This window comes from Lamprobacter modestohalophilus, assembly GCF_016583905.1.
Taxonomy (GTDB): Bacteria; Pseudomonadota; Gammaproteobacteria; order Chromatiales; family Chromatiaceae; genus Lamprobacter; species Lamprobacter modestohalophilus.
On sequence record NZ_NRRY01000036.1, the window covers coordinates 1 to 52,601 of the forward strand.

A 52,601-nucleotide genomic window follows, 5' to 3' on the forward strand; every position below is an offset into this window, starting at 1 on the left:
CTAGGAGGCTGTCCGACTTATCACCCCGGGCATCCGGTAGACTAGGAGCGTTACAGAACAGAGGCGAGGATGCAACATGGCGGTCAACTTCATCACGGCGGATCGAGAGACGCCGGACCGGCTCCCAGCGACGGTGCAGGAGTACGTCCCCGAGGATCATTTGGCGCGCTTCGTGGTGGAGATCGTCGACCAGCTGGATCTGAGCCACCTGATCGACGCCTATACGGGGCGCGGCTCGCGGCCCTACCACCCGGCGATGCTGGTTGCGCTGTTGTTCTACGGCTATGCCACCGGCGTGTTCTCCAGCCGCAAACTCGCGCAGGCGACCTACGACTCGATCGCGTTTCGCTACCTCTGTGCCAATACCCACCCCGACCACCGCACCATTGCTGATTTCCGCAAGCGCTTCCTGAACGAGCTCGCGGCGCTGTTCACCCAAGTGCTGCTCATCGCCCAGAGGATGGGGCTGGTCAAGCTTGGCACCGTCAGCCTGGACGGCACCAAGCTCAAAGCCAACGCCAGCAAGCACAAAGCCCTGAGCTGGGACTATGCCAACCGCCTGGAGGAGCAGCTCAAGGGCGAGGTCGAGGAGCTGATGCGCCTCGCCGAGCAGGCCGACAACACACCGCTGCCCAAGCCCTTGGACCTCCCGCAAGAGCTGGAGCGTCGCGCGCAGCGCCTCGCCGTCATCGCGGCCGCCAAAGAGGAGATCGAAGCCCGCGCACAGGCGCGCTTCGAGGCCGAGCAAGCCGAGTACGCGCGCAAGCTGGCGGCCCGCCAAGCGCGTGCTGAGCGCACGGGAAGACAGCCCGGAGGCAGGCCGCCGAAGGCGCCCGAGCCCGGTCCCGGAGCCAAGGATCAGGTCAGCCTCACCGACGCCGAGTCACGCATCATGCCCACCGCCGGCGGTGGCTTCGAGCAGGCCTACAACGCGCAAGCCGGGGTCGATACCGAGACCCACCTCATCGTCGAGCAGCATGTCACCGATCACACCAACGACAAGCAGGAGATCGCCCCCGCCCTGGAGCGCCTCGACGCCCTCCCCAAGGCGCTTGGCGAGGTCGACGCCCTGCTGGCTGACACCGGCTATCACAGCGAAGCGAACCTCGATCGCTGTGAGGCCGCCGGCATCGACCCCTACATCTGCGAAGCGCGCCAGCGCCACAACCCGCCCTTAGCCGAGCGGCTTGCCGACGACCCGCCGCTGCCCAGCGGCAAGCTCACCTCGGTCGAGGCCAATCGTCATCGGCTGCGCACCCGCAGCGGTAAGGCCCGCTACGCCAAGCGCAAGTCCACGGTCGAGACCGTCTTCGGCATCATCAAGCAGGTGCAGGGGTTCCACCAATTCCTGCTGCGCGGCCTCGAGGCAGTGCAGGGCGAGTGGGCGTTGGTGTGTCTGGGGTGGAACCTGAAGCGCCTGTTTGCGCTTAAAGGATAGAAAAACGGGCAAGATGGCGTGATATCGTGAAAAAACGGCCCATTTTCGCGATGGCAAGCCCCGCGAAGCGTTTTCTTTTTACCACAAACGGTCGCGAGCCCTGGATTCTAGCCCTAAGTCGGACAGGCTCCTAGAGGGCCTGTTACGGCGTCTGCTCAGGCGCCTGGGCCATGAGTTGCGCTTTGACTGCTCGGTGAGCGCCTTCAAGAATGGCCTCCTCAGCGAAGCGGCTCCTGACCTGGTGCTGATTGACCTCGGCTTGGGCCAAGAGTCTGGCATCGATGTCATTCACTGGCTTGCGGACCAAAGCCTGCGGCTGCCGATCGCACTGCTCTCAGGGCGTGGCGATTGCCTGCTCGACACGGCGCGCCGGATTGCCCTAGGGCGCGATCTCGAGGTGCTCGGCATCGTCAATAAGGCGCGGCTGATCACAGAGCTGCCGGCGGTGCTTGAGCACTGGCACCGTGGCAAGGCCACCGAGCAGAACGCTGCAAACCCGGCCCCGGCCCCCCCGGCCCCGGCAACGGTCACGGTATCAGCGCCGCCCTGCGCCCAGACGCCAAAATCACCGCTCGACGTCGAGACCTTGCGTGGTCTGATCGACCAGGGTGCTGTTGTGCCCTATCTGCAGGCAATCGTCGATCCCAGGGACGGCAGCCTTCAGGGCGCTGAGACATTGGCTCGACTGCGTCTGCCGGATGGTCAGATCCTGGGTGCCGGCGACTTCATTCCGCTCGCCGAAGACCACAAGCTGATCTACCCGATCACGCAAAGCTTGGTCCAAACGCTCATCGAGCAGCGGCAGCAACTGGCCCCGCTCGGGCTCAAGTTCATTGCCGTCAACCTGCCAGCCAGTGGTCTCGATGATCAGCCCGCGCTCGATTTGGTGCGCGCGCTGGTGACCGGGCTGGGTAAAACCTGCGCGGTGCATGTCGAGATCACTGAGACCGCCTGCAGCCTATCGCCACAACAAACGCAATCTTTGGCCGCGAACATCCGGCTCGCCGGGGCCAAATTGGCGATCGACGACTTCGGCACCGGTTATTCCTCGATGCGCGTGCTCGCCGAGCTGCCCTTCGAGACGCTGAAGATCGATCTGAGCTTCGTCTCGGAGATGTTCGACTCGCCCAAGGCCCTCAGCCTGTTGCGCAGCATTATCGCCTTCGGCCAGAACCTCGAGCTGCAACTGGTGGCGGAAGGCGTCGAGACCGAGGCACAGCGTCAGCTGCTGGTGGCCGAAGAGGTCAACCTCGCGCAAGGTTTCCTGTTCGGCAGGCCGATGTCGATCGAGGCCTTTGTCGAGCACTATACCAAGGCGCCGGCCTCGGCCGGGACCTTTGCGCCAAGTATGATCTATTCGAGCGTATGATCCGCGCCCTGTCGCTGATGCCCTGGCGGCGGTTTGGCCTGCTGCTTGGCCTGCTTGCGCTCGCCGTGGTGGGCAATCATTACAACCTGTCGCTGTTCTTCGGCGTCCATATCATCTTTGGCTCAGTAGCCGTGTGGCTTGCCCTGGCCTGGCTGGGGCTGCCTGCGGCGCTGCTGGTGGCCACCGCCTCTGGGCTTTACACCTATGTGCTTTGGGATCACCCCTACGCGATCCTGATCTTTTTCGCCGAAGCGTTGGTGGTCGGTGGCGTCGATCTGCTGGTGCGACGCCGAGGGCGCGAGCCACTGCCACTGCTCTGGCTAGTCAGTCTGTATTGGCTGTTGATCGGGGCGCCGCTGGTGCTGCTGTTTTACCGCTATGCGCTCGAGATGCCGGTCACGCAGGTGGTGCTGATCGCGATCAAACAGCCCTTGAATGGCATCCTCAACGCGGCCATGGCGCAGCTGATCTTGCTCGGCGTCGCGCTGGTCGGACGCCGATCGCTTGCCCTGTCGCTGCGCCAGCTGCTGTTCAGCCTGTTGCTCACGGCGATGCTGCTTCCGGTGATCGGCCTGATGACCTGGCAAAACCAGAATGCCCGCGCCAACATCGAGGCCGACCTGCGCGATCGGCTGCTTTGGTTTGCCGAGCTCGCCAGGCGTGACCTGATGCACATTGATCAAGCAACCGAGCAGCTGGCCGAGCTGCAGGAGATCCTCGCCGCGCGCCTGCCCGATTCGAAACGCCCAAGCATCACGCTGTTGCCAGCGGCGGCTCAACAGGCGATCGCGCTGGTGCCGTCGAAGGTCGAGGGGCTCTCACTGCGATTGCCCGAGCAGAAGCATCCCGCGCACATGGAACGCTGGCGTGCGGCACGTTATCAGGTCGCGATCCCGATGTCGGCCACAGCCCCTGCGGTCGCGTCGAGCGCATCCGCGTCGACTGCGGAAACCACTGCGGCAACCACCGCGGCAACCGGCGACTGGCTCGCGATCGAGGTCAGCACGACCCTGGTGATCGATCAACTGCATGCGCGCATCGTGCGTTTGCTCGGCGCCCTGCTGACGATGATCGCGCTCTCGGCCCTGTTCGCTGAGCGAGTGAGTACCCTGCTGACGCGGCCGCTCGAGCGGTTGATCGAGACTGCCACGGCCGTTCCGAATCGGATCACCACCGCCCAACCGCTTGAGCCGATCAAGCCAGCACCGGTGCGCGAGATCGAACGCCTGGCGCGCGCCATTGAGCAGATGGGCAATCAACTCGCCGAGAGCTTCGTCAAGCTGCAGAAAGAACGCGATGCACTGAAGTTTCAGCGCGAGCGTTACCAGCTGGTCATCGACAACCTTGAAGACCTGATCGTCCGCACCGATCGCGATGGCCGGTTGGAATTCGTCAGTCCCTCCTACTGCACGCTATTCGGCCAGTGCGAGGTGGAGTTGATCGGCCAAGACATCCTCTCGCCACGGCTGCCCAAGGAGCCGGAAGCCAAGCAGGCGGTCATCGAGTCCTTGCGGCAACCGCCCTATGTGCATCTCTCCGAGCACTATGTCTCTACCAAGCGGGGCTGGCGCTGGCTGCAGTGGGTCGACCGCGCCGTGCTCGATCACAACCATGCCATCACCAGCATCGTTTCGCTTGGCCGCGACATTACCGAGCGCAAGCTCGCCGAGCTGGATCTGATTCAACGCGAAACCATCGAGCGCGAACTGCTGGAGATTGCCACGGCCTTTGTGCTGAAGCGGGACGAGCAGCTCGCAGAGCTCATCGATGAGGTGCTCAAGTGGGTTGGCCTCTTTACCCGTTCAGATCGCACCTATCTGTTTCAGCTCGAGGCGCAAGGCACACGCCTGAGCAACACCCATGAATGGTGTGGCGCGGATGTCGAGCCGATGATCAGTCATCTGCAAAACCTGAATGCCGATGACTTTGCAGCACTGATGCAACACATGTACTGCGGCGAGCCGGTGGTGGTGCCGCGGGTCGCTGACCTTGGCGATGACTGGGCCGAAGAGCGCACGATCCTCGAGTTTCAAGGCATCCAATCCGTGCTCTTGGTGCCGCTGATGACAGACAGCAAGCTGTCTGGCTTCATCGGCTTCGACGCCGTCTTTGCGCCGCGCGAATGGCTTGCCGCCGAGGTCCGGTTCCTGCAAGTCGTCGCCAGCCTGATGGTGGGTGCCTTTGAGCGCTCGCGCATCCATCAGGCCCTGGTCAAGAGCCAAGCCCGCTATGATCAGGTGGCACGCCAGAGCCGCAGTGTTGCGTGGGAGATCGATGCCAGCGGCCTCTATACCTATCTCAGCCCGATCATCGAAGACCTGATCGGCTACCGGCCCGATCAGCTGGTCGGTAAATACCACTTCTATGACCTGTTCCCAGAGGCCGAGCGCGAGCGCCTCAAGGCCGTCGGCATGGTCTACCTGGCGCAGGGCAAGCCCTGTCACGACTTGGTCAACGTGCTTCAGCATGCCGACGGCAGTCTGGTGTGGGTCAACACCAATGGGCTCCCGATTCTCGACGAGCAGGGCAAGCTGCAAGGCTACCGCGGTATCGATATCGACATCAGCGCGCGCCATCGCGCCGAGCAGCAACTGCGCGACAGCGAGGCGCGTCTGAGCGCCATCTTCAATCAGGCCCCCATCGGCATTGCCACCACTGATCAGCAGGCTCGGATCACGCTGGCCAACCAGGCGATGGGGGCCCTGGTCGCCCGCAAGCCGGAGAGGCTGATCGGCGTCCACTTCGAGACGCTGACGCACCCTGAGGATCGCGACCAAGAGCGTCAGCTTTACCATGAGCTGATCAGCGGCCAGCGCTCAGGCTATCGCATCACCAAGCGCCTGCTGAGCGAGGATGCCCAGGTCGTTTGGGTGGATCTACGGATGGTGTTGATCCCGCAAGAGGAGGGTCAACCGCCGCTGCCGCTGGCGATGTTCGAGGACATCACCGAGGTCCAGCTCGAGACCGAACGGCGCAAACAGGTCGAGCATGATCTGGCCGAATACATGCACCAGCTCGAGAAGCTGGTTGATCTCAGCAGCCGCTCCTTGGCCTTCGACGAGGAGGTCCCGGCCTTGCTGGCCTTGGGCTGCGATGGGTTGCAGATGGCAGTTGGCGAGCTTGGCCAGATCAACGACGACATCGACTATCTGCCACAGGTGCATCATGTCGCCAAGGCTGCCCATGAGCTGCAGCAACCGACCTCCGGCATCGATCGCGAGCTGTTGGCCAAGAGTCGTGCCGAGCCCGGCATCCCACAGCTGATGAGCACCGATCAGCTGCCAACGCCCTGCCAGGAGGCGGGCTGGCAGAGCGCCCTGTTGCTCGCCCTCCCCTGGAGCACCCCCGACGGTCAAGGCGAGACGCTCGCGCTCAGCTTCTGGTCGCAACAACCGATCTCGGTCCTGTCCAGCCTCGATCGGGAGCTGGCTCGGCTGATTGGTCAACGCCTGGTAGCGCTGCTGTTCAAAGAGCATGTGCAACAGGTCATGATCATTGCCAAGGAGCGGGAGACCATTGGTCACCTGGCGAGCGGTATCGCGCACGACTTCAACAATCTGCTCGGCGTCATCGACGGCAACCTACGCTACCTGCAGTCCTCGCTCGATCGACTACCACAGCATCCGGAGATCAGCGAATTCAGCGAGATCATCGATGAGACCCTGAGCGCCCTGGGGCATGCTACGGTCATCACCTCCGGCATGCTCTCGCTCAGCCGCGCCGGTGGCATTCGCATCACGCCTACCCTGCTCGAGCCGGCCATCCATGATCTCACCCGCATCTTGGAGCAGGTGCTGCCCGCACGCATCAAGCTGGTGCTCTCGATTGAGCCCGGCATCAGCGCTGTGACCAATGCTGCCTTCCTGCAGTCAGCGCTCTTGAACCTAGCGCTCAATGCCCGCGATGCGATGCCGGACGAGGGCCAACTGAGCATTCGGGTGCGGACGCGCGCCTGGCGTGGTGATCAGCCCCTAGCCACCGGTCAGCTGCCGCCCGGCGACTATGTCGAGCTGCGCGTTGCCGATACCGGCTGTGGCATGACCAGTGCGACGCTGCGGCGGTTGTTTGAGCCCCTGTTCTCGACCAAGGCCAAACAACGCGGCCATGGCCTGGGCATGTTCATGGTGCAGGAATTCGTGCTCCGCTCGGGCGCCGGCCTGGTGGTGGAGTCAACACCGGGGCAAGGATCAGTCTTTCGAGTGCTCTTACCATCCGCGCAGCCAGACGAAGACGAGCCAGCGGCAGCACTGCCACAAACAGCGATGACGGCTCAGCACGAGCCCGAGCTGGATCTAGAGCACGAACTCGAGCTAGAGCAAGCGTTGGATCTGGAACCTGAGCGAGCGTTGGATCTACAGCCAGAGCTGGAGCCTAAGCCAGAGCGAGCACTAGAGCCTGAACTCGTGCTTGAGCAGGCGTTGGAGCAGGAAAAGGCGCAGGCGCGGGAGCGACCGCAACCCCAGCCACAAGCACGACCGCAGAGGCTGAGACCAGATCCCGAGCAGGCATTCGCGCAGGTGCGGGTGTTGGTGGTCGATGACGACCCCAGAGTACGCGAGACCGTTTGCCGGTTGCTGCGCAGCATCGGCGTCATTGCCGAAGACGCCGAAGACGCCGCGGCCTGCCTCCAGCGACTCAGCCTCGAGCCTGGATTCGACCTCGTCCTGACCGATCTTGCGATGCCGAAGATGGACGGCGCCGAGCTCTATGCCGCCATTGCCAAACGTGATCCCGAGCAAAAGGTCATTCTGATGAGCGGACAAGACGCAGCCCACTTTGGCGTCGATCAACTCACGCCCAAACCCCTGGTGCTCCGCAAGCCCATCGTCCTTGATCAGCTCCGCCAGGCGCTACATGGAACATCCTTGGCCTGATCAACGCTCAATGATTTCGGAAGACTCCAGATCCAGAACACTACCTGACTCTTTACAACGGCTGCAGGCTTGTCAAGCACCCAGAAGCGGCTAAGATAGCCACATTAGCTAACCCACGAGAGCCTGTCATGATCACTGTCACATCTGTTGAGGCACAGAATCGCTTCGGCGAGCTTATCGATCGAGTTCAGCGCGAACCGATCGAAGTGACGTGCCGTGGGCGGACGGCGGCCTTTGTCGTTTCCGAGTTCGATATGCAGGAGCTTAGGTCATTGCACCAGCGCAGAGAGGCGGCGGCTCGCTGGTATTCGAGTTATCGTCAACGCATTGTCGAGCACGAGTCAAATCAGTCGACCGCCGAGCTAACCGACAGCGCTGTCAACGAGCTTGTGCATGCCCTTCGCTAGGCGGATCATTATCGATACCGGCATCTTGGTCAGTGCGGCCATTCGCCCCGAATCCATTCCCGCACTTGCGCTGCAAAAGGCATTCCTTACATTCGAGGTCTGTATCAGCGACGAAACCTTCAAAGAGTTCGAAACCGTTTTGATGCGACCGAAGTTCGATCGCTATGCCCCAGCAGCGCAACGCACAGAATTCCTTACCGGATTTCAGCGACATGCCACTAGCATCCAGGTCACGGAGCAAGTCACGGATTGCATGGACCCCAAGGACAACAAATTTCTCGCGCTCGCCGAAACCGCTGGTGCCGAGCTCATCGTCGCCAGCGATCCGCACCTCACTGATCTACACCCATGGCGAGGCATCCCGATCATGCCGCCAGCGGCTTTTCTTGTTGGGATCAGCTAAAACAGATGGCCAAGGCGACAGATCCAGACCTCGGAGATAACGGCTGGCAAACATCGCCTCATTGCGGGCCTTGCGCGTGACGTTGGTCGCTGAACCTTGGGCCGAACAGCGGGATTAACAGGGCGGCGCATCCAAGGATAAACGTCGTCCCGAGCAAGAACAGGTGCAGATTCACCGCCCCGGTAAGTGCTTCAGCTGGCGCAACACCGAGCGGCACCATCGCCGCCACCGCCGCAAACTCAAACGAGCCACTGCCAGCAATCCCATGCAACGGCAGCACCGTCGATAACTCCGCACCCATCACCCCAAGCAACACCTGCCAGAGCGCGGCCGGCACGAAATGGCCCAGGATCAACGCAAAGCCCACGAACTTCAGGCTCCAGGATAACGCCGTCCAAAGATAGAGCCAGAGCACCCGAGGTGCATCCCGAGGCGCCGAGCGAGCGACCAGATCCAGCAAGCCGCGGAGACGAGACTCGCCCCCCGCAGCCGCGAGCGGTAAACGCGCGACCCACCAGAACAGCGGCAGCAAACCGAGCCAACCCACAACCATCAACAGCCACCAACCACTGGGCGCTCGCATCCAAAGCACGCCAAGACCGATCAGCCCAAGAAAGTGCAGGTCAAGCAACCGAATCCAGACCAGCGACGCCCCCGCCGCCAAAAACCCCTGTCCGAAATAGCGCTGCATCAACCAAGGAAACACCATCTCCCCAGCCCGCATCGGCAGCAGATTATTCGCCGTGTTATGCAGCACCGAGAGCCGCAACACCGCCAAAAAATCCCCAGGCCCCGCGAACACCTCAGCGAAATAGACCCGCACCCGGACCGCTCGCAGCAGATAGCTCATCGCCGTCAACACAAACGCCCCAACCAGCACCGATGACGGCAAGGTCGCCCAAGGCGCCAAGACAACCGACCAGCCGAGCGTGGCCTCGACCACAACCAGCACCAAGGCCAGCAGCACAGCACCGAGAAGCCAATCTCGAGGCCGCCCAAGCCGCGGCATCCTCACCCTCATCGCCGCTTTCGCCGCCGCAACGGATAGATCGGCTCCGCCCCCTCAGGCCGCGTCTTAAACCGCCGATGCACCCAAAAATACTGCGCCGGCATGGTCCGCAGCCGCGCCTCAATCACCTGATTCATCCGCGCCGTATCCGCCTCAGCATCACCACCGGGAAAATCCGCGATCGGCGAATCGAAACACAGCTCCAACCCCTCACCGCGCGGCAAAAACCGAGCAAAGGTCGGTATCACTACCGCCCCCGCCAAACGCGCAATCCGACCCAAGGTCGGCACCGTCGCCGCCGGCACACCGCAGAAAGGAACAAACACACCGCGCCGCCGACCAGGGTCCTGATCCGGCAGATAGAAGAATGGCACCCCCGACTTCAGCGTCCGGATCAGCCCGCGCAAATCATCCTGGCGCTCAACCGGAATCGCCCCAAACCGGGTGCGCGCATGCCGCACCTGCGCATCGAGCACCGGATTACGGATACGCTGATACATATACATGCCGGAATTCACCAAGGCCGTGAAGGCGGTACCGCCCAGCTCCAGGCCGACGAAATGCGGCACCAGCACGATCACCGGCCGCCCCGCCTCGAGATAGGCATCGATCCGCTCGCGATGGCGCAACCGCACGATCCGCGCCAGACGCCGCGGCGACGCCGACCAGCTTAGTCCCTGACAGACCGCTGCCAGGCCCAGCCAGCCGAAATGCTCGCGCACCAGCTGCTCGCGCTCCTTCGGCCCAAGCTCTGGAAGACAGATCGATAGGTTGATGCGCGCGACCCGTCGTCGGTCCCACGCGAGCTGGTAGCCGATCCAGCCCAGCCCTTGCCCCAATCGAGCCTGGAGCCGGAACGGCAACAACGCGAGCAACTTGAACAGGCCGACCACGGCCCAGCTCGGCCAGTGCCCTGGGGTCCACAGCCGCGCTGTCATAGACGGTGACGGACTGGCACCCAGTACAGGGACTGTTCAGTTCTCGAACTTGTAGAAGATATCGAATCCCTGCGCATCCCCGGTCTCACTTTGTACCTGGATGCGCTTGGTCAGGTCGTAGCGCATCTTGATGCTGTCCGATTGCTCGCCGAGGCTGGTGTCGTACTCCATGAAGAGCTTCGGGGCGATATAGGTTCCGACCGACACCGAGCGGTCGTCTGTTCTGCCGCCGCGCTTCGGGGGAATGCCGGTGACGAGATAACTGGTGATCTCGGATTGCGACATGTTTGGATCGGACTCCGAGAAGAAGGCCAGCTTTGGGTTACGCAGCGTGCCTAGCACGCGAACGCCAGCGGTGATGTCACCACCCTCGCGCTGAGCGTTGAGGATGATGCCAGGATTATCCAGCGGCGTATTGGCGAACAGCACGATACCTTTCTCGATGACCAGCGGTTTGCCCACCGAGGTCAAGATCCCAAGCCCAGGCAGCGAGACCCGATAGGTGCCGTCGACCACCTGGAGCTCACCGCTACCGAGTAGCTGCTTGCCGGGCTGCTGAGTGACCCGCAACTGCCCTTGCAACAGACCGCGGAGTCCGAACGCCTCCACCAGGACCTGGTCGCCGAGCTTGGCCAGCACGTCGATACTGATCGGCAATCCGGTCTCCTGAGTCGTTTCCTCCAGGACCACGTCCGGCGACGGCTGCACCGCACCAGCCGGAATCGTGCGTGGCATGATGTTCGCCGTCGGCACGCTCAGCTCGCCGCGCACGGCGCCGCCGCCGAGGCCGAATCCGGCATCCATGTCCAGCGACACGATGGCCATGTACTCCTTGGTGTTCGCAACCTTGAGCTGGTCGCCCTTGAGCTTCACGGCGAGGTTCGGCTCCGGCGACCCGATGCCCGTTGCATTGCCTTCGAGGCTCAATTGACCGCCTCCAACCGAAGCACCACCGCTGAGCCGCATCGCATCGGCGCTCTCGCTTTGCAGCGTCAGATTGAGGTCGGCAATCTCGAGGCCGATCGAGGTCACATTGAGCGCCAGATCGCGGACCGCGAGGTTGCCCTGAATCGCTGGCTGAGTGAGCCGGCCGCCGAGCCGTAGATCGCCGTCGATCCGGCCTGCGGTATCGCTGACATCCGGAGCCAGCTTGGCGAAGCGATCCAAGCTGTCGAAACCGATGCGGATACGCCCGGTCAGTGGCTGACTGTCGAGGCTGCTGAGCCGAAAGCCTGGCAGCCCGACCTCAGCATTGATCTGCCCAGCATTCTCGACCGGTAGCGCAAAGCTTGCATCGATGCCATTCGCACCCGCGCGGACATCGAGTCGGGTGCCCGTGAACACCAAGGTTTCGCTTGCCCGCGGCAGCACGATCTCGACGCCACCTTCGGGCACGCGCAGCTCGGCAGTCCCGGTGAGTAGATCGCCTTGGCCTTGGAAGTCAGCCTTCGCGGTCAGGTAGCCGGTCAGCGAGGCGGTATCCGGTGTGATCGCATCCAGCAGATCGAAGCCGAGTCGCTGCAGATCGAGCGAGGCCGAGAAGCGACCGGCCTCGGGCTGCTTGAACGCCAGGCAGCCTTTGGTCGAGCCGCCGTTGCCGATGCAGAGTGGACCGGCCTCGACCGTGCCTGCCGCGACGCTGAAGGGTGCGGCCTGCTGTAGCGCCCAATCTTCATAGTCTTGCGTCGACAATGACAGCCGCGTCAGGCTCCCGCGATAGGCACTTGCATCACGGAGACCGGCATCAAGCGTCAGCCCAAGGCTGAGCGGCTGGCTCTTCAGCTCTGCGCTCAGCTGGTGGGCCTGGGTGCTGCCCTGACCTCGCACCTGCAGCACCTCGAAGCGCTGCGGTCCAACGATCAGGTTGCTGCCATCGAGATTGAGCTGGAGCGGACTGTCCGGCGCCAGACCAAGCTCGACCTTGGCGTCAACGCGCTCGATCCCCTGTCCACTCATTTCGATATCACGACCGTTGAGAGCAAGACTGATCTTAGGAGCCTCAAGACTGCCGGCGACCTTGCCCTCGGCCTTGAGACTGCCGCTGAGCTCCGGCAACAGCGCGACGAGACTGGGTGAATTGAAGGCGTAGTTCAGATCGAGCTGTTCCTCGACACGTCCGTTGACACTTAGCCGCGTATCGCCGGAGCTGGCTTCGAGCGTGCGGACCATGACGGTCGGACCCTGCACCCCGACATCCGCACGCAGGGACACCGGATAGCCACGCAGCTGACCACCGAAATCGCTGATAGTCGCGTTCATGTCGAGACCAGCCTCAGCCATCGAGCCCTGGCTCTGCAGTCGACCACCCAGGCGGCCCGGCCAATCAGCCAGGACTTGGCCCGGGTCGAGATCAGCCAAGGTGAGCGCCGCATTCCAGCCGAGTGCCGGCGCCCATGTCAGCGCGCCGCTGCCATCGATGCGCCCGCCGATGACCTCGATGGCAAGCGTCTCGAGCGTCGCCGAGGTGGAGGTGCCAACCCCCGCCAGATCGATGCGGGTGGGCGGATAATCGGCAAGCGCGGCGTCGCCCTTGAGGCTGAAGTCGAAGCCCGCTTCGAGCCCACCGGCGGTCTCGGCCATGAGCCCGACACGGCCGTCGAGCCCCGGGTACTGACTGCCAGGGTTGATGTCGCGCGCCTCGACACTGAATCGCCATTGCATGGCTGGCGACCAAGCCGCTTCACCGTTGCCGTTGATCACGCCGCCCAAGGTCTCGATGCTGAGCTCCCGAATCAGCGCATCGGTCGTGGTGCCGGTACCCGTCAGATTGACTAGGGCGTCGGGATAGGCGGTCAACGCTGTATCGAGGCTCAGGTTGTAGCTAAAGCCATCCTTGAGGCCGCCGCGTGTATCGGCTTTGAGGCCGATGCGGCCATCCAGGTCCGGCCACTGCTGACCTGGATCGAGCGCTTTCGCGGTCAGCGCCAGATCCCAAGTCGGCTCCGGCGACCAGCCAACCTGCCCCTTGCCGCTGATCAGACCATTCAGCGTCTTGATCGTCAGCTCGACCAGATCGGTGCTTGTCTGATCGCCAGTGCCGACCAAGACAACGTCGGTCTCGGGGATCTGCGGCCCAAAGGCCTGCAGGTTGACGCGATAGTCATAGCGATCGAGCGTACCCTCAGCCGCCACCACGCCTTGTGGTGACTGCGCAATAGGCTCGCCCGCCAAGGGCCAGCGCAGCTGTTCCCACAGCGCATCGAGCTTGAACGCGGGCACGTTCGGGCGGGTATCCAAGTGGCCAGTGACATCGACACGAGCACCGAGACGCTCGCCGCCCGACGATGTCTGCCCGGCCTGGGTCGAGTCCGCCGCTGTCTTAGTATTGGGAGACTCAGTCAGGCGCAGCAGGTTGATGGTCAACACCTGCGAGGCCCATTCGAGATCGAGATCGGCTGCCAGGCGCCCCATCTCGACGACCTCCGGGGCAGCGCCGCTGAGGCTGCCGGTCACCGAGGCTTGCTCGAGATCGCCTTCGGTCTTCAGCTGCGCCTGCAGATGGATGGGCGGTGCATCGGCGACGAGCTGCGGCAGGTCGACCGCCTTGAGATCGATCTCGGCCTGCCAGCTCGGCGCCTTCAGCACCTCTTGGACCTGCGCCTGTAAGCTCGCGGTGACCGAGCCGCTGATACGATGCGAGATCAGCAACGCATCCAGGTCCCCCGTGACCTGACCTTCGCCGACAACTGACAGTGCCGGCGCCCGTTGAAAGCGCCAATCGAGGCTGAGCCGGATCGGATAAGCGCCATCGAGCTGCACTTGGCCTGTTGCTCGGGCGCGCGCCACAGGTTGTGACAGCTCGGCCGTCAGCGTTCTGAGATCGACGGTATCGCCGGTCGCGGTGGCTGAAAGTTCCGCGCGCGTGAGTTCGATGGCCGACTCGGCCGTCGAGCCGGCCTGCCGGTAGCTGAGCCGCTCAACCAAGAGCTGGTCGATATCGATCCCGATCGGCAACCGAATCGATGGCAGCTCGAACGGCTCGCTCGGCTTCTCCTCGGCGGCGGGCTCAGTCACCACGCTGATATCGCTGCCCTTCAGCTGCTGAACCCGCAGCGTGCCCGTGAGTAAGGCACCCGGACTCCAGTCCAGCACCAGGGCTCCAACTGACGCCTGAAGCCCGGGTAGGTTCAAGGCGAAGCCTTCGAGCTCCAGCCGGCCGAGCACCCTGCCCTCGACCCGGTCAACCTTCAACAATCCCGGCGCCAGATCGTCAGTCACCGCGAACAGCGTGCGCAGACCGGTCTGCGTGCCAAGCACAAAGACCAGCAGCAGCACGACAAGGGTCAGCGTGACAACGATCAGGCTGCCGATCCAGCGCAGCGGCCGAAATCGTCGGCGGTCGCTGGTCTCATTCGCCACGGCTTTGGGATCAGGAGGCGTGTCGGTCCCGCTCACAGATCAGGCCCTATAGCAAAGTGCAGGCGGAAGCCGGCTGGGTCCTTGGTCAGCGCATAGGCTAAATCAACCCGAACTGGCCCGATCGGCGTACTGTAGCGGATGCCGACGCCCACGCTCTGTTGCCATTCATCCTGATAGTCAGGGTCGAATGCGTTGCCAAAATCGGTAAACACAGCGCCCCCCCAATTGCCGACGATCTGATGCTCGAGCTCGAGGCTGCCAACGGCCAAAAATCGCCCGCCGACGGTTTCGTTGTCGAGCGGGTCGTCGGGGCCAAGCACATCGAAGCCCCAGCCGCGAATGCTGTTGTCACCGCCGGCAAAGAAGCGCTGACTCGCGGGCACGTCATCAACGCTGGCCGCCCAGATGGCGCCGAGGTTGGTCCGACCGATGAATCGCATGCGCTCGCCCAATGATTTGATCAGCTTGTAATTGAGCTGCCCGCTAAACCAGTTGCTGGTCGAGAGCAGATCCTCAGAGGTGCCCTGTAAATAGTAGTTGATCTTGTAGCCGTTGCGCGTGTTGATCGGGTCATCCGCAACCACCTTGGACCAGGAGATATTCGGTACCAAGCCATTGAAGGTACCGTCATCCTCGCTCGCAACCGAAAAATCCTCGTAGCGATAATCGACGCCCAGGATGCGCCGCCAGCCGTTCTTGGTGCGTACCGACTGCGCAACGCTGAGCTTGAACAGGTCGCCCTGTCGGCTGTCGGTGTCAAAGGCGTAGAACTCGGGGCGGATCAGGAGGTAGTCCTGGACCGGATTGCGAATCGGTATCCGGTATTCCGCGGCCAGGGATTGCTCGATCTGCGAGATCTCGATCTCGGCCTTCAGATTGTGGCCCCGGCGCCCGATGTAGCGGCGCCGATAATCGAGGCTGAAGCGCGGACCGACATCGGTGCCATAACCAACGCCGAAGCGATAGACATTGGCCTTGTTGCGGTTTGCGATGACCTCGATCGGCACCTGCCGATCGGGTCCGGCCTGATCTTGCAGGGGCTGGATCTCAACCTCGTCGAAATATTCCGTGCTGATCAAGCGGCCTTGTAGCCCGAGCAGCAGCTCCGGGTTATAGATCACGCCCGGTTTGAAATTGACGAATTTCGCGAGAAACCTGTCGTCGAGCAGGTCTTGGTTGAAGCGGACCTTGCCGAGATAAAACTGCTCGCCAGTGTCGAGATGGAACGCGATGATCGCCTCGTAGGCCACGGGGTCGATCAGCACCAGGTGTTGCGCCAGGTTGGCGTCGATATAGCCTTCTTCAGACGCGATATTGACGATGCTGCTCTTGGCCTTCTCATAGTCGGCGTGGATCAGCGGATCACCGACCTGCATCGGGAATTGCTTCGGAAAGCGCGGATTGTCAGCGCCAGGGCCTGTGATCTGATAATCGATCCGGCCAATCTTGACGGGCTCACCTGGGTCAACCTCGAAGGAGGCGATCCAGGCCCCGTCATCGGCGGCAGGCTCAGTCAAAGTGGATTCGATCTCGACCCGATAGAGGCCAAAAGGCGCGAGGGCCTCACGGATCTGTTCCGGTGCCCGCCGATAGAGCGCCCGCAGGCGGGGCACCGACATGTCTTTGTCGCCCCGTTCTTGATAGAGCCCGAGCAGCGCCTGGACATTGGCTTGGTAGCGACCTTCAAGCCCACTGAGCTTGACCTCGAGGCTCAGAGCCTGAGCATCGGCTGGCAGCAGGATGAGCAGCGCGGCCAAGCCGAGCCCAACCACAGCCAGCCATCGCTTACGTTCGATGAGCGTCAGAAGCGCCGGGGTCGAATCTTGATGTCCAAACAGAGACATCCGCGTGGCAGCATCCATATAGTGCAAAGATGCGACATATGATGGCACAGAAGTAACACTATGAGGCCAGAACACCATGAGGCCAGGTGTCAGCCAATCTCGGCAGCCATATAGCGCGCGGCCCCATAAAGCGGCGTCAATGGATCAAGAATCACCTGTACCGGAATCTGCTCCATCAGGGTTCTCATCCGGCCCTTATCCCGGAAACCTTCGGCAAAACCGGGACCTTGCAGGAGCGCAAGGTTCTTCGGCGCAATGCCCCCACCAAGATAGACCCCGCCTAGGGCCATGTGCTTGAGCGCTGTGTTGCCGGCCTCTCGCCCGTAGAGCACCGCAAACAGCTCCATCGCCTCTTGGCTGATGGCGTGGCCATTGTTGGCGGCCTCGGCCACGGCGGCGGCGATATCGCCATCGCTGCGGAGCGCTTCGGCGACTGCGGGTGGATGCACCGCCTTATGCCACTGCGCCAGGAACGCATAAATATTCCCGATGCCTATTCCCGAGACCACGCGCTCCCAGCTCACGCGCCCGACCTTCTTCTGCAGATAGTTCAAGAGCGCGAATTCGCGATCATCAGTGGGTGCGAAGTCGGTGTGTCCGCCTTCGGTTGGGAAGGCGTGATGCTTGGTGCCGTCCCAAAACAGGCCAGCCTCACCCAGCCCGGTCCCGGCGGCGACGACACAGGCGTTTCCCACGGCACCGGTCGCCCCCGGCTGCAGCACCGCGAGCTCGTTGCGGGTGAGCGCCGGCACGCCCCAAGCAACGGCTTCAAGGTCGTTGAGCAGGCCAACGCGCTTGAAACCCAGGTTTTTCTGCAGCTCGGCCGCATCGATCTGCCATGGCAGGTTGGTCGTCTTGCTGCGTCCGCTGACGACCGGCCCAGCAACGGCAAAGGCCGCCATCTCACACTGGCAACCGGTCTCGTCGAAGAAGGTGGTGACGATCTCGCCGAGCGATACCGACTTGCGGCTCGGGTAGCGGCGATGCAGATCGAGACTGACTGTATTCCCCTGAACCTCGGCAATCCCGAGACCCGTCTTGGTGCCGCCGATATCGCCGACCAAAACACGCATGATGTTCTCTCCAGACTGAGACGTTCGCCCGTGAACCAAAGCGGCGGGCGACGTCCGATGATGATAGCAGCGCGACCCACAATGCGCGGCGAGCGTTGCACTCAATACTGACCCAGGCAAGGCAAAATCGCCCATGCCAGGTGAAATGGCCCATACCAGGCGAAATGTGATCGGCTCAGAACGCCCCTGGGCGCGCGCTGACGAAACGAAACGGGGCCGCAAGCAATCGATCCGGATAATGCAAGAGGACGCGCGCCTCCCAGGTCATGCGGTCACGAACACAGACAGGCAACATGCCCTGACCAGTCCAGGCCCCAGTCTCAGCGTCGACGCTCAACGCAGCGCGATTGAAGCCCATCGCCATATCAACGCCAGCGAAGTCGACCTCGACGCGCTGCGGCGACGGCATCTCCTTGAGCCCCACACGCAGCTCGAGCGGATGCACGGCGGGGATGCCGCGGGGCTGGATATCAAGGGTCACCTCGGCACCCGCCGAAAATCGCACCGAGCAGGCCTGGCTCAACAGGTCGCAGTCCGGGCTCAAGGCCGCTCGCTCACTGATGTCTAGGTGGAGCAACGGCCAGGCCTTGACCAGCACCACCGCGACAATGGCAACGCCAAGCGCGGCGGCAACCCCCCAGAGTAAGGCCGGTTTGCCAACGCCAGACAGACCGCGCCTGCCGGCACTTGCATCGGATTCGCTGCTCATCAGGTCGACTGTGGCCTCGGGTCATGAGCCAAAGCACCGCAGCGCCAAGGCATCAGGTAAACAGGGTCAGCACGCCGGTATAGCCGTAGAGACGATTCTGCGAAAGCTCGCCGTTGGCGAAGAACCCAACCAGCGGGAAGTCGCCCAGCTCATCGCGGATCTGCTTCAGTTCTTCCGAGTCTTCGCCGAAGAGGTTAGCACCGCGGCCGAGGCAGGATACATAGACGCCACCGCGCGGTGGCGTCTTCAAACGCGCTTTTAGATTCTCAAGCATGCGTGAGAGATCTTCGCGAGCGGTATTCGCATCACGCCGGCAGAACATCAGCGCTTGGCCCTTTTCAACCAGATCGCCAATCCCAACCAGCCGCTTATCCAGGTCGACACCGATCAGATTGCGCACCAGATAGTCACCGGTATCGGACCCACGAATCGGCAGCCCAACGAAGATATAGCCGCCGACGCGGGAGATATCACGGGCCAAGACCTCGCCGATGTCCTCCTTGAAGACATCCAAGGCCGGACGGCCGTCAAGCTCGACGATGACGTTACGCTGGCATTCGGTGATTTGGCGATGCGGCCCGATCGGCGAGCAGCCCTGCGAGAGTGCGGTTTGAATGCCGGCCGCTTCGGTGAACATTACCCCAGTCAAGCCACCTTCCGTTGGCTCATCGGCAATGACCCGGGCATTGTGCTGACTGCTGGCCAAGCCGCCGACCAAGAATCCGCTGACGGTTCGCTCAGCAAGCTGGCGGATCAGGCTCTCGGTCAGCGGATTGCTCGGATCAGCATGGACCAGCCCCATGAAGGGTTGGGCGTTGCCGAGCCAAGCCCGCTGCGCTGCGTCAAAGCCATCGAGATCCTTGACGATCGGCGGGAATACCCGAAACGCCTCTTCTGGCAGATCAGCCACCATCGCGGCAATCGCCGGCCGCTCGTAATACTCGACCCCGGTCGCGCAGATACCGATGCCGACTGCGCCGACCCAGTGCTCGACATCGGTGGCTTCCCGCAATGCATCGAGGATGGCCTCGAGATGCGCATTGATCGCATCGGTGACGTAGAGGAAACCGAGCCGACCCTGGACTTGGCCAAGACCGGCAATGACGCGCTCGAGCGCCAGAGTCCAGTCGTCATCGGCGGCGTGGGCGTATGGAAATGGGTGCATAGTCGCGCTGCGCATCAAACTAGGTGTGGGCGGTGTGGCGCCGGGCTGGCTCAGACTTCAGCCAGGTCGCCTTTTTCCTGTAGCCAGGCGCGCCGATCCGCAGAGCGCTTTTTGGCCAACAGCATATCCATCAAAGTGGCGCTGTCATCGCCAGGCTCAACCGTGAGCTGAACGAGTCGGCGGGTATCCGGGTGAATCGTGGTCTCCCTCAACTGCGCCGGATTCATCTCGCCAAGGCCCTTGAAACGCTGCACGCTGACCTTGCCCTTGAGATTTTCGGCGGCGATGCGATCCAACACGCCCCGCCGCTCGGCGTCGTCGAGCGCATAGAAGACCTGTTTGCCAACGTCGATTCGGAACAGCGGCGGCATCGCAACATACACATGACCAGCAGCGACCAGCTGCGGGAAATGCTTCAGGAAGAGCGCGCAGAGCAGCGTCGCGATGTGCGCACCGTCAGAGTCAGCATCGGCCAGGATGCAGATCTTGCCGAAGCGCAAGCGCGAGAGATCCTCGCTGCCTGGGTCGACACCGATGGCCACGGCGATATCGTGCACCTCTTGGGAGCCCAACACCTCGGCCGGGTCGACCTCCCAGGTATTCAGGATCTTGCCGCGTAACGGCATGATCGCCTGGAACTCGCGGTCGCGCGCCTGCTTCGCGGAGCCGCCGGCAGAATCGCCCTCGACCAGGAACAGCTCGGTTCGCGCTGGATCGGTGGCCGTGCAATCGGCCAGCTTGCCCGGCAGCGCCGGCCCCTGCGTGATGCGCTTGCGCGTCACGGTGCGTCCGGCCCGCAGGCGCGCCTGCGCCGCGCCGATCGCGATCTCGGCGATGCGCTCGCCGTCGCCGACATGCTCGTTCAGCCAGAGGCTGAACGCGTCCTTGACCACGCCGGAGACAAAGGCGGCGCATTCGCGCGATGACAATCGCTCCTTGGTCTGACCCGAGAACTGGGGGTCAGCCAGCTTCACCGAGAGAATCCAGCTGGCGCGCGCCCAGACGTCCTCTGGCGCGAGCTTGACCCCGCGCGGCAACAGGCTGCGGAACTCGCAGAATTCGCGCACCGCCTCGGTCAGTCCGGTGCGAAAGCCGTTCACATGCGTCCCGCCCTGCACGGTCGGGATCAGATTCACATAGCTCTCGGTCACCGGCTCGCCGACCTCCGGCAGCCAGGTGATGGCCCAGCTTGCGGCCTCGGTCTGCCCCTCGAGGTTACCCACGAAGGGCGCGTCGGGCACCCGCTCTGCCTCGCCGAGCGCCTCGCTCAGATAGTCGCGCAGGCCATCGGCATAACACCAGCGCTGCTCATCACCGGTATTCTCGTCACGAAAACGGACATCGAGACCCGGACAGAGCACGGCCTTCGCCCGCAGCAGATGGAGCAACTGCCGCACCGAGATCTTCGGTGAGTCGAAGTAGCGCTCATCTGGCCAGAACCGCAGCCGGGTGCCGCTGTTGCCGCGCCCAACCGTGCCGATCTCGACTAGGTCCTCGGCCTTGTCACCGCCGGCAAAGGCCATCCGATATTCCTTGCCGTCGCGCTTGACCCAGACCTCGAGACGCTTCGACAACGCGTTGACGACCGAGACACCTACCCCGTGCAGACCACCGGAGAAGCGATAGCTTCCGGCCGAGAACTTGCCGCCGGCATGCAGCGTGCCCAGGATCACCTCGACCCCCGGCAGGCCCTGCTCGGGATGGAGATCGACAGGCATGCCGCGACCGTCATCGCTGACCTCGACCGAGCCGTCCTGATACAAAATTACGTCGATCCGCGTCGCCTTGCCGACCAGCGCTTCGTCGACGCTGTTGTCGATGACCTCTTGCGCGAGATGGTTCGGACGGGTGGTGTCGGTATACATACCCGGGCGTTTGCGCACCGGATCTAGGCCGCTGAGAACCTCAATCGCTGAGGCGTCGTAGTTGCCGCTCATGGCGGGGCAGGAGACTCCTTGGTTGTTGATGCGTTGACCGGTCAAAGCCCTCTACGGTACCGTAGATCGAAAGATTGGTTCAAACGCACGATGAGCGAAGACAAGATTCAAGACCCCAAGCAGTTCGAGGCCTCGTTGCAGGCGCTGGAAACCCTCGTCGATCAGCTCGAGCGTGGGGATCTGACCTTGGAGGAATCGCTGGCGGCGTTCGAACAAGGCATCCGTCTCAGCCGCGGCTGCCAACAAGCACTCGAGACGGCCGAGCAGCGCATTCGCATCCTCAGCGAGGCATCAGACCAGGCCGAGCCCGAGCCCTTCAGCGGCACCGCAGACCGAGCGCAGAGCGATTAGGCGCGCTGCGCACGTCGAACAACCATGACGGCTTGGCGCTCATCTCGCTCTCATCACAGCGCGTTTACATCGCCGACGTTTCCATCGCCGAAGATCAAGCGATTGCTTCAGGGTGGTAACCTCAGCGCGCATCTGAGATCGTGCTCGACTCGATCAGCAGAACACCCCAGCTCAACCCCTTACCTCTATTGACCGCTATTCGGCCCATGCAAGACGCGCTTCGTCTCCAGACCTTCCTCAAAGACTGCCAAGCCCGCGTAGAACAGACCCTCGATCGCGCCTTACCGGCAGCTGAACAGCCACCCAAACGGTTGCATCAGGCGATGCGCTACGCGGTCCTCAGCGAAGGTAAACGGGTGCGCCCGACCTTGGCCTATGCCGGCGCCAGGGCAATCGGCCTAGCCCCAGAACGGGTCGATGCCGGTGCCGCTGCCGTCGAGCTGATCCACGCCTATTCGCTGATCCACGACGATCTGCCGGCGATGGACGATGATGATCTGAGGCGCGGACGGCCGAGCTGTCACAAGGCCTTCGATGAGGCCACCGCCATCCTGGCCGGCGATGCGCTGCAGACGCTCGCATTCGGCGTCATCGCGGAAGACAAGCACGGGGATACCAGCGATGGCGCTCGGGTTCAGATGATCGCCGCACTGGCACGTGCTGCGGGATCGATCGGCATGGCTGGCGGACAGGCCCTCGATCTCGAGTCAGAAGGCAGCGAACTCGATCTGGTGATGCTGGAGAACATTCACATCCATAAGACCGGCGCGCTGATCCGCGCCAGCGTGCAGATGGCCGTCCTCGCCTGCCCTGACCTCGACCCAGAACAGGCAAACGCGCTCGATCACTACGCGAAGTGCATCGGCCTCGCCTTCCAGATCCAAGACGACCTGCTCGATGTCGAGGGTGATACCGACGTCATCGGCAAGCAAAGTGGCGCCGATGCCGCGCATGAAAAGGCCACCTATCCGTCACTGATGGGGATTGGACCAGCGCATGAAGCGGCCAATGACCTGATCACTGACGCGCTCGACAGTCTCAGCAGCTTTGACGAGGGTGCCGATCCCTTACGCTGGATTGCGCGTTACATCGTCAATCGTGATCGCTGAGTGCTGAGCGGAATCCTGCCGCTCAGCCTCTGCCTTACTTAGGGGTTACTCAGCAGCCGCCCGAGCCTGCTCCAGCCAGCTGTCGTAGGTCGCCTGATTGGCCTCGATCCAGGCCTCGGCGTGGCGCTTGATGTCCTTTTCGCTGTCCTCGCCATCGCGCATGCGCAGATTCTGTGCACTGATATCGTTGCTCGAGACCTCCATCACCGCAAATAGCTTGGCTGCGGCCGGATTGGCCTCCGCCCACTCCTTGTTGGCGATGATGCGCTGCACATTGGCCTGGAAGCCATAGTTCGAGCCGTCGGCCAGGGCGGTATCCACATCCTCACGCTCACCAGGCAGCGAGCTGAACGGCACCTGCAGCCAGGTGACGTCATCACCGGGCACCAGCACGCCGCTGACCCAGTAGGGGGTCCAGGTGTAGTAGAGCACTGGCTCGCCTTGCTCGTAGCGGGTGATGGTATCGGCCATCACCGCCGAGTAGCTGCCCTGATTGTGCTCAACGGTGTCGCGCAGGTCATAGGCGTCGAGGTGATGCTCGATCACCTTTTCACAGCCCCAGCCTGGGTTACAGCCGGCCAGATCCGCTTTGCCGTCGCCATCGGCGTCGAATAACTTGGCGATCTCCGGGTCCTTGAGCTGTTCGATGTTGGTGATCTCGTAGGCCTCGGCGGTCTCCTTGTCGATCAGGTAGCCTTGGAGCGAACCGCTCGAATAGGTTCCCTCGCGAACGATCTTGTCATCGCCACCGGCCTCCTCGAAGAAATCGATATGCAGCGGGTCCCAATGTGCGGCCATGAAGGTGGCATCGCCATTGGCGAGGGCGACGTGTCCGGCCGCGTATTCGATCTCTTTGATGTCATCGACCTCATAGCCCAGGTCTTCCAGGGCCTCCATGACCAGCAGGGTCTGGAAGGTCTCCTCGGCGATTGAACTCTTGATCGGCAACACCTCGACGCCTTCGCCGGGTTGTTCAGCAGCCACCGCAGCGCTCACTGCGAGGGTCAACGACGAGGCGATTAGGGTGGGTAATGCGTGGGTGCGCAGCATCGAGTTAGGCATAGTGAGAACTCTCCGTTCAGGGTGAAAAGATCAAGGCCCGGTTCCGACGGGCCAGGACAGCGAAATGCTTTTTAGCGTCAGCCGCTGACCTCCGCTGGCGTTCGGCGCCGAAACAGGCGATAGAACAGGCCGACGGGGCCCGACTCGTACCAGTGACGGGTCGGCTTATCGCGGCTGGCCTGGCCAAAGGCCTGGGTCATGCGGTCGAGGATGATCGCCAACAACACGATGCCGACGCCACCAATGGTGGCCAAGCCCATGTCGAGCCGGCCGATGCCGCGCAGCACCATCTGGCCGAGCCCGCCGACCGCGATCATCGAGGCGATGACGACCATCGATAGGGCCAGCATCAGGGTCTGATTGACGCCGGCCATGATGGTCGGCATCGCCAACGGCAGCTGGACCTTGAACAGCAGCTGTTTCTTCGAGGCGCCGAACGAGCGCGCGGCCTCGACCAGGTCCGAGGGCACCTGACGAATGCCTAAGTTGGTCAGCCGAATCAGCGGTGGCAGCGCGAAGATGATGGTGACGACGACGCCCGGCACATTGCCAATCCCGAACAGCATCACCACCGGCACCAGGTAGACGAAGGCCGGGGTGGTCTGCATCGCATCCAGCACCGGCCGGATCAGGGACGCGGCGCGGTCGCTACGTGCCAGCCAGATCCCGGTCGGCAGCCCAATGACGATGCAGAACACCACCGAGGTCAGCACCAGCGCCAAGGTCACCATGGCCTCGGCCCAGGCGCCGATGAGCCCAACAAGGGCCAGGGAGATCACCGCGCCGAGCCCGAGCCGCTTGCCACCCGCCTGCCAGGCGAGCAGCCCGAAGATCAGGATCATCACCAGATCAGGCACGGCCAGCAAGGTCGATTCGATGCCGGTCAAGGTGCCATCGATCGGCCAACGGATGGCTTGAAAGACGGCACGAAAGTGCTCGACCAGCCAGTCCAGGCCTTGATCGACCCAATCGCCGAGCGGGATCACTGCGTCTTGGAACGGGTGCATCCAATCGATCGCCGTCAGCTCAATTGGATCGCCGCCGGCGAGCCAGTCGCCCGAGGTCGCGGTAACGCCGTCATCGCCGATGGTGCCGCCACCGCCCCAAGGATTCGCCACGGGAGCTGGCTCTGAAGGCTCTGCCGACCAGGGGTTGCTCGTGGCTGCAGGCTCGTTCGATTCAGCCGCCCAAGGGTTGCTGGCAGGCGTTAGCTCGCTGGCCTCCTCTGCCGACCTGGCATTGCTGGCAGCTAATGGCTCAGTCGAGGCTTCCGCTGGCTCCGAGGCTTGCGTTGGCGCAGATTGCTGCGCCCAGGGATTCGTGTCTGCAGCCATCGGTCAATCCTCCCGATCCAGGGTTTCGAGTAGGCTCGCCTTGGTGATCACGCCTTGGTAGCGTTGCTCGCGATCGACCACTGGAACCCCGCAGGGACTCTCAGCAACGGTGCGCAGCAGATCGCTGACGGACGTATCAGACGGCAGGGTCGGAACCCCATCCAAGAAGGCTTGGCTGATCCGATGCGGCTGCTCGCGATGCAGCAGCTCCTGCAGCGAGGACAGCGAGACGACGCCATGGAATTGCTGCCGACGATCGACCACATAGCCGAACTCGCGATCATGGTCGCGCAGGCGCTCGATGGCCGCCCGAATGCCCTCCTCCAAGCGCTCGAACACCGTCACCTGCGTCTTGCGCGCGATATCGCCCGCTTTCAGCACGGTGCTGACATCGACCCCGCGGAAGAACGAGCGCACATACTCATCGGCCGGGTTGCGCAGGATCTCGTCGGGCGTCCCGACCTGCACCACGCGCCCGCCTTCCATGATCGCGATTCGATCCCCGATGCGCATCGCCTCGTCGAGGTCGTGCGAGATAAAGACCACGGTCCGGCTACTATCGGCCTGTAGCTTCAGCAGCTCGTCCTGCATCTCACTGCGAATCAGGGGGTCAAGCGCCGAGAAGGCCTCGTCCATCAGCATCACCGATGGATCATTCGCCAGCGCTCGCGCCAGCCCGACGCGCTGCTGCATGCCGCCGGAGAGCTCATCCGGATAGCTCTCGGCCCAAGCCTTGAGGCCGACCTGATCCAGCGCGGCGAGGGCACGCTCCTCACGCTCGGCCCGCCCCACCCCGGCCAGATCAAGCCCGAAGGCGGCGTTGGCGCCCACCGTTAGATGGGGCATCAGCGCGAATGACTGGAAGACCATGCTCATATCGCGGCGGCGTAGGTCGAGCAGTTCCTTGTCGTTCATCGCCGCGATATCGCGGCCATCGACCAGCACCTTGCCCGCGCTTGGCTCGATCAGCCGATTCAGCAGCCGAACCATGGTTGACTTGCCCGAGCCGGAGAGGCCCATGACGACGAAGATCTCGCCCTCATAGATTGAAAAACCGGCGTCGCAGACGCCGACGGTCTGCCCTGTTTGCTCGAAGATGGCGTCTTTGTCGACACCCTCACTCAGCAGTCGCAGGGCCTCGTCTGGATGATCGCCGAACACCTTGTACAGGTGCTCGACGATGACTTTCTCTTGCATGATGCTTGTCGCAGACGCCCGCTAAGGCCCATGCGCTCCGCGTTTGGGAGAGACTGAGGCCGTTCGCGGCCAGTGATTGGCGCTGGCGCGTCCGGCCTCAGCTGGCTAGCACCGCTAGCACGGATAGCTCGCCGAGGCGGCTAGAAGTAGTAGCCGAAGTTGATGTTGAAGCGGTAGTTCCAGTGGTCGTTGCCGTTGGCGCCGAAATCGCCGACGCCGCCCGTCGGTGAAAACAGGTTGGAATAGCCTTCTGCTGTGCCGTCTTCGGTTTCGTTACCGACGAAGTAGTTACCGTCGGAGAACGCGAGATCGGTGTAGATGTACCAGCCGCCACGTGCCCAGGCCGCACCCAGGGTGACTAGCTGGCTATCGTTGAACGCGTTGTCTTCCTTGATGATGCTCGAGTACTCGACATAGGGTCGAACGGAGTCGAGCCAAGGAATGCGGTTGGTCTCGTACAGATAGCTGAGCGAGATGGCTGGTAGCCAAGCATCTGTCGCCACCGGCCAGGCGAAGTCGTAGGCACCCATCGGGAACAAGGCATCGGTGCTGAGCGCGTTATCGGAATCGATATCGTACTTGTAGCGGGTCAGCTGGGTCGCGAGCAGCCAGTTGTTCCAGCTGTTGGTCATGTGCACCGAGGCCGCCCAGTGGTGCCCGTCATCGGTGCGCCGGCCTTTCAGCTGACCATACTGCAGCGACACACCCAGGTCGGTATCGACTGCGGTGTCCTCGAAGCTGTAGATCGCCCGCACATTGAATTGGTTGCGCTCCTCGTAGCCGTTCGGCAGGACGCCATAAGTCACGTCGCCATTCGGCGCGACGGCGTTATCCCAGACCACGGCATCGTAGCCGTAGCGCGTGCTGTCCTGACTGGTACCGTTGCCGTTCCACTCGCTGCGCGCGTAGTAGGCGAAGTCCAGGCTCCAATTGCCGATATCGGTGATGTACTTGATACCGAGGTCCATATCGTCCGAAAGGCCAACATAGTAGTGCTGATCGAAGAACCAGCTCTGCGAGACACCATAGGGGCCAGGACCAAAGGGCACGCGGTTGACACCAACCTGAAGCTGGCTGCCATCATCGAAATCCCAGCCTAGCCAACCGGTGTGGAGAAAGTTGTAACCGTCGTACCAACGGTACTCAAGCTTGCCGACCAACTGCTCGTACTTCAGATCCATGTTGATACGGAAGGTATCGAGCGCGAAGTTGCCGCCATTGCCGCCGCGAGACGGGCCGCTGCCACCACCAGGATAACTCCCGAGGATGTAGTTCGCGCGGATCGCGCCACCGATGGTGACGGGGCCGACGGTGATCTTATCGGCTTGCGGTGAGCCAGCCTTGGCCAGCTCGGCCTCTGCAACCTCAGCCTTCTCGGTCGCGGACAGCGTCTCGGCCTTGGCCGCTGCGAGCTCGGCCTCGGCCTGATCCAGCTGGCGCTGAAGCTCGAGGATGCGTCGCTCGAGGGCGTTGGGGTCTGTTGCTGCGGTCGCAAGCTGTGGCGCGCCGGCCAGGCTCGCAAGACTCAGGGCGAGGAGCGTCCGAGCGCGTCGGTGCGCTGGTCGCTGACTGTTGGGAGTGGCGCTAAGCGTCCGCGATTCGTGATTGTTCATGGTGTCCTGCGTGGGGTTTCTTGGCTCGAAAGATGCCATTAACGCAACGTCGTTGGCCTTAGGGCCAACCAGCAGCCCATCCAAGCGACATGTCGTTCATCTGCAACAAGGAGCGCAGTTTATATCGTAGGCAACATATTTTCCAGGCCAACGGGCATCAAAACCCAAGCCCAGGAGCCAAACAGGCTCGCAAGACTCAACGATCAAACTGCTTGAATGATAGGGAATCGGTGAAACACTGGCCTGGGTATCGGGGGCTCGCAGTATGGGATGACCCGGGTGCGATAGATGGCGCTATGGCCAGGCCGATGACAAATACTTCGGCTACGAAGGTTTTGGGGTCGACCGAGTTTGCAGTAGTATGAAGACGATTCACGCTCACACAGTGGCGCTCGCGACCCTATCCGAGTTAAGTCCGAAACTGAGTCCGGCCCCGAATCCATACCATCGACAGCTCCGCTCAACCCTGGCAGCAGGGGCGCACCGCTGACCGCATCAAGCCCGAGGGCAACGCCTATGCAAGACGCAAACGATCGCTCATCAGACCAGCCGGGCTGGCTCCGGCTCGACGTTCACCCTTGGGTGTTCTTCACCTCCGCCGGCATCATCCTGCTCTTCGTCGCGCTGACGATCTTCTTCGAGAATCGCGTCGATAACCTGTTCAACCTGGTCCAGGGCGCCGTCTCCAAGTACGCCGGCTGGTTCTTCGTCGGCACCATGAACATCATCCTGATCTATGTGATCGCGCTGTTGCTCGGGCGCTACGGCGATATCCGGCTCGGCGGCGAGGGTGCAAAGCCGGAGTTCTCGACCATCGGCTGGTTCTCGATGCTGTTCAGCGCGGGGATGGGCATCGGTCTGCTCTTCTACGGCGTCGCCGAGCCGATGTTCCACTATGTCGCCTCTCCACTCGCCGAGCCCGGCACCCCAGAGGCCGCGCGCGTGGCGATGGATTTCACCTTCCTGCATTGGGGGCTGCATCCCTGGGCGATCTACGCGCTGGTGGGCCTGTCGCTGGGCTTCTTTGCCTTCAATAAGGGCCTGCCGCTGTCGATCCGCTCGGTCTTCTATCCACTCCTGGGCGAGCGCATCTACGGGCCCATTGGAAACGTCATCGACATCATGGCGACCGTTGCCACCATGTTTGGCGTCGCCACCTCGCTCGGGCTCGGGGTGCAGCAGGTCAACGCCGGCCTCAGCCATCTGGTCGACTTCATCCCACAGAACACGATGGTTCAGCTGCTGTTGATCACCGGTATCACGGCCATCGCAACCTGGTCGGTGGTGCGCGGCCTGGACTCCGGCATCAAGGTGCTGAGTCAGATCAACGTCGTCGTCGCTGCGGTGCTGATGTTCTTCGTCATCATCGTCGGTCCGACACTGTTCATCCTGAATGCCTTCATCGAGAACATCGGTATCTACGTTCAGCACTTCCCGTCACTCAGCACTTGGAACGAGACCTACGACGACACCGACTGGCAGAACGGCTGGACCGTCTTCTACTGGGGCTGGTGGATCGCCTGGTCGCCCTTCGTCGGTATGTTCATCGCCCGCGTCTCTTACGGCCGCACCATCCGTGAGTTCATCAAAGGGGTCTTGCTGATTCCAACCCTGGTGACCTTCCTCTGGGTGACGACCTTCGGCAACACCGCCCTGCACGTCGAGATGTTCGGCGTCGGCGGGCTGGCCAAGGCGGTGCAGGAGAACATCCCCGTCTCCCTCTTCGTGATGCTCGAGAGCCTGCCGCTGAGCGCCATTGCCTCGGTGGTGGCTATCACCGTCATCATCACCTTCTTCGTCACCTCCTCAGACTCTGGCTCCTTGGTCATCGACATCATCACCGCCGGCGGCAACACCGAGCCACCGGTGATCCAGCGCGTGTTCTGGGCAGTGATGGAAGGCGCGGTGGCCGCAGCCTTGCTTCTCGGCGGCGGGCTCGTGGCGCTGCAGACGGCGGCGATCTCGACCGGCCTCCCCTTCGCGATCATCCTGCTCGGCATGTGCTGGTCGTTGCACATGGGATTGGTGCACTACAAGACTGGACAGGGCTTCGAGCTCAGCCTGAGCGATTACCAGGGCCCTGAATTCCGCACCCAGGCGACGCGCAAGATGCCGACCTTTGGCCGCCGGCAGTTTTGGGTACCGACCCCTCTTCAACGCAGCACCGGCGCTGCCGTGCGCCCACGTCCCAGTGTTGGGCTGGGCGTCGAGTCGGGCGCTGGGACCGCCGTTGTCAGCAGTGCAGCGGCACCTGGCAGCTCGACCAGCTTCAAGGTCAACCCGCAAGCCGCGCCCGCCGACGCCGCTGGCGACACGGCAGCCAGCAAGCAAAAACCGACCGACGGAGAGGTCTGATGAGTAGCAAGCAGCAATACCGACCGAACGCCCAAGCGCTAGGCCCAAGTCAAGGTCAATGCCCGAGGAACGGTACAAACACGAGCCGCACTGCTCGTGTGGATCAAGCGCGATGGCTCCAAGCATCGCGCCTGAAGAGTCAGAGGCAGCGGCCCCGAACAGGCACCGCCAAGCGGTTTGTGCAGGGACTCCTAACCGCACTCTGTCTCCTGCTCGCGACGGGCGTCAGCGCCAGCGACAACACCAACAGCAGCAAACCGCTGCGCATCGCCTACGTCGATTGGTCCTCATCGGTCGCCAGCGCGAATGTCGTCTGTGCGGTCCTGACCGAGCATCTCGAGCAGCCTTGCGAGCTGATCGAGACCAGCGCCGACGCGATGTGGCGCATGGTGGCCGAGGGCGAGGCCGATGTGTTGCTCTCAGCCTGGCTGCCCGACACCCATGCCGACTATTTCGCCCAGTATCGCGACCAGCTCGAGGATCTCGGTCCCAACCTGGATGGAACCAAAACCGGCTTGGTGATCCCGGCCACCGGGGTTGGACGCCAGACCGACCAGCGCGGCGTCCAAACGCAGCCGAGCCTTCAGATCCAAAGCATTGAGCAACTGGCAGAGCGACGCCAGGCGCTCGGCGGTCGCATCATCGGTATCGATCCGGAAGCGGGCATCATGAGCGCGACCGAAACCGCGATCTCGACCTACAACCTGAGCGGATTTCGACTGGTCGCCGGCAGCGAATCGCAGATGACAGACGCCCTCGCGAATGCGATCGCCCGCAACCAACCGGTGGTGGTGACCGGTTGGATTCCGCACTGGATGTTCGGACGTTGGTCGCTGCGCTTCCTCGATGATCCCGAAGGCGTCTATGGCGGCACCGGCAGCATCCATACCATGGTCCGAACCGGCCTGAGCGACGACCGCCCGCAAGCCGCCGCCGTGCTTGATCGCTTTGCCTGGGATGCGCAGGCGATGGAGCAATTGCTGGTCTGGATTCACCAGGACCAAGGCCGAGACCCCTATGCCCAAGCCCTGCGCTGGCTGCGCGCCAACCCGCAACGGGTGCAGGCGTGGCTGGGTGACGCACAACCATCGGAGAACCCCTGATGCTCCAAGGAATCAGCCAAAAATTTCGCGGCGGCTGCCTGATGCTGGCCAGAGACAACGCCGGTGCGCTCGATTTTCTCGGCACGGCGTTCGTCGTGCATCCGCAAGGCTATCTACTCACCGCCGCCCATCTCGTCGCCGAGACCGAAGGGCTGCGGGTGGTACCGACCTCCAGCGGCGGTGAGTTCCAGCCGATGAGCTTCGACCGCGTCGCGGCCATGGCCGTGTCGGTGGCGCGCCGCGATACCGCCCACGATGTCGCCCTGCTGAAGATCGACCAAGGACTCGAGATCAGCGTGCCAGATGATTTCCTCGGCAGCGGCGAGAACGTCTTGCCTGGCGCCTCGCTGATGAGTCTCGGCTACGCCTTCGGCCACGAGCAGATCCACACCACGCTGACCGTCGGCGGCTTTGCGGCGGCCAAGATCCGCTCGGCCAACGATACCCAGCTGATCCTGTTCGACAGCATGGTCCACAACGGCGATATCGGTGGCCCCTTGATCCATGTCGCGGATGGTCACGTGGTCGGTATCATCAGCGGGCGCTTCGAGCCTGCCGAAGTCTTGAGCGGCAGCGCGACTTGGGAGCGACGCTCAACCCCGGGCACCAACATCTCATTTGCCGTGGATATCGACTATGGCACCGCCTTGATGCGCTCCGAGGGGCTGCTCGAGCACGAGTGAACCGCGCGTCGATGCTTGCCGCAGCGGCTCGACGCTTGCAGCGAAACGCGCTAGACCTCATCGTAAGCGGTCTTTGGCGAGGTCTGCGTCGTTTGCGCTGCCTCGCCCCCCGTTACACCCGAGGAGCAGTCTCTGTGGACGCCGCGCTGACCCCCAACCCATCCCTTGAAACCATCGATCGCCGTGATGATCGACCAAATCCGCAGCGCGCGACTGGCGCGGCCGGGCCGGCATCGGTGGAGATTGCCGACGTCCAGTCCAGTCCGGACAGTCGGCAGATCGCGATCAACAAGGTTGGCATCAAAGACATCCGCCACCCGGTGCGGATCAAGGATCGCAGCGGCGCCGAGCAGCACACGGTGGCGACCTTCAACATGTACGTGTTCTTGCCCCATCACTTCAAGGGCACGCACATGTCACGCTTCGTCGCCATCCTCAATGGCCACGAGCGCGAGATCGGAGTCGGCACCTTCAAGGAGATGCTCACCGAGATGGCCGAGCGGCTCGAATCCGAGGCCGGCCATATCGAGATGCGCTTTCCCTTCTTCGTCAACAAGCGCGCGCCGGTGACCGGGGTCGAGAGTCTGCTCGATTATGAGGTGACGTTGATCGGCGAGGTCCGTCACGGCAAGCCGGAGCTCTCGATCAAGGTCGTAGTGCCGGTCACCAGCCTCTGCCCCTGCTCGAAAGAGATCTCGCGCTACGGGGCGCACAATCAGCGCTCGCATGTCACCGTCGAGGCAAAGACACGTGGTTTCCTATGGATCGAGGAATTGATCGAGCTCGTCGAGGCGGAGGCCAGCGCGCAGCTCTATGGCCTGCTCAAGCGGCCCGATGAGAAATACGTCACCGAGCATGCCTACGACAATCCCAAGTTCGTCGAGGATACGGTGCGCGATGTCGCGCGGCGGCTAAATGCCGAGGAGCGCATCGCGGCCTACGTGGTCGAGGCGGAGAACTTCGAGTCGATCCATAACCACTCGGCTTATGCGATGGTCGAGCGCGACAAGGACGCTTAGGCCGCGGGCATGACCGCTAACGTTCAGAATAACGCGCCCAAAAACCGCGCACGATAAACTCGTATTCTGGCACAGAGCCGGACGCAGTTTTTGGGTCGCCGTTTATTCAAATGCAACCTGGGATCGAAGGGCACTCTGTTATCCAAATTCCATCCTCGTCCCGATCAACTGTTACTGTAAAATTCATAGCAGGTTACCTTCATAAGGGACTCGGTTATCGCAAAGCTCGCGAAGCAGAAAGGATTGTCTTGCAAGCCCTCGCTCCATGCGCCTGTGGCTGAGCCCAAGCACGCATTCGCCGTGATCACGCAGTTCGCCGTGCGGTCCGTCGTAAGAATAGAACGATGTAAACGCCTCAGCCGCCGATGGATACACCACCGAGATCGCAAACGGCTCGGCAGGATCTGAGGTCAGGCTCACCCAAACGCCACCAAGGAATGGCGAGCCTGGGACCTCGAGACGCCATAAACGCTCGGCGCCTTTCACCGCCGACCGATTGCGCAGCAGCGGCTGATTGAACTGAAAGCGATGGGTGTCGCCATGGATGGCCAGCACTGGCCCTGAATAGCTGCCGAGCAACACCTCCAGATCGGTCATGAATGGCGCGAAGCCTGGCGATGCCGGTGAGCGCTCGAACAACGGATTGGCATGAAACAGCAGCACCATCGCCCGCGCCTGTGACTGCTGCGCAACGCGGGTCGCCTCGCGCAAGAGGCTGCGATTGGCCTCCGAGCGTTGCCGCCATTCAGTCATCGCGGCGGTGTTCTTCGAGCGATGATTGTTGTCGCTACCGACCAGATGCAGCAACACCAGCATCACGCCATCCTTGAGGGTATAGGCGTTCTCTGGATAGGCCAGGTCTGGTACCTGCAGCTCAAGCACCGCGTTGTGCAGCACCTCGGGGTCGGCAAAGAAGCGCGCTCGCAGTGCTGCCAGGCGCTCGAGCGGATCGAGCCCGCCGGCGGACTGGCGATGACAGTCGGTCCACTCGTTATCGCCGGGGGTATAGAGCATGGGCACCGGGATGGCTTGGAACAGCCCGGCGATGCGTCGATTGCGCGCCTCGGTACAGGGCTCGCCGCCACCTTTGATATCGCCGACATGGACGATGAACGGCGGGTTTTGCTCAGCGGCCTCTTGCATCAGGCGTTCGAAGGGCGCGTACTCGGCATTGCCATAGGGCGCATCGCCAACCGCGAAGAAGCGCAGCCCCGTCTCGGGCTGCTCCGAACTCTCCCGGGACAGCGCCGCGCCGCCGCCCACGATCAGACTGAACAGCAGCGTCAGGACAGCAATTCGCCGGCACGGACGTCGCCGCGCGATGCCCGTCTGATGCTGGATGGGATGCCCCTGAAACCGAGGCTGCATGCTCCGGTAGAACGACGCGGGATGCATCATACCGAGAAACAAGCGCCTCATCGTCCGAGGTGGCAAGGCGCTTCGCACCTTAGTAGCGCCCATGCGATCGGGTCACATAGTTGCGCAGGGCATCGGACTCCTGATTCGCCCGCATCAGGTTGCTGTGGGTGATCCGGAACAGCGCCCGCATCACCTTGAGCACCAGCATCGGATGCTGCGCGAGCAAGGCCTCGAAGTCATCTGGCTCCAGCGTCAGCACCACGCCATCACCGGCCGCGCGTAACCCCGCCTTGCGCGGCGAGCCATCGACAAAGGCACGAGTTCCGGCACATTCGCCAGGCGACATGCGATAGACCGCCGAGTCCGCACCCTGATGGTCATGGAGCACATCGAGACGGCCCTCGACCAGCACAAACAGGGTGCGCCTCGCATCGCCCTCCACCACCAGGGACTCCTGCCCTGCCAGCCGCACGACGCCCATCGCCTGCGCTAGGGTTGCGACCTCGCTCGCATCGAGCTCTTCGGCCAGTACCGAGGCCTGCAGCCAGGCCGTCTTTTGTTGATCAGTGGTTTGATCAGTCATCAGCAGTCTCTGCCCTTTGGGATCACGAATCGATGATTTGAACAGCCTAGCAAACCCCGGTGACGTCCCGGTGTCAATGATCAGACGGTGATCAATTCATCATCGGCCAATCTCGAGCAATCATCGGGCATTGCCCGAGCAGCGAGGTATGCCAGGGCTTAAACTGGGCCTCATCACCGCCACCCGTCTATGCATCGACCAGAGCGACCACGCCTCATGCCCGATCTCAGCCCCCATGTTCAACCGCCGCCCTCCCAGTCTCCAGCCGCAGAGCCCCGCCCAGTCGCCGAACGCACCGATTTCCGCGAGGAGACCATCTATTTCCTGCTCACCGCCCGCTTCTACGACGGTGATCCCTCGAACAACTTCTTCTGCCGCGATCGCATCCGCTTCGATGATCAGGGCAACGCCATCGACCCACACTGGCGCGGCGACTTCAAGGGCCTGATCCAGAAGCTCGACTACATCCGCGACCTCGGCTTCAGCGCGATCTGGATCACGCCACCGGTGGAGAACCGCTCCGGGCTCGACTATCACGGCTACCATCCCTACGACTGGACCCGCATCGATCCACGGCTAGAGTCGCCCGACGCCACCTATCAGGATCTAATCGACGCCGCGCATGCCAAGGGCCTCAAGATCATCCAAGACGTGGTGGTCAACCATTCCTGCCAGTACGGCATTCGCGGTCAGGTCCATATCGACCATCTGCCGATCAAATACTATGTGCCGCAGGGCTCGGAGCCGGGCCGGGTTGATCATGGCCCCTACCAAGGCAACCTGGGCAACTACGCCTGGCCCAACCGCGATGACATCGACAATCCCGTCGCGCCCGACTGGTATCGCGAGCGCCATAACCGCGATCCCGAGGGCCTCGAGCCGCTAGTCGACCCCCAGACCGGCGAGACGGTACCCAAGCCCGGCTACAACCCCGGGCGCTTCTTCGGCATCGACGCCCAAAACCTAGACCCAAACTGGTACCACCAAGACGGCTTCATCTGCGGCGGCGACTGGGAGAGCGCCCATCCGCTGCAGCAGAAGCATCTGGCCGGCGACTGCATCGACCTCGCCACCGAGCGCCAGAACGTCAAGGACTACCTGATCGGCGCCATCAATCGCTATCTCGACATGGGCGTCGATGCGCTGCGCATCGATACCGTCAAGCACGTCGAGCGCGACAACCTGCTCGAGTACGTCCATGCCTGGAAGGCGCACAAGCCCGGCCTCTTCGTCTTCGGCGAGAACCTGGTCAAGGGCTATGGCTGGGGCGACCTCGGCGGCGGCGATAATGGTCCGAGCGAGATCCGACCCTGGTGGTATACCCGCCTCGGCCATGATCCGCGCGATCCCAACAGCGGCGGCGATTCCGGCTTCCCACAGCTCGACTTCGGCCTGTTCTCGACCTTCCGCGACACGGTCAGCAAGGGCACCTTTGGCGGCACCGCGCAGGTGCTGTCGATGGATTGGATCTACGGTGACGCGACCAGCCTGGTCACCTTCCTGCAGAACCACGACGTCGGCCCCGACAACGACTTCAAGTACCGGTTCAGGGGCGAGGACTGGATGGCGGCTGCGACCTACAACCTGCTCTGGACCGCGCGCGGCATCCCCTGCCTCTACTACGGCGAGGAGATCGCCTTCATGCGCGGCGCGCCACAGGATGTCGAGGGTGAGAAGGACACGCTGGAGAGCACCGGACGCGCCTACTTTGGCGACCATCTTGAGGACGATCGCATCGCCGAGACCCAGTCACACCCGCTCTATCGCCACATCCAGCGGCTGAATCTGATCCGCCGCTCGATTCCCGCGCTGCAAAAAGCCCAGATGACGCAGGTGAACGAATGGGGCAGCGGCATGAGCTTCGTCCGCGATCTCTCCGCCGAGGGCTCTTATGCAGTCGTCGGACTTGCCATCGGCAGCGACCAGCAGGTCGAGATCGGCGGTATCCGCCCCGGCCTCTACCGCGATGCGGTCAGCGGCGCCGAGCAGCACAGCGATGGTCATCTCAGCTTCCCGGTCAAAGGCAGTTCGGCGGGCATCTGGGTGCTGGATGGCCCCGGCCAGATTGGCGAGGATGGGCCGTATCTGCACTGAGCTGCGGCTGCACGCGGATGGGCAGCGATCCTCGCCCTGTTGATCTCCGTCTGTCGGTGTTGATCTGTGGTTCTGTCTTTGGAGAGCGGGTATGAGGTTTCCGAGAGCATCCGACATCATGAGCGCACGCCTGACAACCTCGCCGCAGCAACGCCCGCGCTGGCGCCTGATCGACGCACTGATCGCCGGCGTGGCGCTGACCCTGATGCTGATCGGCCTCCTCTGGCTGATGACCACGGATCAAGGCCTGATCGACCTTGAGGTGAGGCTCGAACAGGCGCCGGTGACGGTCTACCGAACCAACGACCTCAGCCCGGCGCCGGTGGTGGTGATCGCCCATGGCTTCTCCGGCTCGCGGCAGATGATGGAGCCCTTTGCCCGCACCTTGGCGCATAATGGCTATATCGCCGTCAGCTTCGATTTCCCCGGCCATGGCGCGAATCCGCGGCCGCTGGAGGGCAAGATCGGCGATCAGCAGCGCGTCCAAGTCCTGCTGGATGCGCTTTCGGCGGTCGTCGACTATGCCAGCGCGTTGCCGCAGTACGATGGCCGGCTCGCGCTGCTAGGCCATTCCATGGCCGGCGATATCGCCGTGCGCTATGCCGACCTGAACGGCGATCTCAGCCCAGCAAGCCGGCTCGATCAGCCCGCGACTGGCACTGAGGCGATCGGTCATCGGCCTGGCTACCCTGACACCAGTGTCAGCGCCGATGGCGATGTCAGCGCGGATGCCGAGGCTGACGCCAACCTGAGCACTGGTTCCGAAGCCAGTGCGAATCCTGCCGGACCTGCCGGACCTGCCGCCGAACTCGACGCCATCGTCGCGATCTCCCCCTATTTGTCCCAAGACCTTGGCGAGCACAGACCCGGCCGCACCCCGGATAATCTGCTGTTCATCTATGGCGAATGGGAGCCGCAGATGATTCTGGATCAAGGCCGCGACGCGGTTGCGGCCGTCGCCGATCGCCCCAGCAGCGAGATCGAGCCCAACATCACCTACGGCGATCTCGACCTCGGCAACGCGCGCCGGCTGGTCGTCGCCGAGAATGTCGAGCACATTGGTGTGCTCTATAGCGCCTCCGCGCTCGAAGCGGCCCTCGACTGGCTCAACCAGGTCTTCGACCACCAGGACAGTGGCTGGATCGACGCCCGCGGCGCCTGGCTCGGGCTCTACTTCCTTGGCGTCATCCTGCTCGCCTGGCCACTCTCGCGCCTGCTGCCGCAGGTGAGTAGCGAGCCACTTGGTGCCGGCCTCGATTGGCGCCGGCTGCTCCCGGCCGCGCTGCTGCCCGCCCTGCTGACACCGCTCATCCTGCGCCCCTTCCCGAGCGATTTCCTGTCGATCGCCATCGCCGACTACATCGCCCTGCATTTTGCCGTCTATGCACTGCTCACCGGGCTAATGCTGCTGTTGATCCGACCACGCCGCAGCGAGCACTCTGGCGCGCACATCTCCGTCTCAGGCTTCATGCTAGCGCTGCTCGCGGTGATCGCCTATCAGACCCTCAGCATCGCACTGCCAACCGACCTCTACGTCGCCGCCTTCCTGCCCGATCCACACCGGTTCGGCATCTTGGCGGTGCTCCTCGTCGCAACCACGGCCTGGTTTGTCGCCGACGAATGGCTGACCCGCGGCCGCGGGGCCTTCGCCGGTGGCTATGCGCTCACCAAGATCATGTTCCTGGTCTCGCTCATCCTGGCCGTGGTGCTGAACCTCGAGGAGTTGTTCTTCCTCGTCATCATCATCCCCGCCATCCTGATCCTATTCGTCGTGTTCGGTCTGTTCAGCAGTTGGATCTATCGCCGCACCGGGCATCCGCTGCTGGCCGCACTCGCCAATGCTTTGGCATTTGCGATTGCCATCACATCAAGCTTCCCGATTGCAGACTAAGATGCTTGAGTTTAAGCCCGGCTCCGATGGAGCTTGTCATCGCCGGACATCGCATCAGGTGTCACACCCTGACCCATTGATGCCGATCTCGGCCGTTCAGCGAAGGATCTTCCTCGATGGCCCAGCGCATCCTCCAGTTTACCGATCTCCATCTCTACGCCGACCCAAAACGTCAACTGCTCGGCGAATGCACTCGCGATCGCTTCGAGGAGGTGCTGGCGCTGGCACAGGCCACAGATTGGCCGCCGGACGCGATCCTGTTCACTGGCGATCTGGTGCACGACGAACGGCCTGAAGCTTACCGCTATCTCCGTCAGCGCATCGAGAGCCTCGGCTGCCCCTGTTATTGCATCCCTGGCAACCACGACCGTGCCGATCTCCTCGCCGCAGAGGTCGAGCCGGGCTCTGATCGAGACTGTCGCGTCGAACGTCTTGGCGCCTGGGATCTCATCCTGCTCGACTCGACGCGACCGGGCTCCGAAGCGGGACAGCTGCAACCGAGAACCCTCTCGGCGCTCGAGCAACACCTACAATCGGCTCATCAGCGCCCGGCGCTGGTCGCCCTCCACCATCAGCCGATCCCCATTGGCAGCCGCTGGCTCGACACCATGCAGGTTGAGAACGGTCAGGACCTGATCACCCTTGCCGAGCGATACCAGCAGCTGAAGGTGATCCTCTGGGGGCATGTCCATCAGGCCTTCGATCGCCAGCTGGATCAGGTTCGCCTCCTCGCCACACCCTCTACCTGCTCACAATTCACGCCGGGCAGCGATGATTTTGCCCAAGACAGCCTGCTACCCGGTTATCGGTGGCTCGAGCTAGCGTCGGATGGGAGCCTGCGCACTGGAATCGAACGCCTCTGAGTCTTTTGAGCATTTCCCGCATCAACGCGTCGAAAAGTCGCTCAGCGGTCGATAGTCTTGCGTCTCGCAGGCCACAGCGGACACCTCCGCCGCCGCCGGGCCGCGGTGCAGCCAGCTCTTGAAGGTGTCGAGCGCAGCGGAGTCGCCGCAGGCGAGCACCTCGACGCGCCCATCGGGCAGGTTGCGGGCGTAGCCGGTGATGCCGAGCGCTTGCGCCTCGTGGGCTGCGGATGCACGAAAAAAGACGCCTTGCACTCGACCACTGACGAAGCAGCGGATGCAGCGCGCGCCGGCCCATCCGGAGCGTTGCTGGGAATCGGTCATCGAGCCCTCCTCTGGGCACGCTCAGATAGACGTTTTCGCTGAACTATTCCGAGATCACGGGAGAGAGCGCGGCCTGCTGGTCAGCGTCGCGCTTGGCACGCTTGTATTTGGTGAAGGTGGTTTCTTTGTAGGCACCTTCGACGACGTACTGACCCAGTAGCATGAACTCTTCGCTATCGCGAGTGGCTCCTGTGTAGCGAGCAACCATGTTGCCATCGAGGTCGAAGAAGGCAAACACCGGCGTTGCACGCACCCGAAACTGCTTCAGCGCGAAGTCCTTTTGGATATCAGGATTGCCCGCGAAATCCACCACCTCGATATCGCCCTCGACATCCACCGGAAAGATCAGAAAGTGCTCGCGGAAGTAGTCTTGCACCGCGGGCTGGTTGAGTACTGTGGTCTTCATGCGATGGCAGAACGGGCATTCGTCCATCTCGAACATCAACAGAACCCCGTTCTTGCCCTCGTCGCGCGCGGTCTCGAGCTCTTCGCTGAAATCACCAAAGGTCTGGTTGAAGAAGTACTGGCCCGGATCGCGCCCGGGATCAGCCGCGAGCGCTGGTCCACTGAGGACGACCAAGAGCAGCACCAGTAGGCGCAGGAGTGGCGAAGAGGTCGGCGAAAAGATCGGCGAAGAGGTCGGCGCAGGGATCAGGTCAGGCATCAGAAACATTGATGATTCCTCTCGGGGTTGTCGTGAGGTGCGAGCGCAGGCCACTCAGGCTGCAGCAGTGCCCGCCTTACGTTCAGGCGATTTGTGAGAACACATGGGTAGCGATACGTTGTTTCCATCTGTCGCTTAGCCCAGCAGCCGAAATTGGCACTCGGCCTGGGCCAGATCGACCTCGGCCAGCGCCAGCGGCACACATTGGTCCAGCGCCAGCCCCTGCTTGGCTCGGATGCGCGTCTCGAGCGCAAGTTCCGGAATCAGTAGCACCGCCTTGCGCTCCTGTAGCTCGACCACCACGCCCTCGCCTTTCCACTGTGGCTGCTGCTTCAGATGCACCAGCTTCCAGTGCAGGTTGGATTGTCGCTCGGCGCGGCGCACGGTGATCCCGCCCTGATCGGCCTCACCGGCGCGCTGGCTCACCTGCTCGGCGCTCAGCGGCTCGCTGCCGCGCAGATGCTGACGCAGCTGTTGATGAACCAGCAGATCGCCGTAACGGCGCAGCGGGCTGGTGGCGCGAGTGTAGGCGTCGAGCCCGAGCCCGAAGTGGCGCCCCGGCTCGCCGACGACGGTGCGGCTCGGCTTGAACAGGCGCCGATAGGCGTACATTCCGGCCATGCTGCTCGGCTGGTCGATCCGCTCCGGGGTCGGCTGGGTCGCATAAGGGATCGGCAGCTCACGCGCCTGAGCGTAGCGGGCCGCCGCCTCGCCCGCCATCAGCATCAGCTCGGTGACCATCGAGCGCGAGCCGGTGCGCTCGATCGGGCGGATCAAGACCTCATCCTCGTGCAGCCGCACACTGACCTCGGGCAGATCGATCTCGGCCGCGCCTTGGGCGAAGCGACGCTGGCGGTAGCGATCGGCGATCTGCGCCAGATCAGCCAGCGGCGCCTGATCGAGCCGGCGGTCAGCCTCGGCATAACTCAGCCGCTGCACCTGCACCAGGCTTGGCTGGATCTCGATCTCGCTGATCTCACCCTGCGCATCCAACCGTAGACCGAATGAGAGCGCCGGCGACTGGGCCTGCAACCCAAGCCCAAGCTGCTCGGTGATGGCCATGGGCAGCATGTGGATGATGCCCTCTGGAAGATAGAGGTTGGCGCCGCGCGCCCTGGCCTCGCGATCGAGCTCGGAATCTGGCTGCACCAAGGCGGCGACATCGGCGACATGTACCCAGACTCGATCGCCATCCAAGCTGATGGCATCGTCCGGATCTTGATTGCCTTCGTCATCGATGGCGAAGGCCGGCAGATGCGTCAGGTCGAGTCGTTCCGGCTCGCCGGTGATCGCTGTCGCCGAAGCTAGGCCCGGGATCGGCAGCTCCGGATTGCACAGCGCCGCCCCGACGCGCGTTGGATAGGGATTGTGCGTCGCCGGCCAATAGCCCACCGAAACCAGCAGCCGATAGGCAGCGATCGGTGTCTCCTCATAATTCAACGCCTTGAGGATACGGCTGTGCTCGCCTTGCAGGTTTGCCAGCCGCTCGACCTCGCCGAGTGCGTCTCGGTCCTCAGGCTCGATCCGCCCCTGGCGCAAACGCTCCAGCATTGCTGCCCAGGCTTGATCGGCCTTGGCCTTGGCCTCGCGCTCGGCGCGATCGCGCTCGATCAACTCGCCGGCACGCGGCCTTAACGCATCCGCCGTGCCTTCGAACCAAAGTCCTTCGCTGAGTCGCTCCCAAGCGCCCCAGGCAGCGCCCGGGCTATGCTCGCCGTACAGCAGCTCCGCCAGCTCTTTGAGATCGGTCTCGGTACCCTCGAGCAGCTCCCAGGCCTCTTGCGGGTGGACCTCGGGTGGACGCAGCTCGGCGAGACTGGCCACCGGCCCGGGATGCAACGAGAGGATGTCCTTCGGCCGCACACGCTTGGTCTGTCCGCCTTCAATCTCGATCTCGATCTTCTCCGCCGCGGCCAGCACCCGCGCCGGTCGGCTCTTGTAAACGACCAGGCTGCCGGTTCGGGGAATGGCTTGATGGGAAGGCAATGCGTTGTTATCTCCAGTACAGGGCAGTCAGTAAGGGCGTTCATCTGGGCCAAGATGGCGCAGGATTGGCATGCAGCCTAACCGGCCACTATATCAGCTGTGCTGAATCAGCTGTGCGCAATCAGCGGTGCTCAGGCAGTGGCCCGATCCGCTATCATCGCGGCTTCGCTGCAAGCCATCGATCCGGCACACTGCCCCCCAGACCCACGCTCCGGCGGGCTCACTCGCTAGGCCGGACATCGCACGAGATCTTACTATGAACACTGACTGGCAAGCCTTTCTCGACTCACAAGGCGGTCGCATCGGCGATGACGGCGCTGCGCACTTCGACAGCGCGCCTGCCGAGCCCGCCTGCGCCGTTGTCGACCTTTCGCATCTCGGGCTCATCGCCGTGAGCGGCCCGGAGGCGCAAGACTTCCTCCAAGGCCAGCTGAGCAATGATCTGCGCGAGCTGACCGCAACCCACACCCAGCTCAGCAGTCATTGCAGCCCCAAGGGCCGGATGCTCGCCAACTTTCGCGTCCTGCGCTTCGACGAGCGCTTTTTGCTGATCTTGCCGCGGGCACAGCTGGAGACCTTGCTGAAGCGCCTGCGCATGTTCCTGCTACGCGCGAAAGCCACGATTGAGGATGCCAGCGACGCCCTTGTCTGCATGGGACTCGTTGGCGATTGTGCCAACGCGTCGCTGACCCACGCCTTCGGCAGCCTGCCTGAAGCGCTGAACGCGATGGTCCGCGCCGGCGACACTGCCTTGATTCGAATCCCCGATCCGAGCCCACGCTATCTGTTGATCGGTCCAGCAGAATCCGCCCGCGCAGCCTGGGAAGCCGCCTGCGCGGCTGGCGCCGAACCGGCAAACCCTGATCTCTGGGCCTTACGTGACATCCGCGCCGGCATCCCGACTGTTCTGCCCGAGACCAGCGATAGCTTCGTCCCACAGATGGCGAATATGCAGCTCATCGATGGCGTCAGCTTCCACAAAGGCTGCTACACCGGCCAAGAGGTGGTCGCACGGATGCAGTATCTGGGCAAGCTCAAGCGGCGGATGTATGTCGCCCAGGCAACGCTGGACGCTGACGCCGAGCCGCCCCTGCCCGGCACGCTGCTCAGCGCGGCCAGCAGCACCTCAGAACAGGCCCCAGGCCGGGTCGTCGACGCCCGCGCAACCGGCCCGGGACAGTGGGAGATGCTGGTCGTCGCCGAGATCAGCGCCGCTGAAGACGGCGAGCTGCGTCTTGGCGACAGTGGTCCCCTGCTCAAACTCAGCCCACCGCCGTATGGCTTTCCAGCGGAGAATTGATTGCCCTCAAGCTCAGTCAGTGCCCGATCAAGTCGCGCCCAGTGGGACGCCAAGGCGACGTCGCCATTACCCTCAACGTGAAACGATCGCCTGATCTTACCGACTTGCCCGGCCAACCGAAAATTGCTCACCGCGCTCGGTTACACTATTACAAACCGCCGCTGACGGCGCTAGTCACTCATCATGGACCCTATGACTGAAACCCTACACAACGTCGATCACGCCGAGGTGAGCAAGTTCGAGGCCCTCGCCTCGCGCTGGTGGGACCCGGAAAGCGAGTTCAAACCACTGCACGAGATCAATCCGCTCCGGCTCGGCTATGTGCAAAGCCGGGTCGCGCTCGACGGCCGCGAGGTGCTCGACGTCGGCTGCGGCGGCGGCATCCTCTCCGAGGCGATGGCGCTGGCCGGGGCCAAGGTCACCGGCATCGACATGGGTGAAGAGCCACTCAAGGTCGCCGAGCTGCACACCCTGGAGACCGGCGTCGAGGTCGATTACCGCCAAATGCCGGTCGAGCAGCTCGCCGCCGAGCGTCCGGCCAGCTTCGATGTGGTCACCTGCATGGAGATGCTCGAGCATGTGCCCGATCCTAGCTCGGTGATCGACGCCTGCGCCCAGCTGGTCCGCCCCGGCGGCTTCGTCTTCTTCTCGACCCTGAACCGCAACCCGAAGAGCTATCTGTTCGCGATCATCGGCGCCGAGTACGTGCTGAACCTGCTGCCGCGCGGCACCCATGATTTTGCCCGTTTCATCCGCCCCTCCGAGCTCGATCAATGGGTGCGGGCCACGCCGTTGCGTACCACCGACATCACCGGGCTGAGCTACAACCCAGTCACGCGCCACTATCGGCTGTCGAAGGATATCGACGTCAACTACCTGGTGTGCTGTCAGATGCCGCGCGGCACTGATGCCTGAGGCGCCTATGCCTGAATTGACGTCGCCCCAGGCGGTGCTGTTCGACCTCGACGGCACCTTCGCCGATACCGCACCGGACATGGCCGCGGCGCTGAACCGGCTGCTGGCGCGCTACGACCGGCCAGCAGTGCCGCTCGAGCAGGCGCGTTGTCATGTCTCCTCAGGCTCACGCGGGATGCTGGCGGTGGGCTTCGGGCTGATGCCGGGCGATCCCGACTATGAGCCGTTGCGCACCGAGTATCTGGACCTCTACGCGGCCGATATCCACTGCGACACCTGCCTCTTCCCCGGGATCAGCGATCTGGTCGAGGCACTGAACGACCGCGGGATCTGCTGGGGCATCGTCACCAATAAACCGGGCTGGCTGACCGATCCATTGCTCGAGGCGATGGTGTTGCCGATCCAACCCGCCTGCGTGGTGAGCGGTGATACGGCCCCACGCGCCAAGCCGCATCCTGATCCGCTGTTCCATGCCTGTGGCATGATCGACCGCGACCCGCTGGCGTGCTGGTATGTCGGGGATGATCATCGCGACATCCTCGCCGGTCGCGCGGCAGGCATGCGCACCCTTGCGGCGCTCTATGGCTATCTCGGCGTCGAGCTGCATCCGCGCGACTGGGGTGCCGATGGGCTGCTCGAGCATCCGCTCGAGGTGCTGCGCTTTCTCGACGTCGATGTACCAAGCGGCGTCTCAGCCGCCGCGACCTGAGCCCGAGCCGATGCCGATCCAGTCCCCAAGACCAGCCCCAAGGCCAGCGTCGTACTCTGAGCCAGCGTCACACCTTGAGCCAGCGTCACGCCTTGGGCCAGCGTCGCAATCTATCGCTCATGGCGCGGTCCCAGACTGCAAAATGAATCGTCTGAGATTCAGGTTAAAGCAGCGTCGCACTCTCAGCCAGTGTCCTACCCTGGACCAGCGTCCCAGGCTAAGCTGATGTCGGCGGCCAACAGGGGTCATCAAGCCGGAGCGAAGAGCGCAGATCAGGCTCCAAACGCCGCCAGCCTCGAATGGGGCTTTCCGAATCGCGCCACCCCAGCCGGCTCCAGTGCCTACTACGCTGTGCGCATGAGCACGGCCCCGCATCGGAATGCGCTCGCGGCGTTGTTCGCCTTGCGCGCCGAGCTGCAAGCGATCCCCGATCAGGTCAGCGACCCCGGCATTGCCCAGATCAAGCTCGATTGGTGGCGCAGCGAGATCGATCGCCTCTTTGCCGGCGAGCCACGGCATCCGCTGAGCGAGCGCCTAGCCCCGGTCGTCGCCCAGCACCCTCTTCCGCAACCCGCCTTCATCGACCTGATCGAGGGGGTCGATCGTGTTCTGCGCGCGCACCGCCATCCTGACCAGCAGGCGCAGCGCCAAAGCGACGAGCAAGACCTCGGTGCCCTGTTCGAGCTCATCGCCCGCTGCGAAGGCACTGACGCCGACGACCAAGGCCAGCTCACAACAGCACGGCGCGCGGGCGGCTGGTGTGCCCAGGTGCGGCGCATCCGCGACGCTGGTCTCTTGCTGCGCCGCGGTCGCGAGGTGCTACCGGCCGACCAGCTCGCCGCGGCCAGACTCAGCCATGAGCAGCTCGCCAGCGCCGACGGCCGCCAACGCCTGCCCGAGCTATTAAGACCGATCGGCGAGCAATTGCACGCAGCGGCACCTGACCGGGCCAAGCGCGAGCGCCATCCCGAGCAGACTCAAGCCGGCCAAGACACAGTCGGCCAAGCCACAACAGCCAGTCAACCCAAGCGCCGCCAGCGATGGGACGCCTTTAAGGCCCACAAATCAGGCCAAACGCTCTCCAGGCTAACACCCGCCATTCGAGTTCAACTGCGCTTGCACCAAGATCTGCTCAGCGTCCTTGAACGCAGCGGCTTCGACGTCGCCGATCAACGCATCGGCCTCACCCCGCTGCGCAAATTCTGGCTCGCTTGGCGAGCTTGAATCGCTTAGTTAATCGCGTAGTCAAGACGACTGTTGAGCACCTGGGCAGGCTGCAAAGAGGCGAAGCGAATCTCGCCAGTAGCGACGATCAAGATTGACTGTATTGCTGCGCAGCCAGCCCGCCCTCGGACGTTTCCCCATGCTCCGTAAACACCTCCCCATCGGCATCCAGACCTTCAGCAAGATCCGTGAAGACGACTACTACTATGTCGATAAGACCGGCTTTGCGCTGCAGCTGATCGAGGAGGGCACGCACTACTTTCTCTCGCGCCCGCGGCGTTTCGGCAAGAGCCTGTTCCTGGACACGCTCGGCGAGTTGTTCAGCGGCAATCAGGCGCTGTTCGAGGGGCTTCAGGCGCATCATCGTTGGGATTGGTCAAGGCGCTTCCCGGTGATCCGGCTCAGCTTCGGCGGCGGGATCGTCCAAAGCCGTGCCGAGCTCGATCGGCGCATCCTGGCGCTGCTGCGCAACAATCAGCAGGCGCTCAGCCTCGCTTGCACTGATGGCGCCGATGTTGCGGGATGTTTCGAGGAACTGATCCGCAGCGCCCACGCCAAAACCGGCAAGCGCGTGGTGGTGCTGATCGACGAGTACGACAAGCCCATTCTCGACAACCTGCGTGATCCCAACATTGCACGCGCGATGCGCGATGGGCTGCGTAATCTCTACTCGGTGATCAAGGACTCCGACGCCCACATCCGCTTCGCCTTCCTCACCGGCGTATCCAAATTCAGCAAGGTCAGCCTGTTCTCCGGGTTGAACAACCTCAACGACATCACGGTCGATCCGCACTACTCAGCGCTCTGTGGCTACACCGAAGCGGACCTGGACAGGGTCTTCTCCCCCGAGCTGGAGGGTCTGGATCGCGGGCAGGTGCGCGCCTGGTACAACGGCTATAACTGGACCGGTGAGGCGGTCTACAACCCGTTCGATCTGCTACTGCTGTTCCAAAAACGCACATTCCGCCCCTGGTGGTTCGAGACCGGCTCGCCGAGCTTCCTGATCGAGACCCTGACCGAACGCCAGACCTGGCTACCGCTGCTCGGGCAGTTGGAGAGCGACGCCGCCCTACTCTCTGCCTTCGATGTCGACCACATGAGCACCGAGGCCCTGCTGTGGCAGACCGGCTATCTCACCATCGCTGAGGAGGAGCTTGTCAGCGGCACCTATTTCTACCGCTTGCGCTATCCAAACCAAGAGGTCTACCAGAGCCTCAACGGCGCCCTGCTCGAGGCCTGGACCGCGGCTGGCTCCGAGTCCGTGCGCCATCGCCGTTCGCTGTATCGGCTATTGATGGCCAACGACTTCCCCGGTCTTGAGCAGTTGTTCAGCGCCTTCTTCGCCAGCATCCCGCACGACTGGTACCGCAACAACCCGATTGCCCAGTACGAGGGCTACTACGCCAGCGTGTTCTACGCCTACTTTGCCAGCCTCGGCTTCGCGCTAACACCGGAGGAGTCCAGCAACGCCGGGCGGCTGGACATGGCGCTACGCTTCAACGGCAACCTCTACCTGTTCGAGTTCAAGGTCGTCGAGCTGGCGCCAGAAGGTCGCGCCCTACAACAGATCAAGGACCAGGGCTACGCTGACAAGTATCGCGCCGAAGGCCTGCCGATCCATCTCATCGGTGTGGAGTTCAGCCGTGAGCAGCGAACGGTGGTGGGCTTTGAGGTGGAATCGGTGCCATGAACGACACGGCTGGGCTTGGGTGCAAAATGAAAAGCATTTTGGACCCTGACTTACAGAAGCTCAACGCAGATCGCTTTCCAACTTGGGCGTCCCTGTTTATCCCTGCTAATCACAGCACGACTCGAGACCTTGCTGCCTACTGCTCCACTGAGCGGACTCGCAAGTCCTGGATGCACAAAGACACGTCGACCAGCATTGGTGACAACGAACGCGAAGGCTTGCCCCGGTCGCTGTGAAAGTTCACCCTCAAATGTCTCATACACACAGGGGATTGCGGTCTTCTCCGATGGCCGGACGCTGACGGGTCGCTTTTCGCCCTCTATAAAACCGACCTCGACGCAAGTGCCTACAGTCAATTTAGATACGGCCTGCATCGTCCGATAGAGCAAGACCACCCCATCGTCAGCATCAAAGGCAACATGGGCTAATGCTTTGTCGATGTTCTGATGGTCGATCACACCAAGCCGATGGACGACGTCGCTCGCATCGGCACCAAAGAGCAGCGACTCTGCCTCCGCAGCAACGTCCGGCTCTTTGCTCGCGTTCGGCAACTTACCGTAGCGCTGGAACCAGTCTGAATTCACCATCTGTGACAGGTGTAGCGGCATTTTATAGCCGTGCTGCTCACGACACTGCTTAGCCGCCTGTACTTGTAGAACAGCCTCTGCGTAACGCTCAGATTTCGTCAATAGAACTGCCAGCCGAACGCGCGTCTTAAGCACTTCGACATCATTCCGCGCGACCTGAAGGGCGCGAAAGTAGCACATGATCGCCCTATCAGTGTTGTCTTGCTCCCAGGTCTGCCCGAAGAGAGACCAAGCCCAACTTGCCCGTCGTTGCCGACGTAGAACCGGCAACAGGTGCTTACGGGCTTCCTCTGTATTACCCTGTTCCGTCAGAAGCTTGCTCTTGAAATAGTGCAGCCATTGGTCATCGGGATGGGATTGAAGGGCGCTGTCCAACAGTTCGGTACCCCAAGCGACCAAATCTGAACGTTGCTCGCCTTGATCTGCGCTGATGAGTCGCGCAACCGCGTGTATCAGGCGCAACTCAAGGCTGGCGATGGTCTTGCCATCACTTGTCTCGAAAGACATGCGATCCTCCTGTCGGAGCAGAGAGGGATTCCACCACCAACGCGCAAACGCGAGGAAGTTTGGCCACTCCCTAGCAACTTTCAAAACCTGTGTCATTAACAGAGAGTGGAGCAGATCAGGAGCATTCGGTTTACCGCCTCGCGTGTACTGACGCAGCCATTCATCGAGATGCAAGACGAGGTCATCGCGCGATCTTTGACCAGCCGCGAAATCCGCCACATCTCGCTTAACAAGGGCGTAGAGCAGCCATCCCACTGCCCACTTCAAATCGGCGCTGGCTGGTATCTCAGCCCACAGGGGGCGGGCCACCGCAAGGGCTTCGTCCAACTGATCCGCTTTGCGCAGCGCCGAGATCTGCTGGGCAGCACGCATCTTATCCCTCCTCCATCAGCGCCTTCACCATGTCAAACAAACCCTGACTTTTTCCCGGGGCCCCCACTTCCTGCACAACGGTCCACTTGGGTGTACCGTCGTAACAGAAATCAAGCGTTCCATGCCGTGCCCCATCGCTGATTTCTATCCGCAACTTATATGGAAGAACTCTTTTCGAGAGGATACGAAGGCCAGCACCAGCGGTGCTCTTTTCGAGTCGATCGAAAAATGCCTTAATGAATGGGTTCGAAAGCGGCTCACTATCGGCCGTCTCGCCATGATGCAATACATGTTGCATCGCTTGGACAGCGGATTGAGCGAGGACCGTATCACCGGCCCAACAACCATCCGCCACAGTAATGGTAGAAACTCGCCCGGTTTTTTTGTACCGATATTGAACTCCAGCAACCTGCCCATTACATTTAATCTGGTACCGTTCACAATAAGAGAGATGATCGTGTCTCTCAATACTGATTCCCTGTGACTGCAGAGCGTCGCGTACCTGTCGGTGGTAATCGAAGAGCATAACTTGGCTCGACGAAAAAGAAAAACGATTCCAATCGGGATCGGCCGCTAGTTCCACCCTACGCTCTTGCTCATTCGTAGCCGACTCTTCGAGTGGTGCTAGCGTTTGCCATTGCATCTCAGAATAGGCATCGAATTCCGGAGCTCCGATCGTGACCAGTGTCTTTTTCGCACGCGTAATGGCCGTATAAGCCCACCGGAAGAAGTCCGCATTCTGCTTGCCGCCACTAAAATCGAAGTAAACCACCGCCGACTCCCACTCCCCTCCTTGGGCTTTGTGGCAGGTCATGGCATAACCGTATTTGACCTGCAGGGCGTTGAACCAGGGATCATCCTTGAGCGCCAAACTGAAGGCATTCGTGTTTCGTTTGAGATCCCGGTAACGTTTCTGAAACTCGACGAGCAGCGCCCGCTGCTCTTCGGGAGTCAAGGCCCCCTGCTTCGAATTGAGGAGGTTCTCAAGCAATAGACATTCCATCCGCTGCACAATGCCGCCGGAGTTTCTGTAGGCAACGGTCGCCTTACGGAAAGTCAATGTGATGGGGAAAGTCAGCCCTCGCGGCTGTACTGTTCTGCGGTCTGGCATACCCGAGACGTCCAGAACCTGGACGAGATCGCCATTAAAGAGATCACAGCGCGGGCTGTTTCGGTTAATCAGCAACCGATCCCCTGGTCTTAGGTCTGCATTTTCGTCGCCCCACAACCTTCCTCGAATTGCACGGTTCATCTCAGCCGCCTTGGCGTTGGTGTAAGTAATCAACACCCCATGTGGCCTACGCTCCTGATAGGCCCGTGCGATGCGGTCGATGCCCTGAACCACAGTTTCTTCTATGAGCGTCTCCCCAAATGGGCTGAGCCTGAAATGATTGAAGGACTTAGACTGAACGGCCTGACGAATTTCAGTGGCGCGTTCAAGGATCGCGCTACCAGTTTCTTGCCGATGGACATCGGTAAGTTCTAGATCGATGCAAGACAGCCCATACTCGGAACTTAAATGCTCGCTCGATAGTGCTGGAGAGGACGATTGTCTAACAGGTGGCAACTGCGCGGGATCTCCGACAAACAAGAGCTTCGCACCAATATCGCCGCACATACGCCCAAGACGGCCGATGCGCGTGTACTCGATTAGATCAGCAAGAAGACGCCCCGAACCAAACCGCAGCATATCCTGCTTGTCGGCCTGATCACCAACCATTGATGCCTCATCAACAACAAATAGCGTGCTACCTGGATCATCACCCTTCAGGTGGAAGCGCACGCGCATACCGGGATCGTTCTTCAATTTCGCTTCTTCAAAAACTTCTAGCTTCGCGAAGCTATAGATACGCTGATGAATCGTCGATGTATCGGCGCCGGTCTTGTCTCTAAGAATCCGTGCCGCGCGCCCAGTCGGAGCCAAGAAGGCATGTGGAAGACGCTCTGCCTTCAGCCACAGCGCAAGCGCCGCCAGAAGGGTTGTCTTGCCTGTGCCAGCACCACCTTTTAGTACTACTTTGTTATCTTGCTCTATGCATCTGATATTGTTATCATTTTTCCAGGCAGCTCGTAACAAATAGATTCTGGACGTCTCATGGTCAAAACCCAAAGCCTTGCACGGCAAGATCCCTTGCGCTCGCTGAAAGAGAATCTGGCGTTTCACATTGAAGAATACCACCAC

38 protein-coding genes are annotated in these 52,601 nt (G+C 62.3%); 19 read left to right on the forward strand and 19 right to left on the reverse strand.

What is annotated here, in order from left to right; genetic code table 11:
• Window positions 1–76: 76 nt before the first annotated feature.
• The 5 genes from CKO42_RS17900 to CKO42_RS17920 all read left to right on the forward strand — a co-directional run bounded on the left by CKO42_RS17900 (window position 77) and on the right by CKO42_RS17920 (window position 8,491).
• Entirely contained in the window at window positions 77–1,438 is a 1,362-nt protein-coding gene (locus tag CKO42_RS17900) for an IS1182 family transposase (RefSeq protein ID WP_200247023.1), read from the forward strand.
• A 193-nt stretch (window positions 1,439–1,631) separates the two neighbouring features.
• Complete coding sequence (locus CKO42_RS17905; RefSeq protein ID WP_200247025.1) at window positions 1,632–2,807, forward strand: EAL domain-containing protein; 1,176 nt, start codon at window positions 1,632–1,634, stop codon at window positions 2,805–2,807.
• The gene (locus tag CKO42_RS17910) at window positions 2,804–7,681 is read left to right on the forward strand and encodes a PAS domain S-box protein (protein WP_200247027.1); all 4,878 of its coding nucleotides are present in this window, start codon (window positions 2,804–2,806) and stop codon (window positions 7,679–7,681) included. The genes CKO42_RS17905 and CKO42_RS17910 overlap by 4 nt, the downstream gene beginning before the upstream one ends.
• Before the next feature lie 128 nt (window positions 7,682–7,809).
• Window positions 7,810–8,088: a type II toxin-antitoxin system Phd/YefM family antitoxin gene (locus tag CKO42_RS17915; RefSeq protein ID WP_200247029.1), complete on the forward strand. Its 279-nt coding sequence runs from the start codon at window positions 7,810–7,812 to the stop codon at window positions 8,086–8,088.
• Entirely contained in the window at window positions 8,075–8,491 is a 417-nt protein-coding gene (locus tag CKO42_RS17920; RefSeq protein WP_200247031.1) for a putative toxin-antitoxin system toxin component, PIN family, read from the forward strand. Before CKO42_RS17915 ends, CKO42_RS17920 begins: the two co-directional genes overlap by 14 nt.
• Window positions 8,492–8,549: 58 nt before the next feature.
• Here CKO42_RS17920 and CKO42_RS17925 read toward each other — a convergent pair whose 3' ends face one another.
• From CKO42_RS17925 to parE, 8 genes are all read right to left on the reverse strand, one after another.
• Window positions 8,550–9,500 carry a lysylphosphatidylglycerol synthase transmembrane domain-containing protein gene (locus CKO42_RS17925; RefSeq protein WP_242479498.1) on the reverse strand — a complete coding sequence of 317 codons (951 nt, stop codon included), beginning with the start codon at window positions 9,498–9,500 and terminating at the stop codon, window positions 8,550–8,552.
• A gap of 8 nt (window positions 9,501–9,508) precedes the next feature.
• Entirely contained in the window at window positions 9,509–10,438 is a 930-nt protein-coding gene (locus CKO42_RS17930) for a lysophospholipid acyltransferase family protein (RefSeq protein ID WP_200247034.1), read from the reverse strand.
• A 36-nt stretch (window positions 10,439–10,474) separates the two neighbouring features.
• The gene (locus tag CKO42_RS28295) at window positions 10,475–14,797 is read right to left on the reverse strand and encodes a translocation/assembly module TamB domain-containing protein (RefSeq protein WP_200247036.1); all 4,323 of its coding nucleotides are present in this window, start codon (window positions 14,795–14,797) and stop codon (window positions 10,475–10,477) included.
• A gap of 32 nt (window positions 14,798–14,829) precedes the next feature.
• Complete coding sequence (locus tag CKO42_RS17940; RefSeq protein WP_200247038.1) at window positions 14,830–16,641, reverse strand: autotransporter assembly complex protein TamA; 1,812 nt, start codon at window positions 16,639–16,641, stop codon at window positions 14,830–14,832.
• An 89-nt stretch (window positions 16,642–16,730) separates the two neighbouring features.
• Window positions 16,731–17,714: a glucokinase gene (glk, locus tag CKO42_RS17945; RefSeq protein WP_200247040.1), complete on the reverse strand. Its 984-nt coding sequence runs from the start codon at window positions 17,712–17,714 to the stop codon at window positions 16,731–16,733.
• 175 nt (window positions 17,715–17,889) lie between these two features.
• A complete protein-coding gene (locus CKO42_RS17950) occupies window positions 17,890–18,423 on the reverse strand; it encodes a hypothetical protein (RefSeq protein ID WP_200247042.1) in 534 nt (177 codons plus the stop codon).
• A gap of 52 nt (window positions 18,424–18,475) precedes the next feature.
• Window positions 18,476–19,588 (reverse strand): FIST signal transduction protein, encoded by a 1,113-nt coding sequence (locus tag CKO42_RS17955; RefSeq protein WP_200247044.1) that lies wholly within the window; start codon window positions 19,586–19,588, stop codon window positions 18,476–18,478.
• Between the two features lie 50 nt (window positions 19,589–19,638).
• Window positions 19,639–21,525: a DNA topoisomerase IV subunit B gene (parE, locus tag CKO42_RS17960; RefSeq protein ID WP_200247046.1), complete on the reverse strand. Its 1,887-nt coding sequence runs from the start codon at window positions 21,523–21,525 to the stop codon at window positions 19,639–19,641.
• 90 nt (window positions 21,526–21,615) lie between these two features.
• On the opposite strand from parE, the gene CKO42_RS17965 reads away from it, so the two are divergent.
• Together CKO42_RS17965 and ispA are read left to right on the forward strand one after the other, a co-directional pair.
• Window positions 21,616–21,876, forward strand: a complete 261-nt coding sequence (locus CKO42_RS17965; RefSeq protein ID WP_200247048.1) for an exodeoxyribonuclease VII small subunit — start codon at window positions 21,616–21,618, stop codon at window positions 21,874–21,876.
• Between the two features lie 206 nt (window positions 21,877–22,082).
• Window positions 22,083–22,985: a (2E,6E)-farnesyl diphosphate synthase gene (gene ispA, locus CKO42_RS17970; protein ID WP_200247049.1), complete on the forward strand. Its 903-nt coding sequence runs from the start codon at window positions 22,083–22,085 to the stop codon at window positions 22,983–22,985.
• A gap of 45 nt (window positions 22,986–23,030) precedes the next feature.
• Here ispA and proX read toward each other — a convergent pair whose 3' ends face one another.
• The 4 genes from proX to CKO42_RS17990 form a co-directional block, all read right to left on the reverse strand.
• On the reverse strand, window positions 23,031–24,047 hold the full coding sequence (proX, locus tag CKO42_RS17975; protein ID WP_200247051.1) for a glycine betaine/L-proline ABC transporter substrate-binding protein ProX: 1,017 nt from the start codon (window positions 24,045–24,047) through the stop codon (window positions 23,031–23,033).
• Window positions 24,048–24,124: 77 nt separating this feature from the next.
• The gene (gene proW / locus CKO42_RS17980; RefSeq protein WP_200247053.1) at window positions 24,125–25,381 is read right to left on the reverse strand and encodes a glycine betaine/L-proline ABC transporter permease ProW; all 1,257 of its coding nucleotides are present in this window, start codon (window positions 25,379–25,381) and stop codon (window positions 24,125–24,127) included.
• A 3-nt stretch (window positions 25,382–25,384) separates the two neighbouring features.
• Window positions 25,385–26,578: a glycine betaine/L-proline ABC transporter ATP-binding protein ProV gene (gene proV / locus CKO42_RS17985; protein ID WP_200247055.1), complete on the reverse strand. Its 1,194-nt coding sequence runs from the start codon at window positions 26,576–26,578 to the stop codon at window positions 25,385–25,387.
• A 140-nt stretch (window positions 26,579–26,718) separates the two neighbouring features.
• On the reverse strand, window positions 26,719–28,191 hold the full coding sequence (locus CKO42_RS17990) for a hypothetical protein (RefSeq protein WP_242479499.1): 1,473 nt from the start codon (window positions 28,189–28,191) through the stop codon (window positions 26,719–26,721).
• A 516-nt stretch (window positions 28,192–28,707) separates the two neighbouring features.
• Here CKO42_RS17990 and CKO42_RS17995 point away from each other — a divergent pair.
• From CKO42_RS17995 to folE2, 4 genes are all read left to right on the forward strand, one after another.
• Window positions 28,708–30,546, forward strand: coding sequence for a BCCT family transporter (locus CKO42_RS17995; protein ID WP_200247057.1), 1,839 nt, complete (start codon window positions 28,708–28,710; stop codon window positions 30,544–30,546).
• A 179-nt stretch (window positions 30,547–30,725) separates the two neighbouring features.
• Window positions 30,726–31,649: a glycine betaine ABC transporter substrate-binding protein gene (locus CKO42_RS18000; protein ID WP_338034944.1), complete on the forward strand. Its 924-nt coding sequence runs from the start codon at window positions 30,726–30,728 to the stop codon at window positions 31,647–31,649.
• Window positions 31,649–32,332, forward strand: coding sequence for a S1 family peptidase (locus tag CKO42_RS18005; protein ID WP_200247061.1), 684 nt, complete (start codon window positions 31,649–31,651; stop codon window positions 32,330–32,332). The genes CKO42_RS18000 and CKO42_RS18005 overlap by 1 nt, the downstream gene beginning before the upstream one ends.
• 236 nt (window positions 32,333–32,568) lie before the next feature.
• Window positions 32,569–33,351: a GTP cyclohydrolase FolE2 gene (gene folE2 / locus CKO42_RS18010; RefSeq protein ID WP_322828780.1), complete on the forward strand. Its 783-nt coding sequence runs from the start codon at window positions 32,569–32,571 to the stop codon at window positions 33,349–33,351.
• Window positions 33,352–33,534: 183 nt separating this feature from the next.
• Here folE2 and CKO42_RS18015 read toward each other — a convergent pair whose 3' ends face one another.
• A complete protein-coding gene (locus CKO42_RS18015) occupies window positions 33,535–34,719 on the reverse strand; it encodes a metallophosphoesterase (RefSeq protein ID WP_200247063.1) in 1,185 nt (394 codons plus the stop codon).
• Between the two features lie 79 nt (window positions 34,720–34,798).
• Window positions 34,799–35,293, reverse strand: coding sequence for a cyclic nucleotide-binding domain-containing protein (locus tag CKO42_RS18020; protein ID WP_200247065.1), 495 nt, complete (start codon window positions 35,291–35,293; stop codon window positions 34,799–34,801).
• A 216-nt stretch (window positions 35,294–35,509) separates the two neighbouring features.
• On the opposite strand from CKO42_RS18020, the gene CKO42_RS18025 reads away from it, so the two are divergent.
• From CKO42_RS18025 to CKO42_RS18035, 3 genes are all read left to right on the forward strand, one after another.
• Window positions 35,510–37,387, forward strand: a complete 1,878-nt coding sequence (locus CKO42_RS18025) for an alpha-amylase family glycosyl hydrolase (protein ID WP_242479500.1) — start codon at window positions 35,510–35,512, stop codon at window positions 37,385–37,387.
• Window positions 37,388–37,505: 118 nt separating this feature from the next.
• Window positions 37,506–39,278: an alpha/beta hydrolase gene (locus CKO42_RS18030; protein WP_242479501.1), complete on the forward strand. Its 1,773-nt coding sequence runs from the start codon at window positions 37,506–37,508 to the stop codon at window positions 39,276–39,278.
• A gap of 116 nt (window positions 39,279–39,394) precedes the next feature.
• Window positions 39,395–40,141: a phosphodiesterase gene (locus CKO42_RS18035; protein ID WP_200247067.1), complete on the forward strand. Its 747-nt coding sequence runs from the start codon at window positions 39,395–39,397 to the stop codon at window positions 40,139–40,141.
• 21 nt (window positions 40,142–40,162) lie between these two features.
• Here CKO42_RS18035 and CKO42_RS18040 read toward each other — a convergent pair whose 3' ends face one another.
• The 3 genes from CKO42_RS18040 to CKO42_RS18050 form a co-directional block, all read right to left on the reverse strand.
• Window positions 40,163–40,465 carry an acylphosphatase gene (locus tag CKO42_RS18040; protein ID WP_200247069.1) on the reverse strand — a complete coding sequence of 101 codons (303 nt, stop codon included), beginning with the start codon at window positions 40,463–40,465 and terminating at the stop codon, window positions 40,163–40,165.
• A 43-nt stretch (window positions 40,466–40,508) separates the two neighbouring features.
• Entirely contained in the window at window positions 40,509–41,129 is a 621-nt protein-coding gene (locus tag CKO42_RS18045) for a thioredoxin family protein (protein WP_200247096.1), read from the reverse strand.
• Between the two features lie 135 nt (window positions 41,130–41,264).
• Complete coding sequence (locus tag CKO42_RS18050; protein WP_200247071.1) at window positions 41,265–43,115, reverse strand: ribonuclease catalytic domain-containing protein; 1,851 nt, start codon at window positions 43,113–43,115, stop codon at window positions 41,265–41,267.
• 256 nt (window positions 43,116–43,371) lie between these two features.
• On the opposite strand from CKO42_RS18050, the gene ygfZ reads away from it, so the two are divergent.
• The 5 genes from ygfZ (at window position 43,372) to CKO42_RS18075 (ending at window position 48,953) form a co-directional block, all read left to right on the forward strand.
• A complete protein-coding gene (ygfZ, locus tag CKO42_RS18055) occupies window positions 43,372–44,415 on the forward strand; it encodes a CAF17-like 4Fe-4S cluster assembly/insertion protein YgfZ (RefSeq protein WP_200247073.1) in 1,044 nt (347 codons plus the stop codon).
• A 192-nt stretch (window positions 44,416–44,607) separates the two neighbouring features.
• Complete coding sequence (gene ubiG, locus CKO42_RS18060) at window positions 44,608–45,330, forward strand: bifunctional 2-polyprenyl-6-hydroxyphenol methylase/3-demethylubiquinol 3-O-methyltransferase UbiG (RefSeq protein WP_200247075.1); 723 nt, start codon at window positions 44,608–44,610, stop codon at window positions 45,328–45,330.
• Window positions 45,331–45,337: 7 nt separating this feature from the next.
• Window positions 45,338–46,039 carry an HAD family hydrolase gene (locus CKO42_RS18065; RefSeq protein ID WP_200247077.1) on the forward strand — a complete coding sequence of 234 codons (702 nt, stop codon included), beginning with the start codon at window positions 45,338–45,340 and terminating at the stop codon, window positions 46,037–46,039.
• A 225-nt stretch (window positions 46,040–46,264) separates the two neighbouring features.
• Window positions 46,265–47,263, forward strand: coding sequence for a squalene/phytoene synthase family protein (locus tag CKO42_RS18070; RefSeq protein WP_200247079.1), 999 nt, complete (start codon window positions 46,265–46,267; stop codon window positions 47,261–47,263).
• 139 nt (window positions 47,264–47,402) lie between these two features.
• Window positions 47,403–48,953, forward strand: coding sequence for an ATP-binding protein (locus CKO42_RS18075; RefSeq protein WP_200247081.1), 1,551 nt, complete (start codon window positions 47,403–47,405; stop codon window positions 48,951–48,953).
• Between the two features lie 50 nt (window positions 48,954–49,003).
• Here CKO42_RS18075 and CKO42_RS18080 read toward each other — a convergent pair whose 3' ends face one another.
• A complete protein-coding gene (locus CKO42_RS18080) occupies window positions 49,004–50,419 on the reverse strand; it encodes a tetratricopeptide repeat protein (protein WP_200247083.1) in 1,416 nt (471 codons plus the stop codon).
• A gap of 1 nt (window position 50,420) precedes the next feature.
• Window positions 50,421–52,601: ATP-dependent DNA helicase (locus CKO42_RS18085; protein WP_200247085.1), on the reverse strand; the 2,181-nt coding region annotated here is incomplete at its 5' end.

Coding starts and splice junctions, on each gene's coding strand:
- CKO42_RS17900 (WP_200247023.1), top strand. CDS start 77: ATGGCGGTCAACTTCATCACGGCGGATCGAGAGACGCCGGACCGGCTC.
- CKO42_RS17910 (WP_200247027.1), top strand. CDS start 2,804: ATGATCCGCGCCCTGTCGCTGATGCCCTGGCGGCGGTTTGGCCTGCTG.
- CKO42_RS17915 (WP_200247029.1), top strand. CDS start 7,810: ATGATCACTGTCACATCTGTTGAGGCACAGAATCGCTTCGGCGAGCTT.
- CKO42_RS17920 (WP_200247031.1), top strand. CDS start 8,075: ATGCCCTTCGCTAGGCGGATCATTATCGATACCGGCATCTTGGTCAGT.
- CKO42_RS17925 (WP_242479498.1), bottom strand. CDS start 9,500: ATGCCGCGGCTTGGGCGGCCTCGAGATTGGCTTCTCGGTGCTGTGCTG.
- CKO42_RS17930 (WP_200247034.1), bottom strand. CDS start 10,438: ATGACAGCGCGGCTGTGGACCCCAGGGCACTGGCCGAGCTGGGCCGTG.
- CKO42_RS17940 (WP_200247038.1), bottom strand. CDS start 16,641: ATGTCTCTGTTTGGACATCAAGATTCGACCCCGGCGCTTCTGACGCTC.
- glk (WP_200247040.1), bottom strand. CDS start 17,714: ATGCGTGTTTTGGTCGGCGATATCGGCGGCACCAAGACGGGTCTCGGG.
- CKO42_RS17950 (WP_200247042.1), bottom strand. CDS start 18,423: ATGAGCAGCGAATCCGATGCAAGTGCCGGCAGGCGCGGTCTGTCTGGC.
- CKO42_RS17955 (WP_200247044.1), bottom strand. CDS start 19,588: ATGCACCCATTTCCATACGCCCACGCCGCCGATGACGACTGGACTCTG.
- parE (WP_200247046.1), bottom strand. CDS start 21,525: ATGAGCGGCAACTACGACGCCTCAGCGATTGAGGTTCTCAGCGGCCTA.
- CKO42_RS17965 (WP_200247048.1), top strand. CDS start 21,616: ATGAGCGAAGACAAGATTCAAGACCCCAAGCAGTTCGAGGCCTCGTTG.
- ispA (WP_200247049.1), top strand. CDS start 22,083: ATGCAAGACGCGCTTCGTCTCCAGACCTTCCTCAAAGACTGCCAAGCC.
- proX (WP_200247051.1), bottom strand. CDS start 24,047: ATGCCTAACTCGATGCTGCGCACCCACGCATTACCCACCCTAATCGCC.
- proW (WP_200247053.1), bottom strand. CDS start 25,381: ATGGCTGCAGACACGAATCCCTGGGCGCAGCAATCTGCGCCAACGCAA.
- proV (WP_200247055.1), bottom strand. CDS start 26,578: ATGCAAGAGAAAGTCATCGTCGAGCACCTGTACAAGGTGTTCGGCGAT.
- CKO42_RS17990 (WP_242479499.1), bottom strand. CDS start 28,191: ATGAACAATCACGAATCGCGGACGCTTAGCGCCACTCCCAACAGTCAG.
- CKO42_RS17995 (WP_200247057.1), top strand. CDS start 28,708: ATGCAAGACGCAAACGATCGCTCATCAGACCAGCCGGGCTGGCTCCGG.
- CKO42_RS18005 (WP_200247061.1), top strand. CDS start 31,649: ATGCTCCAAGGAATCAGCCAAAAATTTCGCGGCGGCTGCCTGATGCTG.
- CKO42_RS18015 (WP_200247063.1), bottom strand. CDS start 34,719: ATGCAGCCTCGGTTTCAGGGGCATCCCATCCAGCATCAGACGGGCATC.
- CKO42_RS18020 (WP_200247065.1), bottom strand. CDS start 35,293: ATGACTGATCAAACCACTGATCAACAAAAGACGGCCTGGCTGCAGGCC.
- CKO42_RS18025 (WP_242479500.1), top strand. CDS start 35,510: ATGCCCGATCTCAGCCCCCATGTTCAACCGCCGCCCTCCCAGTCTCCA.
- CKO42_RS18030 (WP_242479501.1), top strand. CDS start 37,506: ATGAGCGCACGCCTGACAACCTCGCCGCAGCAACGCCCGCGCTGGCGC.
- CKO42_RS18035 (WP_200247067.1), top strand. CDS start 39,395: ATGGCCCAGCGCATCCTCCAGTTTACCGATCTCCATCTCTACGCCGAC.
- CKO42_RS18040 (WP_200247069.1), bottom strand. CDS start 40,465: ATGACCGATTCCCAGCAACGCTCCGGATGGGCCGGCGCGCGCTGCATC.
- CKO42_RS18045 (WP_200247096.1), bottom strand. CDS start 41,129: ATGCCTGACCTGATCCCTGCGCCGACCTCTTCGCCGATCTTTTCGCCG.
- ygfZ (WP_200247073.1), top strand. CDS start 43,372: ATGAACACTGACTGGCAAGCCTTTCTCGACTCACAAGGCGGTCGCATC.
- ubiG (WP_200247075.1), top strand. CDS start 44,608: ATGACTGAAACCCTACACAACGTCGATCACGCCGAGGTGAGCAAGTTC.
- CKO42_RS18065 (WP_200247077.1), top strand. CDS start 45,338: ATGCCTGAATTGACGTCGCCCCAGGCGGTGCTGTTCGACCTCGACGGC.
- CKO42_RS18070 (WP_200247079.1), top strand. CDS start 46,265: ATGTCGGCGGCCAACAGGGGTCATCAAGCCGGAGCGAAGAGCGCAGAT.
- CKO42_RS18075 (WP_200247081.1), top strand. CDS start 47,403: ATGCTCCGTAAACACCTCCCCATCGGCATCCAGACCTTCAGCAAGATC.
- CKO42_RS18080 (WP_200247083.1), bottom strand. CDS start 50,419: ATGCGTGCTGCCCAGCAGATCTCGGCGCTGCGCAAAGCGGATCAGTTG.